Source organism: Rhodococcus sp. SJ-3 (assembly GCF_051918125.1).
Lineage (GTDB): Bacteria > Actinomycetota > Actinomycetes > Mycobacteriales > Mycobacteriaceae > Rhodococcus.
The window spans coordinates 1,374,446-1,432,116 of the sequence record NZ_CM123306.1 but is presented as its reverse complement, the minus strand read 5'-3'; the positions used below and the strand labels follow the sequence as shown (position 1 = coordinate 1,432,116).

Sequence of the window (57,671 nt, the reverse complement as noted above, 5' to 3'; positions counted from 1 at the left end):
CGTGAACTTCTCGAATCGAATCTCCCCGACGACTGGAAGGGGATCGGCGCCCTTCCCGGAGAGGAGCAGGAGCAGTTCCTCGAAGCGTGGCGAAAAGTGCTGTCGGACAACGACCTGCTTGCGGTGTCCCTGCCGCGTGAATACGGCGGCGGTGGACTGTCCGATATCGAGCAGGTCGTGCTCAATGAGGAACTGATGCGCCTCGGGGTTCCGGAGGGGACCGAGAACGACACGCTCGGCATCAAACTCCTGTGCAACACCATGGCGGTCCTCGGTACCGAAGAGCAGAAGGAATACTTCATTCCGAGGACGCTGTCCGGTGAAATCTCCTGGTGCCAGGGGTATTCGGAGCCGGAGGCCGGCTCCGACCTGGCGGGCCTACGGACACGTGCGGTGCTCGACGGTGACGAGTGGGTCATCAACGGTCAGAAGACGTGGACCTCGGCGGGCAGTAGCGCCAACTGGATCTTCGCGATCTGCCGGACAGACGCGACGGCCGTCAAGCACAAGGGCCTGTCGTTCCTGCTGGTCCCGATGGATCAGCCCGGTGTCGAGGTCCGTCCGATCGTCAACGCCGCGGGCTACACCGCCTTCAACGAGGTGTTCTTCACCGATGCGCGCACCGCAGCAGCGAATGTGCTGGGTGAGGTCAACGGAGGCTGGAATACCACGAACACCCTGCTCGGCTTCGAGCGTGGGGTGCGTGCCACCACCGACGCGGTCCGGTTCGGCCGCGAGATCGACCGTCTCATCGAACTGGCCCGCGAACGAGGTCTCACGTCGGATCCGCATATCCGTCAGGAACTCACGTGGTGCTGGCAGCGGGTGCAGACGATGCGCTTCCGCGGCTACCGCGCGTTGACGAAGCTGCTCGCGGGCGGGCGCCCCGGCACCGACGGCTCGTTCTCCAAGATCTACTGGGCAGAGTTCTTCCAGCGCTACACCGAGGTCGGGCTCGAGATCCTCGGACTCGAAGCGTTGACTCCGGAAGGGCAGGGTAACAACGGAATTCTGGTCACCCCGCAGCCCGGGACAGAGAACTCTTCGCGCTGCTGGGACGATATCGCCCTCTACTCGCGTGCAGCCACGATCTACGGCGGCAGCTCGCAGATCCAGCGCAACATCATCGGCGAGCAGCTGCTGGGTCTCCCCAAGGAACCGAGGCTCGACAGCGGCCCGTTCCAGGACATCGGGCGACGAAAGACCGCCTGATCTGAGATTCCGCCGGTCTACGGCAGAACGGAACAATCGTGTACTTCGAATTCAACGAGGATCAAGAAGAATTCCGCGCGTCCTTGCGCAGGCTCCTGTCGGAACGCGCACCGATAACCAAGGTACGCGAGGTGGCCGAAACCCGTGGATACGATTCGGCAACCTGGCGGCTGCTCGCATCCGACATGGGGGTGCCCGGTATCCACGTCCCCGAAGAGTTGGGTGGCAGCGGCTTCAGCTTCCTCGAGACATGCGTGGTCGTCCAGGAACTCGGAAGGGTGCTGACGCCGGTGCCGGTGATCACCACGATCGGAGCCCTGGAGGCGATCCGGGGACTCGGTTCGACGTCACAGCAGGCGGAGTTGGTTCCCGGGCTGGCTTCGGGTGAGACGATCGGCACGTTGGCGCTGTCGGGCAACCGCGATCTCGACGTGGACGGTGCGACCGTCCGAGCGTCGGCCGAAGGCGACACGCACACCCTCAACGGGCGGGTCGACTATGTGGCGTTCGGGCACCTCGCCGACCTGTTGGTCGTGCCTGCGGTGACTCCCACCGGCGAGCAGGTCGCGTTGTACGTGGTGGACGCGACTGCAGCGGGCGTGACGATCGAGTCGCGTGAGAGTCTCGACCTGACACGCCCCTTGGCGTCCGTCGAACTGTCCGGTGCCGCCGCACAGTTGCTGGGCTCCGACCAGTCCGCGATCGTGCGTGTCGTCGACCTCGTTCGGATCCTGCTGGCAAACGAGGCCATCGGGTCTTCGAAGGCAGTGCTCGACATGGCGGTCGACTATGCCAAACAACGGGTGCAGTTCAACCGGCCCATCGGCTCGTTCCAGGCGATCAAGCACAAGTGCGCCGATATGGCGATCGCGATCGACTCCGCAGAGGCGACGGTCATGTTCGCATCGATGTCGGCTGCCGACGAGTCGAAGGACCTCCGGCTCTCCGCGCTGATGGCGAAGGCTCAGGGCTCCGAGTGCCTCACGCTGTGTGCGTCGCAGAACATCCAGGTTCACGGCGGCATCGGATTCACGTGGGAAGCGGATCCACACCTGTACTTCCGCCGGGCCAAGGCGATCGAACCGTTGTTCGGAAACAAGGTGCACCACAACGACATGCTGGCCGATCTGGTCGGTATCTGACAGGAGTTGGAGATGACCGCAACGATGCGTCGCCTCGAAGGTGATGTCGCGCTGGTGACAGGTGGTGGCTCCGGGATCGGCGGCGCCTCGGCGATCCGGCTGGCGCAGGAAGGCGCCGCGATCGCTGTCGTCGACGTCAACGTCGACAACGCCGAAGCCACAGCCTCGAGAATTCGCGAGGCAGGTGGTACGGCTGTCGCGTTCGCGGCGGATGTCCGTGACGACACGGCCATGGATGAGATCGTGGCCGATGTGGTGTCGCAGCTCGGCGAGATCAGCGTGGTGTTCACCGCGGCCGGCGTCAGTGGTGCGCGTCTCGACAGTCACGAAGTGACCAGGGAGGACTGGCACGCGGTGCTCGACATCAACCTGTCCGGCACGTTCTTCACCATTCGCAGTGCTTTGCCCTCTCTTCTCCGTCGGGGCGGTGGTGCGGTGGTCACCTGTGGGTCGACTTCGTCGTTCATTGCGACGCAGGGCGGCCTCGCGCCGTACCGCGCGTCGAAGGGCGGGGTGAAGATGCTGACGCAGACGCTCGCCGTCGAGTACGCACCGAAGGGCATTCGGGTCAACAGTGTCTGCCCCGGGGCCGTTCGCACCAACCTCAGTGCCAACACCGCGGCTATCGTGCCGACCACCGGCACCGTGAAGAATCCCTCGAAGCCCCTGAGCGTCCCGCTCGGACGTTACGGCGAGGCTGAGGAAATCGCTTCTGTCGTAGCATTTCTCGCGTCGTCCGATGCGTCGTATGTGACGGGGCAGGCGATCCTCGTCGACGGCGGTGTCACAGCTGAATGAGGGCGCTTGACATCGTCCTAATTCAGTCGCATGATTAGCAGCATAACCGTGAGGGTGATCACTCCGAGTGGAGTAATCCGAAAAGGTGTCGGTGTCACCGGATCTTGCGGTCGATCCTGACAAAGGAGTCCGAAGTGGTCACATTCTCCCGGGCACGTCTGTTGCCCCGCGCCGGCATTCTCGTCACGGCCGGCGCACTACTGCTCACCGGGTGCGCAGAAACCTCGTCCGGCGGCAGTGGCGCCAGCGGAGGCGGCGAAGGCGTCGCCTTCGGTGCAACGATGGAGGAGTACCAGGCGGCATTCGCCGATGTGGACCCCATCCTGCTACACACCCAGTCGCCCAGCACTCAGGGGTCGACCGGCGGCGCGTTCATCGACGCCTACACATCCGCCATCGAAGAATGGTCGGACGGCAAGATCACCTTCGACATCGCCTACTCCGACGCGATTGCGAAGTCCACCGAGATCGACAACGCCATCGTCGACGGCCGACTCGATATCGGGCAGGTCCTCGCCGTGTACGAGCCGCAGGAGTTCCCGGCCACATCGGCCCTGCTCGATGCCAGTGTGCTCTCGGACCAAAGCGTCGTCACCGGAACCCTCCAGTCGAACGCCTGGCCCGCCGACGTCGCCCTGAATACCCCCGAGATCGTCGAAGAGTTCGAAGACAAAGGCATGAAGCTGATGCTTCCCGCCTACAACGCAGGCATGAACGCGTTGTTCTGTTCCGACAAGCGCACCGCGTTGCCCGATTTCCAGGGCCGTAGCGTCTCGGTGGGTAGTACCGCCGGCAATCAGCAGGTCTCCGCACTCGGCTCGACCCCGACGTCCGTTGCCTACACCGAGGCATACGAGGCGCTGCAGCGCGGCGTCATCGACTGCTCGATGCTCAGCCCTGCCGCTGCGCAGATCGGCGGCATCCTCGAGGTCGCGCCGCAGACCGTGATCGATCCGGCGGCAGGCCTCGCCGTGCCGACCGGCAACATGGCGATGAATCTCGATGTGTGGGAATCGCTTCCGCTCGTCGCGCAGCAGCTCATGTGGGACCGGCTCGATGCCTTCATCACGGGAAGCATCGAAGGCAAGATCTGGCCCGTCACCGTCGAATCCGTCCAGGAGATCCAGCAGTACGGCGGATCCATCGAACCGTTCGCCGACGACGCGCGTGTCGCGGTGCAGGACGCGAACAACAAGATCGTCGATGCGATCGCAGAGAACAAGGGCCTGAACGACGGCGCAGGATTCGTCACGTCGGTGCGGGGGAGCGCCGACAAGTGGAGCGAGATCATCGCAGAACTCGGTTACGTCAACGAAACCGACTACAACGGCTTCGCCGCCTGGTACGAGCCCGGCAAGATCGACATCGCGCCGTACGTCGACCAGGTCTACGAGGAGATCTTCCTTCCCTACCGCCCGTCCTGATCTTCGCGGCGGCACCGACCACGTTCCGGAGGGGATGCCCCCTGCGCCCCCTCCGGAACGTCTTCTCGAGAGGGGTACACGATGACCGAACGTCATTCCGGCACGGCCGCAATTGCACTCGACGGTGCGATCGACATGCATTGCCATTTCGGTCCCGAACCACTCGTGGAGATGGCGGCCAAATCGCCGCACAGCGTCGACCCGATCGAGGCGGCGCGCGAGGCCGCCGACCACGGCATGCGGGCAATCGTCCTGAAGGCTCACGAATTTCCCTCGACCGTCGCGGCACATCTTGCCAATGTTGCTGTACCCGAGGTGCAGTCGATCTCAGGAATCTGCCTCGACCACCCTGTCGGAGGTCTGAACCCGCACGCCGTCGAATGCGCATTGCGCGCCGGTGCCAAAGTGGTCTGGTTGCCCACGCTGTCGTCGGAGCAGGATGCGCCGGTCAAGGTGAAGGCATTCTTCGGTGAGAAGGAAGAGGGAATCCGTGTCATCGACGCCGACGGAGCGATCGTCCCCGAAGTGCGCACGATCCTCGACCTGATCACCCAGTACGACGCGGTGCTCGCGACCGGCCACGTGTCTACCGCCGAACATTTCGCCGTGGCACGAGAATACGCGTCGAAAGGTCGTGTTCTCGTCACCCACGCGATGCATGCGACCACCGGCCCGCGCCTGACCGAGCAGGAGGTCGTCGAGCTCGCCGACCTCGGCGCCAGTATCGAATTCGCGGCGCACACCTGCATGGGCGAACCGTCGACATTCGCGAATGTCGTGTCGGCACTGAAGCGGCTCGACCCGGCAAAGGTGGTGCTGGCCACCGACTACGGGTGGACGACCAAGATCCCCCATCCCGCAGCCGGTCTGCACTCCTACGTGAACGCATTGTGGGACGAGGGCATCGACGAAGCCGACCTGAAAGTGATGACCTGCGACAACCCGGCACTGTTGCTGGGCATGCACTAGCCGGCCAGAAGCAAGTACAACTACGAATCAGAAGGAACGTCGAATGACCGACACTCAGGGACGGGTGGCCGGGAAGGTCGCCTTCATCACCGGTGCCGCCCGCGGACAGGGACGATCGCACGCACTGCGGCTTGCCCAGGAGGGCGCCGACATCTATGCCACTGATGCATGCGAGGACATCGCGTCGCTGACCTACGGTATGGCCTCGGAGGAAGACCTCGCCGAGACCGCGCGACTCGTGGAGAAGACGGGGCGCCGGATCATCACCCGCAAGGTCGATGTTCGCGACCAGGCCGGCCTCGATGCGGCGGCGGCCGACTGCGTCGAGCAGTTCGGCCGGATCGACATCGTCAGCGCCAACGCAGGTGTCTGTGGTTGCCGTCCCACCGTCGAACTGACGGAAGACGAGTGGCAGGACATGATCGACATCAACCTCACCGGTGTGTGGAAGACGTCCAAGGCAGTGATCCCGCAGATGCTGCGTACCGGTGGTGGCTCGATCGTCCTGACGAGTTCGGTCGTCACGTACAACGGCTCACGCAACGTGGCCCACTACAACGCATCGAAGCACGGCGTGGTCGGCCTGATGCAGACCCTCGCGGCCGAGTACGGCGGCCAGGGCATCCGCGTGAACGCGGTCCATCCGGGCAACGTCGGCACCGACATGCTCTTCAGCGAGTCGACCCTGCGAGTGTTCTGCCCGGACCTCGAGAACCCGACCATCGAAGACCTGCGTGAGCGGGCTCGCGGACGCAACATCATGGACATGGCGTGGGTCGAGCCCGAGGACATCACCAACGCCGTGTTGTGGCTGGCGTCCGAAGAGGCCCGGTACGTCACCGGCATCTCGATCCCCGTCGACTGCGGTCTCCGCATCAGCTGAGAGGTACATCGGACATGACTGAAGGACGCAACGCAGGACGCAAGGTTCTCATCACCGGCGGTGCAGGCGGAATCGGCGCCGCTGCTGCTCGGCGACTCGTGCAGGAAGGCGCCGCGGTCGCGGTACTCGACCTCGACGGTGCCGCGGCCGAATCGCTCGCAGCCGAACTCCGTGAGGCGGGTGCAACAGCCGTATCGGTGCGCGCAGACGTATCCGACCCCGACTCGGTAGGGCCGGCAATCGACGACGCCGCAGCTCAGCTCGGCGGACTCGACGGGATCGTCACGTGCGCGGGAATCGCAAAATCGGCTCTGGTGCACGAGATGTCGGTGGAGGACTGGAACGACGTCGTCGGCATCAACCTCACCGGCTCGTTCCTGTCGGTCCGCGCCGCACTTCACCACATGCTGAAGGAGCGCCGCTCGTCGGTCGTCACCATCGGTTCGGTGGCCTCGCTGATCTCCGCGAACACCAACACGTGCAGCTACGACGCCTCGAAATCGGGTGTGCTGGGCCTGACCCGTTCCATCGCAGTCGGATACGCGGATCGCGGAGTGCGAGCCAACGCGCTGTGCCCCGGCGTGGTGGACACACCGCTCGCGCAGCGGGCACGCGAAGCCGGTGGCGTGACGAGCACGGCGCTCGCACAGACCCCCCTCGGACGCCGCGCCGAGGTCGACGAGATGGCGTCGGTCATCGGTTTTCTCATCTCCGACGAGTCGTCCTACATGACGGGCTCGACTGTCGCTGCCGATGGGGGGCTCACCGCGCAGTAGTCGGTCTCCCTGCGGCGGTGCGTGTGTGACACTCTGTTTCGTCGAATCGATTCGGCGCAGCATCACTCGAGAATGAAAGGCTCACCCATGGCTTCGACCGGACGCCTCGCCGGTAAGACAGCACTCATCACTGGTGCAGGATCCGGCCTCGGACGGGCTACCGCTCTCCGCTTCGCAGCGGAAGGCGCTGCTGTCGCAGTGGTCGACCTCGACCTCACCGCGGCTGGCGGGGTTGTCGATGAGATTCGCACGTCCGGAGGACGTGCATTGGCGGTGACCGCAGATGTGACTTCCGATGCCGATGCCCAGCGCATGATCGCGGAGGCCCTCGCGGAATTCGACACGCTCGATGTCGTCTTCGCGAACGCCGGTATCAACGGTGCCGGAGACGCCGCAGATACCACGGAAGCCGAGTGGGACAAGGTGATCGGCGTCAATCTCAAGGGTGTGTGGCTGACGTCGAAGTACGCGTTGCCGCACATGATCGAGCGACGTGCCGGGTCGATCATCAACCAGGCGAGCATGGGTGGCCTGATCGGCCTACCCGGCATCTTTCCCTACACCGCAGCCAAGGGCGGGGTCATCGCAATGACCAAGCAGATGGCGGTCACCTACGGTCCCGACAACGTGCGGGTGAACGCGATCTGCCCCGGTACTATCCCCACGCCCCTGGTCTATCAGTCGCGCGTCGATCGCGGTGCGGCAGACGCCGACGCCGACCAGACGGCAATCGACGCCGAGGTCGCGAACCGGTTCCCGCTTCGCCGCCTCGGAACCCCGGACGACCTCGCCTCGGTCGCGCTGTTCCTTGCCAGCGACGAAGCCGATTGGGTGACCGGCGGTATCTACACCGTCGATGGTGGTCGCAGCGCGTTCTGATCGGTACGGCAGAAGGGCGGACCGGAGTGCCGGTCCGCCCTTCTGCTGCATGCGATGTCAGGCCAGTATGTGTGTCAGGCCATCAGGACGGTGAATCGCCAGTCGAGTACCGGCGCAGGCTCGGCGTCGCCGCGGTGTGCGAAGACGAGCGACCGAAGGTTCAGCACACCACCGCCATCGGCGAGGGCATCCGCAGACTCGACATGCAGGTCGCTGGTGAGGGTGTCCCCCTCGTGCACAGGTCCGGTGTGATCACACGACTTCCAGCCGAGCACCGTCACCAGATTCGGCAGGGCACGCGACGCCTGCGACAACGCCAGACCGATCGTGTGCCCGCCGTACACCAACCGACCCGCAGCGCCGACCCGCTCGTCGTGGTGCGTCGCTGCGATATTCAGGCTCAGCCGCGCGAGCTCGGGTGCGCTCGACACCACGTCGCCGCTGGACTGCAGGACTGCTCCTGCGAGCGAGGCGTCGAAATGCGCGCCCGGCACAGACGAGCGGTACTCGTCGAGGTTCCATCCCTCGGTGGCGGCCCACTGCGGTTCGTCCTGAGGTCCGATGGCCGACAGATCATCGGTGTGCACCACACGATTCCGGTCGGGATTCTCGCTCAGCGGCAGCATGGCGCACCGGTAGAAGTCGAGCACGGTGTTGCCGTCCTGGTCGACGGTGTTCATGCGCAGCGCCGCGAGGCCTGTGGGTTTGCGGCCGGCCTTGGCCGAGTTCTCCTTCAGACCGACGACCTCGGTGGTGGTGTAGAGAGTGTCGCCGATGTGCGGGAACCGGCGAAAACGGAGGCCGCGGTAGAACAGATTGGCCTTGACGTGGTGTGTGACCAGGGTCGACTGACCGATGGCGATGTCGGTGACGAAACCGGCGTGCGCGACCGGCCCTCCCGTGACGCGGGTGGCGAGGTGTTTGTCGAGGGGCAGGCGCAGACGGTCGCCGAGGATCGACTGGTGCGCGGCGGCGAGACCGTCGGTGAGGGTGACGGCGGGCGCGGTGTCGAAGACCTGGCCGACGGTCAGTTCGTCGAAGTACGGTCCGCCGACGTATGCGGGGGTGCTGGACATGTTCAGGCTCCGATCTTGGTGAGGGTGCGGCGGGCGGCAACGGCGACGGCCTCGTCGAGCATCTGACCGTCGAGTTGGGCGGCGCCTGCGCCGCGCGCTTCGGCTTCCTCTAGGGCAGCGAGAACCTTGCGAGCCGCTTCGACCTGCTGATCGGTGGGCGTGAATGCTGCGGCAGCGGAGTCGATCTGGGCGGGGTGGATGACCCACTTGCCGTCGAAGCCGAGGTCGGACACCCACTGCGCGGAGTGCCGGAATGCGTCGTCGTCGGCGATGCCGAGGAACGGGCCGTCGATGGCCTGCACGCCTGCGGAGCGCGCAGCGTGCAGGACGCGGTCCTGCACGTAGACCCAATGCTCGGGCAGTGCGGTACGTGCGCGTCCCAGCGCGGCGCCGAGGTCGGCGTAGCCGATGATGACGCCCGCGAGCCGGGGGCCCGTGACGATCTCGTCGATGTTCTGGACACCGGCGGGGGTCTCGATGAGGGCCTGAATGCCGACTGCAGAGCTGCCGGCACCGGAGTGTGCGCCGAGGATGCGGTCGGCCTCGGCGAGATCGTCGGCGCTCTCGACCTTCGGGAACACGATCGACGCGAGTGCGGTGCCGAGTTCGGCGCACGCGCGCAGGTCGTCCTCGAACCACTCGGTGCCGCGTCCGTTGATGCGCACGGACACAGTACGGTTGCCGCCGTGCTCACGGACCAGGGGGCCGATGAGATCGCGTGCGGCAGGCTTCCGGTCGGGGGTGACCGCGTCTTCGAGATCGAGGACGACCTCGTCAGCGGCGGAGGCGAGTGCTTTGCCTGCCTTGCGTTCATCGGAGCCGGGGGCGACGAGCACCGCTCGCCGGCGAAGGTGTTGCTCGGAAGTCAGTTGCTCGGAAGACACAGGGGAACCTCGTGGAGTTCGACGGTGGGGAACGTCGTTAAATGTACGGCCATTGTGTCGTGACGCGCTACTTCTATAGGAACGGGTAGCGGGACAGATCAGTGATATCACTGGCTCGATGTCCGGATAAGGCGTCTTCCGCGATTGACAAGGCCTGATGCCCATCCGCAAAATGGCCGTACAAAGTTTTTCGGGTCCGCGCGGCCCGCATCGAGCCGAAGGATCCTTTCGTGAGCTACAACCTGAACGACGAAGAGACGTTCCTGGTCAAGACCGTCCGCGACTTCATCGATCGCGAGGTCAAGCCGTCCGTGCAGGAGGTCGAGCACGCGAACGAGTACCCCGAGAAGTGGATCGAGCAGATGAAGCAGATCGGCATCTACGGGCTCGCGGTACCCGAGGAGTACGGCGGATCGCCGGTGTCGATGCCGTGCTACGTGCAGGTCACCGAGGAACTCGCCCGCGGCTGGATGTCGCTGTCGGGCGCGATGGGCGGGCACACCGTCGTCGCGAAGCTGCTCACCCTGTTCGGTACCGAGGAGCAGAAGGCCAAGTACCTGCCCAAGCTCGCGACCGGTGAAATCCGGGCGACGATGGCGTTGACGGAGCCGGGTGGCGGTTCGGATCTGCAGGCGATGACCACCACCGCCAAGCGTGACGGTGACGACCTGGTGATCAACGGCGCCAAGACGTGGATCACCAATGCCCGCCGGTCGGGGTTGATTGCGTTGCTGTGCAAGACCGACCCCACCGCCACGCCGCGTCACAAGGGTATCTCCGTGGTGCTCGTCGAACACGGTCCGGGACTGACGGTCTCGCGGGATCTTCCCAAGCTCGGCTACAAGGGTGTCGAGTCGTGCGAGTTGAGCTTCGATGGCTACCGGATCTCGGCGGATGCGATCCTCGGCGGCGAGCCGGGCAAGGGTTTCGGGCACATGATGAAGGGGCTCGAGACGGGCAGGCTGCAGGTCGCCTCACGTGCTCTCGGTGTGGCGACAGCGGCGCTGGAGGATTCGCTGGCGTACGCGCAGCAGCGCGAGAGCTTCGGGCAGCCGATCTGGAAGCACCAGTCCATCGGCAACTACCTGGCGGATATGGCGACGAAGTTGATGGCGGCGCGGCAGCTGACCCGGCATGCGGCGGAGAAGTACGACAGCGGTGAGCGCTGCGATATGGAAGCGGGCATGGCGAAGCTGTACTGCTCGGAGGTGGCGATGGAGATCGCGCTCAATGCGGTGCGGATCCACGGTGGGTACGGGTATTCGACGGAGTACGACGTCGAGCGTTATTTCCGTGATGCACCGTTGATGATCGTCGGTGAGGGCACCAACGAGATCCAGCGCAATGTGATCGCGAGCCAGCTCGTGGCCCGCGGCGGACTCTGATCCTCACCACCACCGGACCCGAGCACTGCACCCCCAGCCCACTAGGATCTTCTCCGTCATGGACAGCAGAACACGTGAGACGGAACCGGCGTACGCGCAGCTCGCACGTCAGTTGCGGGATGCCGTCGAAGCCGGACGGTACAACGACGGTGTGCGTCTGCCGACGGAGGCGGAACTGGCGGAACAGCACGGGGTGAGTCGTCAGACGGTGCGTCGGGCCTTCCAAGATCTGGTGGCCGACGGGATCGTCTACCGCGTGCCCGGTCGGGGTACGTTCGCGAACGAGTCGGGCAGGCGTTACCGTCGCCAGCTCGGCTCGATCGAGGATCTGCTGGCGTTGTCGGCGGATACGGTCATGGAGATCGTCTCGCCGCTACGGCGTGGTGTCGACATCGACGCGGCGAGTCGGCTGCGTCTGGACACCGATCTGCTGTACACGGTGGTGTTGCGTCGGGTGCACGACGGTATCCCGTTCGTGCACACCACGATTCATCTTCCGGATGAAGTCGCGGCGGATGTATTGGATGAGCCTGCGCTGCAGCTCGGTGCGTCCAGCCGCAACACCGTCATCGGATTGCTCGAGCCGTATCTCGACAGTCCGATCGTCGAGGCTGCGCAGTCGATCACCGTTGCGCCTGCATCCGAGCAGGTCGCGGAAGTTCTGCTGTGCGCTGTCGGGCACCCGTTGTTGCGGGTGGACCGGTTGTACTCGAACGAGGCGGGGGTTCCTACCGAGTTGTCGGTGAGTTACTTTCTGCCCGAGCACTACACCTATCGCGTCACCCTCCGGCGTTCCGGACACTGACGTCACATACCAACCACAGGAGTCGAATATGCGGGTTTTCAACGGAATCGACGACGTCGAAAAGGCAGTCGGCGAGACCATCGGTCAGAGCGACTGGCTCGAAATCACCCAGGAACGGGTGAACCTGTTCGCCGAGGCGACCGGCGACCACCAGTGGATCCACGTCGATCCAGAGCGTGCTGCGAGCGGCCCGTTCGGAACGACGATCGCCCACGGTTACCTCACCCTGTCGCTGCTTCCGGTGCTCGGATCGCAGATCTTCTCCCTCGAGGGAGTGAAGCTGAAGGTCAACTACGGCGCCAACAAGGTGCGTTTCCCCACGCCGGTCCCGGTGGGATCGAAGGTTCGTGCCTCGGCCGAGTTCAAGTCGTTCGAGCGCACCGCGAAGGGCGCGAACCTTGTGGTGGGCTACACCATCGAGATCGAGGGCGGCAGCAAGCCGGCGCTCGTTGCAGAGACGATCGTCGTTCTCGTTCCCTGACCGTTCAGGGAAGTTCGATACTGGAAGTATCGATACGGAGGATGCGGTCGTCGTCGCCTGCGGGTTCCCCGCGGCCGTCGCGATTCGAGGTGGTCAACCACAATGAGCCGTCCGGTGCGGTGACGACGGTCCGCAGCCTTCCGTATTCGCCTGTGAAGAACTCAGTGGTATCGAGCGCTTCGATGCCGATGCGCCACAGTCGCTCTCCTCGTAGCGACGCCATCCACAGGTTGCCGTCGTCGTAGGCGATGCCGGACGGAGACGCCTGCGAGACCGGCCATGTCAGGACCGGGTCGATGTACTCGCCATCACTGGCGCTCCCGGTGCCGCCGGCGCTCCCGGTGCCGCCGGCACTTCCGGTGCCTGCACTCCCGGTAGCACGAGTGCCCTCGACTTCTGGCCAGCCGTAGTTGCCGCCTGCCACGATCTCGTTGAGTTCGTCCACATGGTTCTGTCCGAATTCGGACGCCCACAGCCTGCCCTCGTCATCGAACGCGAGACCCTGCACGTTCCGGTGGCCCAGCGAATACACCAGAGAGACCGGGTCGGGATTACCCGGCGCAGGCTCGCCGTCCATTGTCACGCGCAGGATTTTTCCGCCGAGCGACGCAGGATCCTGTGCGAGAGGCGGAGTGCCGGCCTCGCCGGTCGCCGCGTACAACATCCCATCGGGCCCGAATTTCAGTCGGCCGCCGTCGTGGACCCGCGCGGCGGGGATGCCTTCGACGAGCACCTCGTGGTCCGACAATCCCGTGCCGTCGTACCTGGCGCGCACGATGCGGTTGTCGGAGGACGTCGTGACATACAGGAACACGAAACGGTCGGTGTCGAATGTGGGCGACACTGCGACGCCGAGAAGTCCGGATTCGCCTCGCGCGACCACATCGTCGATCGTGGCGACCTCCCGGACCTGCCGATCCGTACCGATTGCAAGAAGGCGTCCTGAGTCGCGTTCGGTGACGAGCGCCGTCTCGTCGGGGAGAAATGCGATGCCCCACGGTGTGTCGAGACCTGTGGCTACGGTATCGGTGACCTGAGGTGCGGGTGCTCGAGGTGTGGGGGATGAGGGTGTCGCAGGCGCTTGCCCTGGCGACGAGCACGCAACGAGCGGAACGGCAAGGACAACTGCGGCGACACGGACCAACCATACGGACGTCACGTAGTGCATCCTCGCGCAGCGACCCGCCATCGGTCCACCACCTCGTCGGCGTGGCGCCCATCGATCACAATCAGTTCGTCCGCGAGATTGACCGTATTGCACACATGATTGGGAATCACCCGAACCCGCTGTCCGAGATCGGGCCGGGTGGCAGCGTCAGGCCAGTGCACCGTGGCGTGATGCTCCGACAGTGCGGTGATCCGCGCATCGGGCTCGCCGAGAATACGACCGTATCCGGTCGCCCATGATGCCCTGTCGGCACCGAGTGTCTTGCTGCCGGAGTCGAGCACGACCACCTCTCCGCGAGTCGACACCACCGTCGCGAGCGCGGTAAGTGCGATATCGGCCTCGGTGATCGCGCCGATCTCGAGCTGTTGCGCGTCACCGAACACGTACACGCCGGGGCGTAGTTCGGTTGACACGGTCGGTGTCTCGATCAATGCGGTAGGTGACGAACCGCCGCTGATCACCACCGGATCGATCCCCGCGCCACGTAGTGCCGTTGCAGCGACGGTGAGTGCGTCTGCCTCCTCGACAGCGGCGACGCGGGGTAGGCCCGGGCCATACGAGTGGCCGGGAAACGTGAAGACGCCGAGCACGTTCAGCCCTGCGGCGCGTGCCTGACCCGCGACCACACCGGCCTGTTCGGGCGCGACACCGGTCCGGTGGTGCCCGCTGTCGATCTCGACCAGCACGCCGATTGCGGTGTCGCAGTGTTCGGCGAGTGCCTGAGCGCCTGCTGCAGAGTCGATACCGACGGTGAGTCGTACTGTCTCGGACAGGGTCAGCAATCGCGCGCCGCGCGCGGCGTCGACCCAGAGCGGATAGGCGATGAAGATGTCGTCGAACCCGGCCTGCGCGAACACTTCGGCCTCGGAGACCGTCGCGACGCTCAGTCCGCGCGCGCCGGCAGCAAGCTGGAGATGCGCGATCTCGACGCACTTGTGGGTTTTGGCGTGCGGGCGCACCTCGAGACCGCGCTCGCGCGCCGATGCTGCCATGCGTGCGATGTTGCCGTCGAGGACGGCGCGGTCGACGAGGAGGGCGGGAGTGGCATCGACAGAGGGGAAATCGATCATTCCCAGACCGTAGACGGCATGGGAGTTACGCGCGATCGAACCAGGTGAGCTGCATGCCGCTGGCGAATTCCCGACGCTCGGTCACGCGGAACTGTGTCGGCCTGAAGTTCCCGGACAGCGCCGAGATGCCGCCACCGGCGATCACGGGATAACTCTTGAACATCAGTCGGTCGATCTCGTCGGCGAGCTGACCTGCGAGGTTTCCACCTCCGCAGAGCCAGATGTCGAGACCGTCCTGATTCTTGAGTGTGCGGACCAGGTCGACCGGATCGGTGTCGACGACCTCCACCTGTGAGTTGCCGACCGGCTCGAGTGTGCGCGAGAAGACGTACTGCTTCATGTGGGCGTACGGACTGGTCATGCCGCCGGCCTGGTAAGTGCTGCGGCCCATTAGCACGGTGTCCCACGCTCTATTGGGGGTGTCGGCCGGCATGTCGATCTGGGCGCGCAACTCGGTCGGGATCGATTCGGGGTAGCGCTCACGGATCCACGACATGTCGTCGCTGATCGGATAGAAGTCGAATTCTCCTTCGGGGCCTGCGATGTAGCCATCGAGCGAGACCGCCGCGTAGTAGACAAGCTTTCGCATAGTTACGGGCCCTTTCGTAGTACTATGGATGAAGTGCTTTGAACGTAGTACTACGGATGGAGTGGTGTCAAGTGGTTCGTACGAATCCTGAGCGGCGGCAGGCCCTCCTGGATGCATCGATCGAGGTGCTGGCCCGAGAAGGGGCACGAGGATTGACATTTCGGGCGGTGGACAAGGAGGCTGCGGTGCCTGCGGGTACCGCGTCCAACTATTTCTCCAATCGAGACGACTTACTCGTGCAAGTGGGGCACCGCTACTACGAGCGACTCGTCCCCAGTGACGAGAGAATGGAGCAGTCGCGCCAGGCGCAGACGCGCGAGTCCATGACCGAATTGATGACCGAGGTGGTCGAGCGGGTTTCCGGCTTCCGCACGGGCTATCTCGCGATCCTCGAACTCCGTCTCGAGGCGACCCGGCGACCCGAACTTCAGGCCTTGCTCACCGATCGAGTGCGTGCCGATCTGGATTTCAATATCAGCAACTATCGAGAATCGGGATTGCCCGGCGGTGAGGACGCTGTGGTCCTGCTGTACCTCACGTTGAACTGGCTCATCCTCGACCGACTCACGCTCCCGGGAATCTTCGACGAGAAGCGCGCGGCAGACCTGGTGCGAACAGCCGTCGACCGCGCGATACCGGCTGATTCCTGATATGAAACAGTCTGCTTTGTAGCGCTATTCGCGGGGCTTCCGGGGTTTCCGGCTTCGCCACGGCCGGCGTTCGGTTCTCAGGATATGCACCGGTCGAGTCGTGAGCATCGACATCACGATCATCTCGTGGGGATGATGCCGGTGGTTGCGCCGCGGTGTGCGGGCAGGGTCGAGTAGATGCGGTGCCGTCCACAGCGGTCTGCCACCGTGTGGGTCGACCCGGGCACTCCATCCGGTTTCGGTGCCGGTGATGCGGGCGTGGTCGGCGTCGCACACCAGGGCGAGATTGTCGATGTCGGTGGCGCCGCCGTGCTGCCATTCGGTGAGGTGGTGCACGGCGCAGTGCGACGCGGGCATGTCGCAGCCGGGCCGGGTGCAGCCGCGTTGCCATGCGGTGAGCAAGAGGCGCTGCTCCGCGCTGGCGAGGCGTTTGGCGCGGCCGAGGTGCAGGGGCGCACCGGCGTGATCGAATAGGGCAAGCACGGGATGGACGTTCTCGGCCATGGCGAGAGCGTCGGGGACGGGGATGACACCGCCGGTTGCGGTGGTGGCCACACCGAGGCCGGTTTCGAGTTGATCGATGCTCATGGTGACGATGACGGTGACGGGTAGTCCGCGGTGGTGCCCGAGTGTGCCGGTGGCGAGGGCGTGGGTGCAGATCGCGTCGAGGGCGTCGTGGAGGCGCTGGTCGGCGGTGCGTAGGTCGCGGCGGGCGGCCTGCTCGAGGGCGGTGGGGTCGAGGTCGGGGCGCTCGATGCTGCCGTGGGGAGAGTCGGGATCGTCAGGGTTGTTCATGCCCGGGCGGGCCCATTTCGCGGCGATGGCGTCGAGTTTCGCGCGGGTGCTGGGGTGTAGGTCGCCGCGCAGGGCGGACATGAGTCCGGCGTCCTGGGGTGACAGGCGTAGGGAGCGGCGGACGCAACGGTCGCGGTCGTCGGGGAGTGCGCCGTCAGGATCGAGACGAGAGAGTAAATCGATTCCGGCGGTGGTGATGTCGTCCGGGGTGGAGGTACGGGCGAGGGTGCCGAGGATCTGGTCGATTTGCTCGAGGGCGGTGTTGCGGTACCGGCCGGGGACTCTGTCGATGACCTTGCGGATGGCGTCGGCGTGGTCGGTGCCTGCGGCGCCGTCGGTGATCGCGTGTGCAGTGACGGGCAGGACCGGATCGAGGGCGGTGCCAGTGGTGGTGGTGCGTGGTGCCAGGAGGCGGGCGTTCTTGATCCGGCGGTGGGCGTCGGCGCGGGAGACGCGAAGGAGTTCGACGAGATATTTCTGTGGTGTGGAGAGTTTCACGGTGTTGTGGATGCCACGGTCCTGTATTTCGCCGATGAGTCGGTTACCGAGGCCGTCGAGCTTGCGGCGTGCTGTTTCCGCCGTCTGAAGGAGGCGTGCGATGTCGGCGTCGGGCAGGGTGGTGAGGTCCAGGGTGGTGAGGGCATCGAGTGCCGCGACGGTGTCGCTGGCCTGCTCGAATCCATCCCCATTCGAACTCATGTTCCCACCTTATCGTCATCGAATGAACGTTCGAATAACGATTGGATAACGGAATGAACTTGGAGAGTGGGTGTCCTCTATTCGGGTCTACGCTCTCGGCATGACCGGTGGTGTGGATCACAATCATGAGGATGGCGGCGGCGCATACGACGTCGTCGTACGCGGCGGACTCTGGTTCGACGGAACCGGCTCTCCCGGTGTCGTGCGAAATCTCGGCATTCGCGACGGTGTTGTCGCGACAGCAACCACCGACGAGCTACCCACCGGCCCCAGCGTCGATGTCATCGACGCGCATGGCAAGTGGGTGATGCCGGGCTTCGTCGACACTCACACCCATTACGACGCGGAAGTGCTTGTGGGGCCGGGATTGCCGGAGTCCGTGCGACACGGTGTCACCACGGTGCTCATGGGTAATTGTTCGCTGTCCACCGTCTACGTCAACGCGCTCGACGGGTCGGATCTGTTCAGTCGAGTCGAGGCGCTGCCCCGCGATCATGTGCTGCGCGCACTGGAATCCACGAAAACGTGGACTTCGCCGCGTGAATATGTCGAGGCCCTCGATCGCATGCCGTTGGGGCCCAATGTGACTGCATTCATCGGGCACTCGGATGTGCGGGCGTCGGTGATGGGGCTCGGGCGATCCACCGAGCCTGCCGGCAGGCCGACCCGCTCCGAGCTCGCCGCGATCGACGCCAAGGTGAACGAGGCGCTCGATGCCGGCTTCCTCGGCGTCTCCACCATGACCAACCCGTGGGACAAGATGGACGGCGACCGCTACCGTTCCCGCACGCTGCCGTCGACTCACGCATCGTGGTCGGAATTCCGCAGGTTGCACCGCATTCTGCGTCGACGTGGACGCGTACTCCAAGCGGTCCCGAACCTCAACACCAAATACGACGTTGCCTTCTTCGCCCTCGCGAGTACCGGACTCGGACGGCGCTCGATGAAGGCGTCGGTGCTGGCCGCCGCCGATACCAAGGCCGAGCGGTGGGTCAACCGGATCTTCGGCCCGATCGCCTATGCCGCCAACCGGATCGGCAAAGGCACGTTCCGCTGGCAGCACCTGCCCACCACATTCGAAGTGCATTCCGACGGCATCGATCTCGTGGTGTTCGAGGAGTTCGGCTCGGGTCGTGCTGCGCTGCATCTCAAAGAAGAACTCGGCCGTAACGATCTGTTGAAGGACGAAGCGTACCGGCGGTGGTTCCGCCAGGACTTCGAGAAGAAGTTCTCACCACGCGTGTGGCACCGCGATTTCGACGACACCCGGATCACCGAATGCCCCGACGAATCGCTTGTGGGCCGTTCCATCGGCGACGTCGCCCGTAGCAGGAAACTTCACCCCGTCGACACCTTCCTCGACCTGGTCGTCGAACACGGACGGAAGTTTCGGTGGCACACCGTGATCGCCAACGACAGGGAAAAGGTCGCGAACAGGTTGATCCGGACCCCGGGTGTCACCGTCGGATTCTCGGACGCGGGTGCGCACCTACGCAACATGGCCTTCTACAACTTCGGGATCTGCCTGCTGCGCCGCATCCACGACAACGAGAAGCGCGGTACCCCCGTGATGCCTCTCGAGGAAGCGGTCCACAAGCTCACAGGCGAACTCGGCGATTTCTACGGAATCGATGCGGGACACCTGAGAGTGGGCGACCGCGCCGACTTCGTGGTGATCGACCCGAACGGACTCAACGGCGAGGTGGACGCGTATCACGAAGCGACGATGAACGAATTCGGTGGCATGAGCAGGATGGTCAACCGCAACGACGACGCTGTCACCGCGACCGCCGTGGCAGGGACGGTAGTGTTCCGGGAGGGTAGCTTCGTCTCCGGCTACGGGACCAGCGTCGGGACCGGGCGGTTCCTGCGCGCGGGTGTCGAGGAACGAGGCCCGGCACCGGCGCGAGCAACACCGGTGGCCCACCCGTCGTGACGACCCCGGCCCGCGCTCGCCGCACCCAGCAGCAGCGGCGGGAGGAGACCATCGGCCGGATTCTCGACGCAACCATCACCTCCCTCGCCGAACTGGGCTATGCCTCCACCACGATCGGCGAGATCTGTTCGCGGTCCGGGGTGTCGTCGGGCGGGGTGTTCCGGCATTTCCCCACGCGACTGGATGTGATGGTCGCGGCTGCCGACGAGGTCAGAAGCCGGCAACTCGTGAGCTTCCGGGCGGGGCTCGAGTTGCTCGGAGACGCAGGCGCCGACCCGGTGGGCATCGAGGCCGTGCGTGCATGTCTGATCTTGCTCCGTAAGGCGACGAGGGCGCCCATCAACGCGGCGTGGTACGAACTGCTCGGTGCCGCTCGAACCGACGTGCGACTGCGTGAACACCTCGCGCCCATGGCTGCGCGCTACCACGCCGCGATCGCCGAGTTCGCTCGCTCGCTGCCCATCGCAGAGCGTTTCGAGCCCGCCGAGTTCGACATGATTCTGTTCTCGCTCGTCCATCTGTTCGACGGTGAAGCACTCGTCGCAACCGTGCATCCTCAGCCCGAGCAGGAAGATCCACGGGTCGAATTCCTGGCCCAATTGTTGGTGGGCGTCACACTTCGCATAGGTTCGAGTAATGAGCGATGAGAACGGTTCTGCTCCGCAGTGGTTCCTCGACGCGCTTGCTGCGCCCGTCGAGACCGGCAAGTACACGGTGTCGGGTGCGACGATCTCCTACCGTGCGTGGGGTGAAGCCGGCACGCCCGGCGTCGTCCTCGTCCACGGCGGTATGGCGCATTCGCGCTGGTGGGACCACATCGGTCCGCAGCTGGCGGCCGGTCGCCGCGTGGTCGCGCTCGACATGAGCGGACACGGCGACAGCGACCACCGTGAGCAGTACAGCCTCGAGTACTGGGCGGAGGAGGTCCTCGGTGCGGCCGAGCACGGCGGCATTTCCGGCCCGCCCGTCCTGGTCGGTCACAGCATGGGCGGAATCGTCTCGTTCGTGACGTCCGCATTGCACGGTGATCGGCTCGCCGGTGTCGTCATTCTCGACTCTCCTATCCGCGACATGACGCCGGAGGAGCTCGAGATGCGTGCCAAGACGGTCGCGAACAGCGGTCCTCCGAAGGTGTACCCGTCCGTCGATGCCGCAGTAGCGCGATTCCGGCTCGTACCGCCCCAGGACCAGGCGGAACCGTACGTGTTCGACCACATCGCCCGTACGTCGCTCAAAGAGGTCGACGGTGGCTGGTCGTGGAAGTTCGACAACCTACGCATGGGCAGGGAGGCTCGCCGCAGCCTCGAGGTGCTGCATCAGGGCTGCCCTCTCACGTATTACCGATGCGAACACGGCATCATCCGGGAGCCGCTCCTGTCGCAGATCCGTGAGCAGCTCGGGCCCGACGCGACGATGGTCGAGCTGCCTGCCGCCGGCCACCATCCGATGTTCGATCAGCCGCTGGCCCTGGTCACTGCGGTCCGCACGGTACTCGCCGGGTGGGGTCGCTGACCCTGTGTATCGGCTCTCTCTGACTCTGTGAATCCGCTTCGCCGGGTTGCCGTCCACCTGGGTGCTCGGCCGTGGTTGCCGCGCTGCGCCCGCGTCATCGTCGGTGTGGACCGTGCGATCCAGAAACTGACGCGCGGCCGATTCACGCTTCTGACGGTGACGGGACTGCCGGAATTGATGCTCACGGTCGCCGGGCGGAAGACCGGCCTGCCGCGCACGACCCCGCTGCTGTGCGTGCCGTACGGCGGCGGCTGGCTGGTCGCGGGATCCAACTGGGGCAATCCCGCACCGCCCGCGTGGGTGCACAACCTGAGTGCGGCGGACGAGGCGTCCGTGCGTTTCCGAGGAACCGATAGTGCGGTATCGGTGCGGATCGCGGAAGGCGCCGAACGGGATGCGATGTGGCGTGTGCTGGTGGCGACGTGGCCGAACTACGATCTGTATGCCGAACGGATCGAACGCGAGATTCCGGTGTTCGTCCTGACGCCGAAGTGAGAAACACCCCGACGAACACGGCCCCGACGAATCTGTCGGGGCCGCGGTCGTACTCGGATCAGAGACCGATCGACTTGGCGATGATCGTTTTCATCACCTCACTGGTGCCGCCGTAGATGCGCGACACACGTGTGTCCGCGTAGAGGCGGGCGATCGGGTATTCGGTGATGTAACCGTAGCCGCCGTGCAGCTGCAGGCACTTGTCGATGACGCGGCCTGCGGCCTCGGTGCAGAACAGCTTGGCCTTCGCGGCGTCGGCGATGGTGAGCTCACCGGCATCATGCAGTTCGAGGGCGCGGTCGACCCAGATCTGCATGGCTTCGACCTCGGTGGCGCATTCGGCGAGAACGAATTTGGTGTTCTGAAACGCGGAGACGGGCTTGCCGAAGACGGTGCGCTCCTTGACGTAGTCGATCGCGAACTGCAGCGCTGCAGCAGCGGTCGTGTACCCGCCCAGCGCGATCATCAGCCGTTCCTGCGGCAGGTTGTGGGACAGATAGCCGAACGCCTGCCCCTCCTCTCCGAGCACATTCTCGACAGGGACCTTGACGTCGGTGAAGGACAGCTCGGCGGTATCGGAGGCCTTCATGCCTATCTTGTTCAGCTTGCGGCCCACCGCGAAGCCCTCGGAGGTGGTGTCGACGCAGAGGATGGACAGGCCGCGGCGACGGTCTTCCTCGGTTGCGGGAGAGGTGCGCGCGATCACCAGAATCAGGTCGGCGAGGGCGCCGCCACTGATGAACGTCTTGGCGCCGTTGAGGATCCAGTGTGAGCGGTCCTCGGAGAGCTTTGCGGTGGTGGCCATGCCGGCGAGGTCGGACCCAGTGCCGGGTTCGGTCATCGCGATCGCGGTCATGATCTTGCCGGACGCGAAACCGGGGAGCCAGCGTCGCTTCTGCTCCTCGGTGGCGTACGCCATCAGGTACGGAAGGATGAGATTGACGTGGACCGAGGCGTTACCGAAAGACACACCGGCTCTCGAAGCCTCCTCCATGGCGATCGCAGCCCACTTGAGGCTGGTCTCGCCGCCGCCACCGTACTGCTCCGGCACCTGGACGCCGAGGACTCCGAGTTCACCGAGTTTGTTGTAGAACTCGCGCGGCGGATGGCCGTTCTCCTCCCACTGGTGGTGATGGGGCGCGACCTCCTTCTCGATGAAGTCGCGGATGGTCTTTCGGTAGGCCTCGTGGTCTTCGTTGTAGATCGTGCGCTGCACGAGCTTTCCTTTCTGGTCTGCGGGTGGTCCCGGATCAGGATCTGACCGAATGATGCTGTTGTCGGAGTTCGGCTTTCAGGATCTTTCCGGCGGCGGATGTCGGCAGTGCGTCCAGGAAGTGGATCTCGCGCACCTTCTGGTACGGCGCCACGTGCGCAGCTACGTAGTCGATCAGCTCGGTGGCCGTCCGGTCGCTGGGGGCGGCACCGCTTACGAGAACTACGTATCCGACGGGTATCTCGCCGGTGTCGCCGGCGGCTACGCCGATCACTGAAGCCTGAGCGACGAGAGGGTGCTTGGCAAGGATTTCCTCGAGTTGCCCGGGATAGACGTTGTATCCCTTGTAGATCAGCATGTCTTTCGCTCGTCCGACGATGAAGAGGTAGCCATTCTCATCGAACTGTGCGAGGTCGCCGGTGAGCAGCCAGCCGTCGCGGAACTGTTCGTCGGCCAGTTCTGGATGGTCGAGGTAGCCGGCTGTGATCTGAGGCCCTCGCGCCCAGAGTTCGCCGACCTCCCCCTGGGGGACTACGCGGTTCGGGTCGGCTGTGTCGCGGAGTTCGACCTCGGTGTCGAAAACCGGCACACCCACGGACCCGACCGGAACGGTGTCGCTGTCGTCGAAGAGTCCGGAACTCAGGCCCATCGTGGCCTCGGTGAGTCCGTATGCCTCCACGACGACGGCGTGGGGAAAGATCCGCTTCAGTGCGGTCAGGGTGGTGGTGTCGATGGGGGCGGCGCCGGACGTCACCGAGCGCACGTGACTCATGTCGCGATCAGCGACACCTGGTGTGGTGAGCAACAGATGGAAGAACGCGGGGGAGCCGGACACCTGGGTGACCAGGTGCTCCTCGACGAGATCGAGGTACTCGATCGCGTCGAAGCGGCCCATCATCACGACGGTGCCACCGGTCAGCACCGTGATGTTCTGGCTGACCAATCCCATAGCGTGGAACAGAGGCGCCACGCTGAGCGCGCACCCGGTGCCGGGTGCCGACATGTATCGGGTGAGAGCGCCTGGAACTTCCTTCAGGAAGACTCCGCCGTGTCCGTCGACGTCCGGTACCGATCCTGTTCGTAGGGAGGACATCTGGCAGACATTGGCGACAAGGTTGCGATGCAGCACCTGCACGGCTTTGGACCGTCCGGTGGTGCCGCCGGTGAACGACAGATGTGCGATGGCATCGGGTGAGACGGCGGGCCCCTCGACCGGCTCTGCGGAGAGCAGGTCCTCGAGCGGGACGATGTCCTCGGCGGGGGCGGTGTCGGATGCGGGAGCAGTGGACCTCCCGGGCACCGCGACGACGAATCGCACGGTCGCCGCGTCGGCGGCGCGTAGCAGTGGTGTAGTGAGGGGGTGTGCGATCACCGCCACGGCGCCGACCTCCTCGAGTTGGTCGCGGACAACGCTCGGCGGGAGTGTCGGGTTGAGCGGCGCGACGACGGCGCCGGCGAGCAGCGTGCCGTAGTAGGTGACGGTGAACCAGAGGGAATTCGGCTGGCAGAAGGCTACGACATCGCCCGGTTCGACTCCTCGCTCGCGCAGACCCTGTGCTGTCCGAAGCGCCTGTTCCCGAAGTTCGGCGTAGGTGAGGGACAGGTCGCCGTCGCGGATGGCGATGTTGTTCGGGTAGCGCCGGGCGGTGCCGGCGAGGAGGGCTCCGGCGTCAGTGACGGGGTAGGTGAGGCTGTCGGGCAAGCCGAGGGGGCGTCGGGTCATCATGCGCGTCCTTGCTGTGAGGGGCGAGTTTCGCGGGGTGAGCTCAGGGCCTATCGGAGTCGTTGTGACCCTCGTTGATCGAGGAGGTGATACGCGCCTGCTGTTGCGGCTGAGATTAACGTACGGACGTTAAGTTGGAAAGAGTCAAATCGGAGTAAAAGCTCGATTCTTGACAACTTCTACGGCCATCACTCACAGTTCTACTGTACAAGCGATCAGCAGCGACCGAAGAGGACCGTACGCTGACTCCATGCTTGGATGAACCTGTAGATCGTCCGGGATCAGCCGGAGACGCGATCGGATGTGGAGGCCAGTGCGTACCCAGCCGCCCGGACATATCGCCATTCTCGATGCTGCGCGCGCGGAGTTCAGCGAACGCGGCTACGCGGCGGCGACGATCCGCACCATCGCGCAGAGAGCAGGCCTGAGCCTGTCGGCCATGTACTACTACTACAAGAGCAAGCAGGAGTTGCTTGTCGCGCTACTCAACGACGGACTCGACGCTTATGTAGATGCGTGCGCACATGCTCTCGACACCGCAGGGGACGACCCGGGCGAACAGCTCGAGGCGCTGATCGAGGCGACGGTCCGCTTCCGCGCCACCCATCCGACGAAGAGCAGCATCGGCATGACGGAGCGCCGGAATCTCGACCCCGAGCACCAACGGCTCTACCGGGAACACGAGATCCAGGCGACCGACCGGTTCCGCCGCATCATCGACCGGGGAGTACAGGAGGGCCTGTTCCTCACCCCATACCCCGACGACGCGCGCCGCACGATCATCGCGACGTGCAACGCCATCGCCGAGTGGTACAGGCCCGACGGGCAGGTCGCGATGAACGACCTTGTCGAGCGGTACGTTTCCCTCGCATTCACGATCGTCGAGTACCGGCCTCGCCGAACCCGCTCCGCAGGCAACCGAGGTCGATCATGCAACGACAGAAATGGGTACGGCGTCGCGGAAGGATGACCGCTTCAAAGGGCCGACGAGCGGAGCGACCTGACCGGTCGCCTGCAGACCGCACGTGAGGAAGAGCCGTCACGCCGGCTGGTGCGCGTCGGCGTCCTCCATACGAATCGGCGTCCGACGCTCGCGGAGCAGGTGCCGCGCAGCCCAGTCGAGCCAGAACCCGAGGAATCCGATCACGACGATCACGGCCATCACCTGGTCGTAGGCGAGCTGATCGCGTGCGTTGAGGATCTGGTATCCGAGGCCCGAACGCACACCCAGCATCTCCGCGGGGACGAGCACGACCCACGCGATTCCGAGCCCCACCCGCAGACCGGTCTGCACCTGGGAGCGGATCGAAGGGAGCACCACCGTCGTGAGCAGTTCGACACGTGTCGCGCCGAAGGATCGGGCGACCATGAGATGCCCGGGGTCGATGGCGTGTACACCGGCTGCGGTGTTGATGACGATCGGCCAAATTGCAGCGGCTGCGATGAGGAAGAACACCGGCTGGTGCCCGATTCCGAACAGCGCCACCGCGATCGGAGCCCACGACAGTGGCGAGATCATCCGCAGGAACTGCATGACCGGCATGGTCGCCTTCTCGACGACCGGGTTGAGTCCGATCAGCAGCCCGAGCGGAATACCGAATGTCGCGGCGATCAGCAGGCCGACGAGAAGCCGCCACAGGCTTGCGAGCATGTCGGGCAGCAGCACTCCGCGGGCGAACAGATCCACGATGGCGGGCCCCACATACTGTGGTGCGAATTCTCGGACGAGGGAGTCGGGTCCGGCGACGACGGTGGTGACCAGCCACCACAGTGCCACGGCGATGACTATCGCGATGGTCTGCGGCAGGAGCGGAACACTCCGGGCGGACCGGGTCGGGGTGCTCACGTGGGGTCGACCTCCTCGATGCGGGTGAGATCTGCGGGTAGCCCGAAGGCGTCGATGCCGGGAATTCAGGTCAGCGACGTGCGGACGAACCGGTCGTCGACGAGGTCGTGGTGCACGGTCGACGGGTCGACCCGCGACAAGAAATCCGTGTTGCCGTCGACGACCGTGCCGTGCATCGACTCGACGAGCGCAGTGGTGAAACTGGGGAATGGGAAGGGCTGGTAGCCGATCTGCTGCGGCGCCCACTGCGGATGCCTGGTTCCGGCATCGCGCCCCGGATAGGTCAGCGCCGTCGTGATCGCGGGAAGTGGCTGCGGCAGATACCGTTCGGAGAGCATTGCTGCCGCAGCCGGACGATCTGTCCCGATCTGCAACTGTGCGGACACCACCGAATCGGTGAGCGACTGCACTGCCGCGGGATTCTGTTCGATGACGTCCTCGTGGACGAGAAACGCACAGCACGCATGATCGCGCCACAGATCGCCCAGGAAGCGGTGGATCCGGCCGACGCCCCGGAGTTCGGCGGCCGCGTTGAACGGGTCCGCGACGGTGAATCCCGCGATCGAGCCGTTGGCCAATGCCGGGATCATGTCGGACGGGCCCATGACGACGAGGCCGACGGTGCGCGCGGATTTCGACGGAGCCTGTCGGACCACCGGTGTCAGCCCGTGTTCGCGCAGCAACTGCTGAACCACGATGTTGTGGATCGACCACCAGAAGGGGATTGCGATGGTCTCGCCCGCGAGCTGTCCGAGGTCGGTGATGTGCGGTGCGACGGTCAACGCGGACCCGTTGGTGTGGTTCCAGCCGAGAACGCGCGCGGAACCTGCCAGGCTGTACCGCAATTGGACGGCGAGCGGCATCAGCAGATGCACGACGTCCACCTGCCTGCTGACGAATGCCTCTGCGAGCGACGCCCAGCTGCGGAACAGCACCGGTTTCGCACTGTCGACGACGCCGCTCGGATACAGGCCGGCGCCGTGCGCGACGAGCAGTGGCGCGGCGTCGGTGATCGGCAGGTAGCCGATGCGGAGTTGCCCTGTGGTGTTGGTGCGGTCGGTTGCCGCGGTGCGCACCAGGTCGGCTGCGCCGAGTATCCCACCGGCAGCGGCGAGTCCGAGCGCGCCCTGCATCAGGGTTCGCCGGGTCAGGTTTCCGCTCACGATGGAGTCAGCGACGAATCGCGGTAGTGTTCGAGGATCTCGGTGCGCAGCGGTGCGCGTTCGTTCTGGTTGACGTCGGCGATGCGCCACTGCTGCCGCACCGTGCCGCCTCGGCCGAACAACGCGATCCGGTCGGCGAGGCGAAGTGCTTCGTCGATGTCGTGTGTGACCAGCACCGTCGTGAAGGCGAGGTCTCGTGCGAGGTCGCTGAGCCACGACTGCAGATCGGCGCGTGTCGCGGGGTCGAGCGCGCTGAACGGCTCGTCGAGAAGCAGCAGGCGTGGACGCACCGCGACAGCGCGAATCACGGCGATGCGCTGCGCCTGCCCACCGGACAACTGATCGGGGTAGTAGCCTGCGAGCCCGGACAACCCGAACCGGGTGAGCAGCCCGTCGGCGTATTCGATGTCGAACCGATCGCGATGATTCTTGAAACGTCCACCGAGAGCGATGTTTTCGCGGACGGTGAGCCACGGCATGAGATACGGCTGCTGGAATACCACGCCCGTGTGCGGACGGGTGTCGCCCTCGGTGCTGGGCCAGTCGATCTCTCCGCGATCGAGGTGATCGAGGCCCGCAATGATCCGCAGCAGCGTCGACTTTCCGCTTCCGCTGCTGCCGAGCAACACGAGGAACTCGCCGGTGGGGACGTCGAGGTCGAGGCCTTGGAGGACGGGTTCGCGCCGGCCGGCGAAACTCTTGTAGGCGCCCGCTACTCGAACTTCGAGAGTTCCCACCGCAACTGTCCTTCCGAGGGGGATTGGATGGGTAGGAAAGCGGCTTCGCGGAAGCGCCTGTTCGTTGCGCTCGCAGAAGCGTATCCGGCGCCGCCGCGCAGCGTCGCTTCGAGACGTGTCGCGGCAACTGCGACGATCGAGCCATCGAGGCGCAGCCTGACCAGATCGGCTCCGGACACGGCGGACGGGTCGGTGGCGAATCGGTACAGGCGCTCCCGAAGCGATTCCCCCTGCTGTGCGAGAAGCCGGTACTCGTCGGCGAATTGCTCACCGAGACCGTGCAGGCGTGACGATGCTTCCGACAGTGAGGCGCGAGCGATGCCGAGGCAGAACGAGGTCTGCAGCAGCAGGAAGGTGGGGCGGATGGCACCGCAGAATTCGACGAGATCCTCGGAGATGATGTCGGACGACGGAATCCGGACGTTCTCGAATGTCAGCGACGTCGACGAGGTGGCGCCCAGGGCGAGCAATTCGGGTGACGAGTTGATGCGGATGCCCGCCGCATCGGCGTGTACCGACGCGATCACGTGTCCGCCGTCGGTGGTGCGGGCGGGAAACACGATCAGTGATTCCGGAAATACGTTGGAAGCCCAGTGGATCGGACCGGAGACGGTGAGTCCGTCGTCGGTACGCTCCGCGAGCAGGGGGAGTTCGCCGAGCCCTGCGAGATACTTGAGCGCAGCAGCCATGGCGGTGACGCCCACGAGCCGGCCCGAGGAAAGTTCGCCACAGTACTTCGCGCGCAGGTGTTCCGGTGCGCGATCGAGATACTCGAGTGTCATCCGCTGAGCCCACAGTGAGAATCCGACGGTGAGGGATTCGGCGGCGATCCCATCGATGACCGCGACCATGTGGTCGAGACACTTTCCGCCCAGCCCGTTCTCGAGCAGGCCGAGCTCGCCGATGCGCGCGAGGTCGGTGCGGATGTCGGTCTCGCCACGATCGAGAGCTGCGGCACGGTCGCGGACGAATTCGGCGATCGTGGCGAGCTGCTCGTTCGGGTTCTGGGTGGCCGCGGTCATCGGGTTGCTTATCCTTCGAGGGAGTGGATGCGGTTGATCGGGGTGCTGACGGCTTCGCGAGCGCGAACGACGGCGTCCTCGTCGGGAGCGTTGTAGAAGCACAGGCACTTGTCCATGTCCTCGCGGACGTAGGTGCGAAGGAAGCTCACCTCGGGAACGTTCGCGTACTTCGGCGAGTTGGCCTTCTTGCGCGCGAGGTAGGTGTCCATGTCGATGGTATCGGGGATGTCCCACTCGACGAGGTAGCCGGCAACGGGGCGCGCGGCCTTGATCTGGTCGAGCTCAGCGCCGACGAGGCGAACTTCGTTGGGGCCCACGATTTCTGCAACGTCGAGGGTGGTTGCCTCGAGCTGTGCTGCGCGGCATGCATTGAACTCGGCGACAGCGAAGATACGCGTGCCACCGGCGGTCACCTGCGACTCGATCAGTTCCCCGCCGCCGGCGACGACTGCGTCGTCGAATGCCTTGATGGCGGCCTCGGCCTGGCCTTCGGTGGGTACGAGTTCGTAGAGATACAGCGACATGGGGTCACCTTCCGGGTAGAGCTGGGTGGGCATGCTGACGGCAGGGGTGAACGCAGGCGTACGTCAGGAGGCGACGGGCGAGGCGGGATATGAGCCGGTCAGCGCGGGAAACGACAACACGCAGCACCGGCCACCCGCACGAGATCCACGTGCAGGCGACGGGTCAGAAGACAGCGTGTCACAGGGGCCACGATACATCTGGATAGAACGATCTGTCTATCTCGTCGATCCGTTAGTCTTTTCTGCGTGCGCACCACAGTCGAAACTCTCGCCAAGCGACCGCCCGCGGAACGACTCCTCGACACGGCCAGCACGCTGTTCGCCGAGTTCGGTATTCGTGCGGTGGGTGTCGACAGGATCCTCGCCGAGTCGGGCGTCGCCCGCGCGAGCCTGTACTCGTCGTACGGGTCGAAGGACGGGCTCGTCCACGCCTATCTCGATCGTCTCGACCATCGCGATCGCGCCCGGTGGAGCGAGGCGGTCTCGGAGATCGACGACCCGGTGCGGCGGATCCTGACCTTCTTCGATCTCGCATCGGCTTCGGCGCCCGGCAAGAACTTCCGAGGATGCCAGTACGCGAATGCGGCCACGGAATTTCCGGAAGAGCGGATCGAGCCGGTTCTTGCGCATCGCGCGTGGCTCCTCGACACCGTCGTGGAACTACTCGACCGGTCGGGTGCCGCAGACTCCGATCTCACGGCCGAGCGTGTGCGGTTGATCTACGACGGGGCGCTCGCCGGTTCGAAGTTCGAACACTCGATAGAGCCGATCCGCCGTGGTCGCGACCTCGCAGAGGCACTCATCGAGGCAGCTCGAGGCGAACGGCGGACTCGCGCCGACGTGTGAGCGCACGGAATCCGGTGCCTGCGACCGCGACGGTGGCGAGCACTCCGATCGTGCCTGCGGCGCCGGTCGAGCCCTCCTGGCCTCCGACCCTGTAGTCGGCCAGCGCGCTTCCCGCGAGGCGATGCTCCCGAACACCACGGGCCATGCACTCCCCGGTCTGTGATGTCTGCCCGGTCTGTGATGTCTGCGTGGTGTCGCACCCTCGCAGCGTCGCGGCCTCGAGCGCGTCGGGGGTGCCTGCGGTGAAGGTCGATACGGCGAGGGTGGACAGGATGCCCGCGACGCCGAACGCGGCGAGACCGAGCGCGGTCACGAGGCGGATGTGTGCCGCGCCCGTTGCGGCGACCACGACCGTCCCGGTGACGAGCCCTTCGAGGACTGCGACCGGCGTGTGGGCGCCGTACAGGTACGCGAGCGTCGACAGCGGCATGTGCGCAGCGCCGGAGATCGCGTACACGACCACGAAGCCGGTGACCGCCGCGAACACCGAAGCGCACCCCGCAGTGAATGCGACGGTGAAGGTGCGGGCGGTGGGCGACCACGTGTCGTGACGGTCAGTGTCGTGACGGTCAGTGTCGTGACGGTCAGTGTCGCGGCGGGCAAGGCATGCGCGAAGGGCGACCGCGGTCCCGTATCCGCCTGCGACTCCTACGAGAGCCATGACGGTGGTGTTGGCCCCGAGAGTGGTGAGGCCGCCGTCGGCGAACAGGAACGACTGGACGGTGAGTACGAACGTCAGGCACAGGGCGGCAGTGAAGGGACCGAGGAGCAGCGCTGCCACGACGCCACCGAGGACGTGGCCGCTCACTCCGGGTAGGAGCGGTACATCGATCATCTGCATCGCGAAGACGAGTGCGGTCACGAGTGCCGCGCTTGCGGCGGACTTTTCGGTCAGCTCGGTCCGTGCGCGCCATGCGGCGAGCGCGATTCCGATCGCAGCCACCATGTAGAACAGCACCGATGCGCGCGGCGTGATCAGTCCGTCGCTCATGTGCATGGCGAGTGTGTCCACTGCCAGGGTCTCCACGGTCACGGCGCCCCCATCTCACGTTCGTGGGCGCAAGGGTAGCGCCGGTATGCAAGTTCTCGAGCGACTTTCACCGCGTCGATTCCGTGTCGAACGTATACACAAAAAGGAACATGTTCTATATTTCCTTCATGTACGAGTGGTCCGACACAGACCTCATGTTCCGCGACGCGCTGCGCGGATTCATCGAGAAGGAAATCCGCCCCCACGTCGATGAACTCGAGTCCGGTGGGCTTCCGCCGTTCGACATCATCCGGAAGCTGTTTGCCGCATTCGGCATCGACGAGATGGCACGCGAGTCCCTCGAACGGGCCCTCGACAAAGAGGAGAAGGGCGAGAGCGCGTCCGGTGGAGCCGGGGGTATGGGCGGGTCGCCGGGCATGGCGGCACTGCTCAACATCGAAATCGCCGGCGTGAGTCTGGGCCTCGTCGCATCGATGGGTGTGAGCCTCGGACTCACCGCAGGCACGATCCGTGGTCGCGGCACGCTCGCTCAGAAGAAGCGCTGGCTACCCGAATTGGTGACCTTCGAAAAGGTCGGCGCCTGGGCCATCACCGAGCCGGATTCCGGATCCGACGCATTCGGCGGCATGAAGACCACCGTGCGCCGCGACGGCGACGACTACATCCTCAACGGCCAGAAGACCTTCATCACCAATGGTCCGTACGCCGATGTCATCATCGTCTACGCCAAGCTCGACGACGGTGACGCGACGATCGACCGCCGCGATCGCAAGGTTCTCGCGTTCGTGCTGGACAAGGGCATGGAGGGCCTCACCCAGGGTGTGCCGTTCAAGAAGATGGGCATGAACTCCTCGCCCACCGGCGAGTTGTTCTTCGACAATGTGCGCATCACCCGTGATCGTCTGCTCGGGGAGACCGAGGACGGCGGGAAGAGTGACGGTAAGAGCAGTGCGAAGGAATCGTTCGCGGCCGAGCGCATCGGCATCGCCTATCTGTCGCTCGGGATCATCGAGCAGTGTCTGACGTTGTGCACCGAGTATGCGAAGTCGCGCAAGTTGTGGGGTACCGCGATCGCGCAGTTCCAGCTCATCCAGCTCAAACTCGCCGAGATGGAGATCGCGCGGGTCAACGTGCGAAACATGGTGTTCAGCGCGATCGAGCGGGCGCAAGCGGGAAAGCCGGTGAGTCTGTCGGAGGCGTCGGCGATGAAACTGTATTCGTCGCGTGCTGCCACCGAGGTTGCGATGGAAGCGGTGCAGCTCTTCGGTGGCAACGGTTACATGGCCGAATATCGTGTCGAGCAACTCGCGCGCGACGCGAAGTCGCTGATGATCTATGCCGGGAGTAATGAGATCCAGGTGACCCACATTGCGAAGGGGTTGCTGGCCGACTGACCGGAATGACTGTTTTGGGGTGAATTCCCTCAGTGTGTTGATGCGATTGGTAACGCGAGAACCGCGCCGACGGATACCGGGTAGTGGTAATTACCCGGTGTCTTCGCATATCTTGGCATGTGCGTCGACGCACAGGAGGCGTTTTACCTGTGACTGGCGATAACCATAAAATGATGTGCACAAGTATCGGGGAGGATCACGATGCACGGGGGAGAGAATGGGCCGCGAGACCGGCCGAGAATCCGGTTCGACGACAGGCCTACCGCGCCGATCAGCATCGACGGCCGGTCGGCACGCGCCGAACGCACGCGCCAAGCGGTCATCGACGCCCATATCGCGTTGATCCGCGACGGTGAACTGAAGCCGACGGGCGCGCAGATCGCCGAACGGGCACGAGTATCGCTGCGTTCATTATGGGGTCACTTCGGGGACCTCGAGACGCTCTTTTCGGCAACGGGGGCCGAATTGATGCGTCGGCAGGACGATGCGCACGAACCGGTGGATCCGAATCTGCCGCTTGCGGAGCGCATCGACCGGTACTGCCGTCAGCGTGCCGAGGCGCTCGAGTACATCGCACCCTTCTCGCGGTCCTCGGAGGTTCGGGCGCCGTTCTCGGAGGAGCTGCGACGAAACCGCCATCGCTATCTCGAGCGAGCGGAGATCGAGGTGCGGATGCTCTTCGCACGAGAGTTCGCCCGCTCCGACGACACGGCACGTGTTCAGGTCGTGCAGGCAATCGCCATCGCGTCGACGTGGCCCACGTGGGTCTCGCTGCGCGACGTCGTCGGGCTGTCGGTGCCGGATGCGATCGAAGTGATGAAGCGGATGATCAGCGCTCTGGTGGAGTCGATCATGTCTCCTGCGGCGCAGCCTCTACCTGTCTGATCGAACCCTGCCTGCTCGACCCTGTCGGGCGAATTCTTCCTGGGCGACCAGTGATTCACGGAACGGCATGCGCCGCGAGGAACGGTCCGATGACCGACAACACCTCGGGCGCTGCCGCGACTGTGCCAGCGTGGTCGAAGCCACGAAGGATCGCGAGTCGGGCACCCGGAATCGTGCGTGACAAGGAGCGGGTGTCGTCCACCCGTAGATGATCCTCGGAACCGACGACCGCCAGTGTCGGCACCTCGATTTCGCCGAGTATTGCGTCGTCGATCCCCGGTTCGCGATCGGACCGCCGGAAATACGCGACGAGTGCGTCGGTGTCGTTGGCGCGGAACGCAGCAGCGGTGACAGGGTCGACCGGCACGTCCCGATGAGTACTCCACTCCGCGAGGAACCCCTCCATTCCCTTCTGTGCGAGCACACCCACACAGCCCGGGAAGAACAACGAGTCCATTGCCCCGCGTTGTGGACGCGCGCTCCCGCCGAGCGAGATCAAGCTGTGGAGCCGCTGCGGCGCGGCAACCGCCAGCGCCAGGCCTGCTCGCGCTCCGAACGAATACCCGAGGTAGTGCGCGTGCTGCACACCGGCGGCATCGAGAACAGCCACCAGATCGCCGACGATCGCCTCCATTGCGTAGGCATCCTCGTCGTGCGGTGTGTCGCTGCGCCCGTGCCCGCGCAGGTCGGGCAGGAGTAGTCGATAGTGCTCCCGCAACGCCGCCACGTACCCGAGCCCGCGCCACACGGCCGACGACAGTGCGCTGCCGTGCACGAGCATCAGCACCGGTGCGTTCTCGTCACCCGACCGGGCGGGTTGTGACGAGAACGCGATGCGCGTGCCGTCCGCAGGATTGATCGCGTAGCTCACTCGTCCACCTTCACACACTCCTCCGGAGTCGTTGCGTCTCCCAGAACAACCGACCGTGTCACACCGATCTCGTCGAGGAACCGCTCGTCGTGCGAGACCACCACGAGCGCACCTTCGAACGCCTGCAATGCCTGGGTCAGATGCGCGAGGCTCGGCAGGTCCAGGTTGTTGGTCGGCTCGTCCAGGATCAGCAACTGCGGGGCCGGGTCGGCCGCGAGGAGAATGGCCAACGCTGCGCGGAGCCGCTCACCTCCTGACAGGACTCCGACGGACACGTCGGCGTCGGACCCTCGGAACAGGAAGCGCGCCAGGCGTGCCCGCACCTCCTGAGGAGGGAGATGTGGCGCGCGCATCTCGGCGTTGGCCACCACCGATTTCGTGTCGTCGAAGATGTCGAGGCGTTGGGGGAGCAGCGCATAGGGCACAAGCGGCTCGGCGTCGATGATCCTGCCCAGCAGCGTCGTCTTGCCCGAGCCGTTGGGTCCGCGCACCGCGACGCGTTCGGGTCCGACGATGTCGAGCGGGCCGTCGGTGATCCGTCGTCCCGGGTGCACCGAAGTGCCGGGCAGGTCCACCCGGATCTCACGGTCGTTGCGCACCGCATCCTGTGCCCGATCGAGCTGGGTCCGAGCAGATTCGAGGTTTCCCTCGTGCTCGCGCCGATATTTACCGGCGGCCTCCTGCGCCTGCCGCTTACGCATGCCCATGATGATCTTCGGCTCGCGCTTGTTCTCGAACATCTTCTTGCCGTAGCGCGCTCGCCGATCGAGTGTGATCTGCGCGGCAGCGAGTTCGCGGGCCTGCCTGCGGACGTCGCTGCGTGCGTCCCGCACCGCGGCCTGAGCTGCCTCCTGTTCGGCTTCGATGATCAGCTCGTAGTCGCTGTAACCACCGCCGAACATGCGGAGACTGCCGTCGCGCAGTTCGGCGATCGTATCCATCCGATCGAGCAGATCGCGATCGTGACCTGCAACGATCACGGTCCCTGGGAACCGGTCGAGAGCATCCTGCAGGCGCGCACGGGCGGCCGTGTCGAGATTGTTGGTCGGCTCGTCGAGCAACAGCACTCCGGGTTCGGAGAGCAGCCGAGCGGTGAGTCCGAGTAGGACGGTCTCGCCGCCGGAGAACGTCCCCACTGTGCGGTCGAAGTCGTTTTCGTCGTGCAGGATTCGCCCGAGACCGAGCCGGTGCACGGTCGCGAGTGCACGTTCCTCGACGTCCCAGCGGTCGCCGACGGTATCGAAGTCGTCACCGGTGCCGTCTCCGGACTCTATTCGCCGCAACGCCGTTCGAACTGCATCGATACCGAGGACGGTAGAAACCGACACGGTGGGATCGAGGGTGATGTCCTGCGGCAGATACGCGACACGGCCGGATGTCGTCACCGATCCGCGTGCCGGTTGCAGATCGCCTGAGATGAGCTGCAACAGGGTGCTTTTGCCGCTTCCGTTACGGCCCACGAGTCCGGTGCGCCCGACGGTGAACGTCGCGTCGAGTCCTTCGAAGACATGGGTGCCGTCGGGATGCTCGTATGCAAGAGCGGACAGCGTGACACTGCTGGATTCGGAAATGGGTGTAGACATACGAAACTCCTGGAGGTAAGAGAGCGCCCGCACGTATCGTGCGGCGGGTCGAGAACCTCTACAGGAGCAATGCCTTCTCCGAACGCCGGGAACAAAGTCGTCCACTACGGTAAGCGCAGTGTTGCAGATCGTGCAAGCGAATAAACGCTCTGTCGGTTGTCGCACCGTTCACCGGTCCGTGGCCTCGGGCAGCGGCACCGTTCTCCGATCTCCGGCATGATCGTGACCATGCATATCGGTCGACGGACAGGCACGTTCATGACGGCGCTCGCCGTCGCGCTCGGCGCGGTGGGCTGCGCGACGGGCCCGGATCAGCCCGACACGGTCGCCGAGGAGTTCGCAGCAGCCCTGGACACAGGCGACGCGGCGTCCGCTGCCGCGCTCACCACAGATCCGACTGCCGCGCAGGAGATGATTTCGAGCCTGTTCGAGGGGCTGAGGAACGACGATCCCACCGTGACGCTTGCAGGGGTCGGCGACGGCGACACGTTCGACCTGGATGTGTCGTGGAACTTCGGGGAGGGGAAGGACTGGTCGTATCGCACGACAGGCTCCGCGATCGAAGGTGCGGCAGAAGAGTCCGATGACGACGACGGGTGGCGGATCCGATGGGACCCGGCCGTGCTCGCGCCGGAGCTGAGCTCGGGGACGTCGCTGCGCTACACCCCGACGACGGGCGCGCCGCCCACGATCTTCGACAGCGCGGGGCAGCCGCTGATGAGCGAGCAGATCGTGACGCTCGTCAACCTCGATTCGTCCGCGGACCCCGCCGCGGTGGCGCCGCTTCTCGCCACGGCTGCACCGACGATCACCGCGGATTCTCTCGCCGTCGACCTCGAGGAGGCGGAAGGTGCGCCGGTGACCGCGGTGGTCCTGCGCGAGACCGACCTGGCGCCCATCGAGGAGAAACTCGCGGCGCTGCCCGGGGTGACGCTTGCGCCGCAGCCGCGGCTGCTCACTGCAGACCGTGATCTCTCCTCGCCCGTGTGGTCGGGCCTCGACGAGATGTGGCACGAGAATCAGGCCGCGACCGCGGGCTGGGCAGTGCAGTCGGTGGCCGCTGACGGAACCGTACGATCGATCGCCGGCGTGGACGCCACCGAGGCCCCCGATCTGCACACCACCATCGATGCGGATCTGCAGGCCCGGGCGGAAGCCGCGCTCGCGTCGCGCGAGGAGCCGGCGGTGATCGTCGGGATCGACGCCGACACCGGCGCGGTTCGCACCGTCGCGCAGAACGCTGCAGCCGATCGGGAAGGCGCGGTCGCGCTCACCGGTCTGTATCCCCCGGGTTCGACGTTCAAGACGGTGACGACATCGGCCGCGCTGCAGGCAGGACTCGCCGGGCCCGACACGGTGCTCCCGTGCCCCGGGGTCGCGACGATCGGCGACCGCACCATCCCCAACGACGAGAGCTTCGAACTGGGCGAGGTGCCACTGCACACAGCGTTCGCGTCCTCGTGCAACACCACCATGGCAGGGCTCGCCGTCGACATGCCGCCGACGGAGCTGACCGACGCCGCGTTGCAGTTCGGACTCGGGGTCGATTACGTCACGCCCGGGCTCGTGACGGTGACCGGCAACGTCCCGCCGATGGAGTCGGTGGCGGCACGTGTCGAGGGTGCGATCGGGCAGGGACAGGTGACGGCATCGCCGTTCGGGATGGCGCTTGTCGCCGCGTCGATCGCGGGTGGCACGACGCCGTTGCCGATGATCGTCGAAGGACAACCGGCGACCGCCGACCAGGACGTTGCACCGGCGCCGGACGACACGACCGCAGCGCTGCGAACGATGATGCGCGAGACGGTAACCGACGGTACAGCGAGCATGCTGAGCGACTTTCCCGAACTCATCGGGAAGACCGGAACCGCAGAGTACGGTGGCAGCAGTGGGGCAGCAGGTACCGCGGGCGGGGCACACGGCTGGTTCATCGGCGCGCAGGATAATCTGGCGTTCGCAGTATTCATCGCAGGGGCGGACGGTTCGGCTCCGGCTGTGGAGACGGCCGGACAGTGGCTGAGGGGGTGACCTTCTCGGATGTAGCGCAATCGTGATGGCATCGTAGACAACTCGTGCTTGTGGCCGATGTTGCTGGAGTGAAGGTTGGAAAGTATGGGATTTCGAGAGTGGCAGCGCCGTCGCGGCGTTCGCACTGTCGCCCTCGGTGCTGCCGTGGCCGTGGCCGCGGCAGTGGGTCTCAACACGTTCGTATTCGACGACCCGCGCAGCGACGCCGAAATCCTGGTCGACGATTTCGTCGAGGCACTCAACGACCGCGAACCGGGCGTCGCCGCCGAACTCACCTCGTACCCGAACGCCGCGGAGCCCGTGCTGGCGCAGGTGTTCGACGGACTCTCCGACGGCAGCGTCGATTACGACGTCACCCAGCTCGTCGAGCTCAACGAGGATTCCGGGTACTTCACACTCACCGCAGACTGGAGCTTCGGAGAGAACAAGGACTGGCGCTACCAGGTCGACGGTTCCGTCCGGAAGCTGGCGGTCGGTTGGCGGGTGTCGTGGAGCCCCAACGTGGTCGCGCCCGACCTTGCAGGCCGTACCGTCCATCACGTGCGCACGGACGCCGCGCCGCCCAAGATCTTCGACCGCACGGGCAAACCTCTGATGGAGGAGCAGACCATCAACGCGGTCGTGCTCAACCCCCAGTTCATGCCCGACCAGGTCGCCAGCACGACACGGCTCGCCGAGATCCTCGCTCCGGTGGCGCCCGTCATCACCTCCGAACTCATGCAGGAACGGCTCGCTTCCGACCCGGGGGCCCGGATCACCGCGGTCAAACTCCGAGACCAGGACTACCAGTTCCTCGAAGACGACATCGTCGCCGTCCCCGGTGTCGAGGTCATCAAGACTCCCACGCTGATCAGCTCCGACCGGCGCGTCTCGACGCCGCTGCTCGATTCGCTCCGTTCGGCATGGCAGCTCGAACGCGACCGCACTGCCGGGTGGGCCGTGACGCTCGAAGACCCCGAACAAGGTCCGATCCAGGTCGCCGGATTCCAAGGGCCGCCGCCTCCGGATCTGACCGCCACGGTCGACTCCCACGTACAGCTCGCAGCGAAGGAAGCCGTCGTCACGGCGGGTACCCCCGCGGCGCTCGTCGCGATCCAGCCGTCGACCGGTGGAATCCTTGCCGCAGACGTCAACAACCAGGCCATGGAATTGGGCCCGGTGGCCACCCGTGGCCTCTACTCGGCGGGCTCCGTCCTCGATCCTGTGCGCTTGGCGGCCGGACTCGACCGCGGTGTCGCTCCCGATTCGGTGAGCACGAACGATGTCGCCGACACCGCGCGTCGCCTCGGGCTCGGTGTGGAGTACTTGGTTCCGGGCTTCGATTTCGAGACCGCACAGATCGGGCACGGTCGGTCGGGAGTGGTGCAGTTCACCGGCGACGGCGACGACGATGCCCTCGTCAGTCCGCTCGGTGCGGCACTACTCGCCGCCTCGATCGCGCGAGGTGAGGCTCCCGCACCCATGCTGGTGCAGGGCCAGCCCGCCACTGTCACCGATGCGCCCGAACCCTTGCCTGCGAATGTGACCGACGCTCTGCGTGGTCTGATGATCGACAATGTGCAGAACGGCCCCGCGTCCTTCCTGAAGGGGCATCCGGGTCTCGCCGGGATCGCTGCCGCTGCCGGGGACGACCGGTGGTTCTTCGGCTACACCGGCGACGTGGCGTTCGCAGTGTTCGTCGCCGACGCCGACGGCGGCGACCGGGCAGTGAAGATGGCCGACCGATTCCTCACCGAATTGGCGAAGCCGCCCACATGATCGGGCCTGCGCACCTGCCCTGACCACCGCCGGAGATCCGGCACAGGTACGTTCGACCATCGTGACGATTGTCGAGGTACTGCTGCTCGTCGTCGCCGGGTTCTTCGCCGGCGTCGTCGGGTTCGTCACCGGTCTCGCTTCGCTCGTGTCGTACCCGGCGTTGCTCGCGGTGGGGTTGTCACCGGTCGCTGCGAATGTCACCAACACCGTCGCGATGGTCGGCGTCGGCGTGGGCGCGCTCAGCAACTCTGCTCGCGAGGTGGTCGACACGGGGCCGCGAGTGTGGCGGTGGACGGCATATGCGGCGCTCGGGGGCCTGACCGGCGCCGTGGTACTCCTGGTCGCGCCTGCCGGATCGTTCGAGGCGACAGTGCCTTTTCTCGTTGCGTTCGCGTCACTCGCCCTGCTGCTGCAGCCGAAGATTCGTGAACTGGCCGGTGGACGTGATCTTCCCCGGGTGTTCGCGGCAGCGCTGTTCGTGGTCGCGGTGTACGGCGGCTATTTCGGGGCGGGTGCGGGTGTCATCTTCCTTGCTCTGACTCTGATCTGTACGTCCGAGTCGATCTGGCGCGCCAGCATCCTCAAGAGCTATCTGCTCGGCGTTGCCAATCTGGTCGCGGCGATCGGTTTCGCGTTCTTCGGACCGGTCCACTGGGTTGCTGCGGCGGCCATGGCGGTGGGCGCGTTCGCCGGAGGATGGTGTGGTCCGCCGCTGGTGAAGCGGATTCCGCCGAACCTGCTGCGGGTCGCGGTGGCCGTGGCGGGTTTCGGGCTCGCCGGGTGGCTGGCGCTGGGTTGATTCGGGCACGGCGACGGCCCTCACTCCACTGCTGTTCACTCGACTGCTGTTCACTCGACGACCACCCGGAACTGTTCGAGGGTCGCGTCGGTGGCATCGGGCAGGACCATTCCTGCGGCGAGTCCGCTGCGCAGGTACTCGACGACGGAGTGATCGAGGCGCTCTCCCGGGACGACCGTGGGTATGCCCGGCGGATATGGGGTCAGCTGCTCGGCTGCGATACGGCCCGGTGCTCGGTCGGCATCGACCATTTCGGTTGTTCCGAAGAACGCGTCCCGCGGGGAGATGACCGATTCGAGCTGGATTTCGTTCGGTGACGGCAGATGGATCTTCCCGGCGCGGTCGAAGGAGGGCGCCGACTCGGTGAGCGACCGAAGGCATCGGACGAGGCGATCGGTGGTGGTGTCGTCGTCGGCCATCGACATGGTGGCCAGGATTCTGCGGTGGTCCGCCATTCCCACATCGAGACGCTCGTGGGTGCGCAATCGGTCGCGGCACTGATAGCCGGTGACGCCGAGAGCGCTGACGTCGATCAGCACCTGCAGCCGGTCGAGGTCGTGGGACGCCTCCGCGCCGACGAGCCGGTCGTCGAGCACGTCCAGCCCGTCCAGGGCGTCGATGCGACGACGCGTGCGATGGGCGAGGTCGAGCGCATCGGTGAACAGTTCGGAACCGCACTCGACCATCTGCCTACGCCATCCGTCGATGGCCGCGAAGATCATCACATTCGGGCTCGTGGTGGTGAGCAGGTCGGCGCAGTCCGAAAGATAGGAGCCGTCGACGAGGTCACCCTGCACGTGGAATACCGAGCCCTGCTCGAATCCGGCCCCCATCTTGTGGACGCTGACGACGCAGACGTCCGCGCCCGCGTCCATCGCCCAGGTGGGCAGGTCCTCGTGGAAGGGGAGATGCGCACCCCAGGCCTCGTCGACGATGAGCGGTTTTCCCCGCTCGTGGCACACTTCGGCGATACCGGCGATGTCGGCACACGTGCCGTACGGGCTGGGGCTGACGATCAATGCTCCGGCTGCGTCAGGATGCCTGTCCCACGCGTCTCGTACCTGTGTAGGAGACGGCGGATGCGACAGGTGCATCGCTTCGTCCCACCTCGGGGTGATCCAGCGTGGCACGACCCCGCTGAAGATCAGGCCGGCGACGATGGACTTGTGTGAGTCCCTGGCCACGAGGAGGCCGCCGGGGTGATTACCTGCGACGGCCATCATTGCGGCCTTGACGGACAGGGAACTTCCGCAGGTGGAGAAGAACGCTTGATCGGCTCCGACGGCCTCGGCCATCAATTGTTCGGCACGCGACAGATATCCGTTGCTCGACGGCCAGTCGTCGAGTCCACCCGAGGCAAGGATGTCCGCGCGGAACGGGTCGCGGCCGAGCACCCGCTGGACCCGCTCGTCCGCCCCGCGGCCCTGCCTGTGTCCCGGGGGCGTGAATCCGTATCGGTCGAGTCGGTGGTAGCTCTCCAGCGCATCGAGGATCGGAGCTTCCGATTGATTCATACGGATCCTGTACCCGACCTCACGCGTCCGCAATCCGCGTGCCGCGGTCCTAGTGCACTCCCTGCATGAGCTTTCGTATCCGCGGAGTGAACGCGATCAGGATCAGACCCACGGCGATCGAAGCGCCGCCGATCCACAGGTAGTACGGCACCTCGTTGTTCTGGTCGTAGTAACCGGCGAGGGTGCCCGCCATTGCACTTCCCAGCGCGACCGACAGGTAGAACAGGGCGACCATCTGGGTGTGGAAGTTCTTGGGTGCGAGTTTCGTCGACAGCGACAGGCCCACCGGTGACAAGAACAACTCCGCCAGCGTGAACAGCAGCAGGATGCCGATGAGCCCGAGCAGCGGTGCACTGTTGGCGCCGCCCCCGGACATCGGGATGAAGCACAGGAACGCAATGCCCATGATGATGGTGCCGCACGCGAACTTGATGGGTGACGACGGTTGCCGAGGCCCGAGTTTCGTCCAGGCGGCGGCGAACACGCCGGCGAACAGAATGATGAAGACGGGGTTGATGGACTGGACCCACGACGGCGGGAACTCCCAGCCGAACAGGTTGCGGTCGAGGCGTGAATCGGCGTACACCGCGACCATCGTGAACTGCTGCTGGAACAGCGACCAGAACACGGCGCTCGCAAGGAACATCGGGATGAACGACCAGACCCGGCTGCGCTCGGTCGTCGTGATCTGCTTGCTGGTCAGAATGACGAAGAAGTAGACGACCGCCGCAACGATCGTCAGCGCGACCACGATGTCGGACATGTTGCCCGAGGTGATGACGCCGGTGGCCGCGAGGAGGCCGACAACGACGATGGCTGCTGCCGCGCCACCTGCGACTCGCGGTCGCAGGTCGGCCGGGAGTGGATGCGGTGGTGTACTGCCGATGTCGCCGAACTGCTTGCGATAGAGCGTGTACTGCGCGAGACCGAGGAACATGCCGACTGCTGCGAGGCCGAAGCCCCAGTGGAAGCCGTAGCGCGTCTGCATGAAGCCGGTGAGCAGTGGGCCGACGAGTGCACCGAGGTTGATGCCCATGTAGAAGATCGAGAATCCGGCGTCGCGGCGGTCGTCGTTCTCGTCGTACAGGTCGCCGACCATGGACGTCGCAGTCGCTTTGAGCCCGCCACTGCCGAACGCGACGCAGATCAGGCCGACGCCGACCCCGAAGAGTCCGGGCAGCAGTGCCAACGCGATGTGGCCGATCATGATGAGCACGGCACTGTAGAACAGTGTGCGTTCAGCGCCGAGCAGGCGGTCGGCGATCCATGCCCCGACGATCGTCGACAGGTAGACGGTGCCGCCGTAGGCGCCGACGATCGAGGTGGCGGCGACCTGGCTCAGACCCAGCCCGCCGTCTGCCGCCGAGTAGTACAGGTAGTAGATCAGGATGCCCTGCATGCCGTAGAACGAGAACCGCTCCCACATCTCGACACCGAAGAGGTTGGCGAGGGGGAGCGGTTGTCCGAAGAACCGGTGATCGGTTCTCGATTCGTCTGGAGGCACAGTGTCGCTCATGAGTGTCACTGTTGCACCGAGGAGCGGACGGTGTGGGTGATTCAATTCATCGAAAGCGTGTCGTATCGATCACCCGTTATGTCGATCACCCGTTATGTCGATCATCGTCGTGTCGACCCACCGGCGTGACGTTCACTGCGTGGTGATCCGCCGGCGGAGAATCACCTGAGCGATCACACGCCATCCGACGAGGACAAGTCCGAGGGACAGTGTCGCGACGATGATGAATGCGGTCGCGGTGCCTTGGCCGGTCAGTGCCCGCAGCAGCATTCCGCCGACGAGGGCGCTCACCCACAGAATCAATCCTGTGGGGACTGCGGCGTAGGCGTCGAACTTGTCGCGGTAGAGCCATGCGGTGAGGAACCACCCGATGGTCAGTCCACCGAGGAACGGCCAGGCCGTTCCGGCCAGCCCCACGAGGTCGAGTGCTTCGTCATGGCTGGATCGTCCGATTGTGGCGAAGACGATGACCAGAATGACGTCGAGAACCAGCGCGGGTGCGTACTTTCTCACCCGTCCAGGGTATCCCCGATGCTCGTGGGACCGGCCGACGGTGTCAGGCCTGAGCGAGGGCCTCGATCTCGATGTTCAGGGTGATCTTGTCGCCGACGACTGCTCCGCCGCCTTCGAGGGGCATCTCGATGCTGATGCCGAAGTCCTTGCGGTTGATCACGGTGGTGGCTTCGAAGCCGGCAACAGCGCCCTGGCCCATGCCGGGGTTGACGCCGTTGAACTCGAGCTTCAGTTCGATCGGGCGGGTGACACCGTGCAGCGTGAAGTCGCCTGCGAGGAGCAGGTCGCCGTTCTCGGCACGCACGCCCGTGGTGGCAAACGTCGCGACGGGGTGGTTCGCGGTGTCGAAGAAGTCGGCGGATTTGATGTGCGCGTCACGGTCGGCGTTCTTGGTGTTGATCGAGTCGACCTGGATCTCTGCGTTCGCGCTGGCAGTTCCGTCCTCGGCGACCACGATCGTGCCGGTGAAGCTCTCGAAGGTGCCGCGGACCTTGCTGACCATGAGGTGGCGGACCGAGAAACCGACGCTGGAGTGGACGGGGTCGATGGTCCAGGTGCCTGCGGTCAGGCCGGGGAAGACGGTGGTGCTTGCGGTCATGAGGCGCTCCTTGGATGTTCGGATATGTTGTTGAAACTTCAACTGCTGACAGATCGAGGATGACACAATCTAGTTGAGTTCGCAACTACTTTGTCGGAAGAAGATTCAGTCCGGCTGAAGAACGGTCCGTTCGGCGACGGGATCGATGTCGGCCCCGGCGCTCACACCGCGGTACAGGACCGCCACGGTGATCCACCCGATCACCGCAACGAACGCGACGCTCACCGCTCGATAGACGAACACTGCGGCGAGAGACTGAGATGCGCTCAATCCTGCTGCGGTGAGGGTGGCGATCAGCGTGCCGTCGACGAATCCGAGACCCGCGGGGGCAAGCGGGACACTGCCGACCGCCTTCGCGGCGGTGAACGCGATGATCAGACCGGCCAACGACGGTGTGCCGCCGACCGCCCAGCACGCGAATCCGAGGCAGATCATGTCGAGCACGCGATTCAGACCAGACCATGCCGCCGCGGCCAGCATGTCCCGTCGACGGAGGTGCACCGCTTCGAGCTGGGACAGGGCACGTTCGAACGCCTCGATCCCGGCGTCGGCCGACCTCCTGATCAGGCGGTTGAATCGTTCCAGATTCCACGTGACGAAAGTCTTGATCGACGACGGATTCTGCGCGACGTACCGGAGTCCGAGCAGTAGCGCACCGGCCGCAGTGATCGACAGCAGCAAGGTGATGGGACTGATCGACGAGCCGACAGCGAAAGCGCCGACGGCGCCCATGGCGGCAAGCGTGGCGGTGGAGACGACCCCCGACACCGCGAGCTGCCAGGAGGCGACCATCGGCGTTGCGCCCCAGCGGCGCGTCTGCCGGTAGGTGAACGCGGTGGAGAAGACGAGACCTGCGGGGAGTGTCACTGCCATCGCGGTACTCCCGTAGACCACCGAGGTCGACCGGGGCAGACTCACCTGAACTCCGCCCGCACGCAGCACCTTGCGGAGGAGCCCGGCGAACGCGCTCAGTGACAGGAGTTGCGCGACCACCGCCGCCGCGGCCCACCCCCAGTGCATCTCCGTCAGAGCTCGCCAGGATTCGCTCATCGATGGCCACAGGTAGATCCCCTCGACGACGAGGAGGGCGATCAGGGCGATCGCGGACACCCACTTGATCCACCTGAAACGGCCCCGTCGCGGTGTAGCGTCGGGGCCAGATGGGTCTTCATGCGGCTGCGCCACTCGGCCAGCGTATCGAACACCGTCGAAACACTTGTATGGTTATCCGTTGGTAGAGACCGGTTCGGGTGATCGAACGGGCCACGCCAGCTGTGTCATGCGCCCCCGTCCACGCAGCTGGACCTCATCGCCCAACTCCCAGTGGCCGCGCTCCTCGTCGTCCGCGAAGTACAGCGCACTGGACGAGGCGAGTACCCGGCTCGGGCGCAGTTTTGCGAGTTCGGTCAACCGGGACGCCTCATTGACCGGGTCGCCGATCACCGTGTACTCGAAGCGCTCCGCCGCACCGATGTTCCCGGCCACCGCCAGGCCGGCGGAAACCCCGATACCGATGTCGAGCCCGGTGATCTCGTCGAGCGCGAACCGCAGCTCGCGTGCCGCCGCCAACGCAGCGGTAGGGGCGTCGGGACGGTCCAGCGGTGCACCGAAGATCACCAGTGCGGCGTCACCCATGAACTTGTTCACGAATCCGTTGTGCTTGTCGACGACGTCGACGACCACGCGGAAGAACTCGTTGAGCAACTCCACGACCTCGTTCGGGGGCCGCTCCGCGGCAGTGGCCGTCGACCCCACCATGTCGACGAACAGCACGGCGACATAGCGCGTCTCACCACCGAGCTCGGTGCCGTACTGCAGAGCTCGGCGAGCGACGTCCTCGCCGACGTGCTGACCGAACAGTTCCCGCAACCGTCGCCGCTCGTCCGATTCGGACATCATCCGGTTGAAGCCCACCTGCAGCCGACCGATCTCACTGCCGTCGAACACCTCGACCTGGACCCCGGAGGCGCCGCGCTGGACGCGCTCGATGGCCCACCGAAGCTGCTTGATGGGATCGGAGATCTGCGACGAGGTCAGCAGCGACAGGACGAGTGCGAGCCCGATCGACATCACCGCCAACGCCAGTACCGACCACGCGAGCGCGTCGGAGCCGAATTCGTTGTCTGTGGTCAACTGGGTGACGCACAACAACACGATCCCGGCGACCGGCATCAAGGTGCCCAGGCCCCACGTCATTGCGAGACGGGTACCGACACCGGGCGCCATGGTCCGATCGAAACGACCTTCACTCAGCGCCCGCGCGGCCACCGGGCGCAGGATGCGCTCGCCGAGCATGTAGGTGAAACCGAACGTGCTTGTCGCGGCCATCGCGACGGTGACGGCGACGGTCACCGCGAGCGACGGCATCTCTTCAGCGGTGAGGAAGACGAACAACACCCCACCGAGCAGCCACAGCCCGAGATGCACGATCGCCTGCCGCAACGGTGCGTGCAGGGCAGCCATCTGCTCCGACCGTGTCGGCGGGCCCCCGCGCAGCTGCCACCGCACCACGGACCGCAGCATCAGCGCTGCCGCGCTCAGGCTCACGACCCCCGCGAACGCCAGGTAGACGGCGAAGACGGCAAAATTGCGGACCCTGTCCGCGATGATGTTCTCCGACTCCTCGATCGGCAGCCCGTAACGAACGAAGGCGAACACCAGCATGGCCCCGAACAGATTCGAAGCGCCCATCGAGACCATGTAGAGCGGCCAGCGACTTCGCAAAGTCGCCGCGACTGCTCGATATGACCTCAACACGACTTCAAATCAAACCACTGTGCGGACGGTCACATGACCTTGTGGTCGCACTTGGGGGTCACCGAATGGTTGGATTCACCGCAAAAGCGACGACGAAGGCGAGGAGCGCGGAGATGGGGGGATCCATATCCGAGCTCTCGCGCACGGCAGACCCGGACGCCCCGCTGTGGCGTGCCGCGCAGGTGTTCCGGCTGGTCACGGTCGTCTACGCGGTCAGCTCCCACGTCTCGACCGTCCCGAATTACACCGACGAGACATTGAGCTGGTTCCTCATCGGCGTCCTCGTGGCGTGGTCGCTGACCTCGGCGCTACTGCTCTCACGCGGACCTCGGGGGCGTCGGGTGGTCGTTGCCGTCGACCAGTTCACAGCCATCGCACTGATGGCGTCGACCCGATTGATCTCCGATCACGACTGGTACAGCCACCATCAGACGATGCCGACCACGCTGTGGGTCGCCAACGCTGTCATCTCGGCTGCGCTCTTCGCCGGCCCGCTCGCAGGAATCGCTTCGGCGATCGTGATGGCCGCGGTCAGCGCGGTGGTGCGCGACCAGGTCAACCTCGACCTGTGGTCCGACGCGACCGCGCCCGTTCTCGTCGCCTGCGGTGTCGCGATGGGATTCGCGATGAGGACGGCCCGGACCGCGCATCGCCGCCTCGAGGAAGCGGTGCGGATCGCCGCGGCAACAGAGGAACGTGACAGGCTCGCCCGGCAGGTCCACGACGGCGTGCTGCAGGTACTCGCGCTCGTACAGCGAGGAACCGACGAGAGCTCCGGAGTCGGTATCGGCCGGACCGAACTCGCCCGGCTGGCCGGTGAACAAGAGGAGGCATTGCGCCGCCTGATCTCCGACCAGGACACCGAGGTCGATCGAGGTGGGCAACACGTCGACCTGACCGCGATGCTGCGAATGCGGGTCGACGGCGACGTCACCGTGGCTGCGCCCGCGGACCCCATCGTGATGGAGCGGCCACGCGCCGGGGAACTCGTGGCGCTCGCGACCACCGCACTCGACAACGTCGAGCATCATGCCGGTCGCGACGCACGAGCGTTCGTGCTGCTCGAAGACCTCGGCGACGAGATAATCCTCTCCATCCGTGACGACGGCGTCGGTATCGCCCCCGGACGACTGGCCGAAGCCTGTGTGCAGGGACGTCTCGGCGTATCGAAATCGATCATCGGCCGGGCACAGTGGCTCGGCGGGACAGCAGAGCTCGAGACAGCACCCGGCGAAGGCACCGAGTGGGAGATACGCGTGCCCAAGGAGGAACCACATGGCTGAGATCACCGTGATGGTGGTCGACGACCATCCCATCTGGCGCACCGCCGTGGCCCGCGATCTTACGGACGCCGGTTTCCGCGTGGTGGCGGAGGCCGACAGCATGCGAACGGCCCGAACGCGGGCCGTGGTCGAGCCGGACGTCGTGCTCATGGATATGTCGTTGACCGACGGCAGCGGAACGGATGCGACCAGGGCCGTGCTGGAGGTGTCGCCGCGGTCGCGGGTACTTGTGTTGTCGGCGTCGTCCGAACGCGCCGATGTGCTCGGTGCGGTGAAAGCAGGGGCGTCCGGTTATCTGGTGAAGAGCGCGTCGGCCGTCGAACTCGTCGAAGCCGTAGTGAAGACCGCTGCGGGTCAGGCCGTGTTCACCCCCGGCCTGGCGGGGCTCGTGCTCGGTGAGTATCGGAAGCTGTCGGTGTCGAAGCTGCGTGAATCGTCTGCGCCGACCCTCACCGACCGCGAAACCGAGGTCCTGCGACTCGTCGCGAAGGGAATGTCGGCGAAACAGATCGCGTCCCGCCTGGTACTGAGCCACCGCACCGTCGAGAATCATGTGCAGGCGACGCTGCGCAAGCTGCAACTGGCCAATCGGGTGGAACTGACCAGGTATGCAATCGAACAGGGTCTGGACTGATGTTCTGAACCCTGCATCGTGCTCGGAACTCTGCATCGTGCACGGACGACTCTAAAGTGGTCGGCATGGACCCGAAGGATCTGAGAGTCTCGGACGCAGAACGTGAACACGTGGGTGAACTGCTGCAGCGCGCAGTCGGTCAGGGCATGCTGTCGCTCGGTGAATTCACCGAACGAATGGACACCGTGCTCGTCGCGAAGACCCGCGGAGATCTGAACCAGGTGCTCGTCGATCTGCCTGGTATCCAGATGCGACCGGAGTTCCAGCAACAGCCGCAGTTTCCGCCCGCTAGGGCGTACGAGCCGCAGGCCGCCGCGGTGTCTCCGTCGATGTACTCCGGGGGCACCGGGACGGTACTCAAGGGCCGGATGTCGACGATCGCGCGTAAGGGTCGCTGGGAGGTGCCGCCGGTGTTGCAGATCGACACCGTGGCGTCGTCGGTGTCGCTGGACTTCACCGAGGCGGTGATGCAGACGCAGGTCGTGCGGATCGAGGTCAGCGACTACCTCAGCTCGATCAGCATCGTCATTCCGATGGAGGCGACAGCCGACATCAACGGACTGGAGGCGATGGCCTCGTCGGCGACCTCGAAGGTGGGCGCGGGCGCCCCGTACGGCCCGCTGCATCTGGTGGTGACGGGCAAAATGCGTGCCGGAAGCCTGACGGTCGCGCACCCGATGGGTGCGCGACTGCGCAAGTTTCTCCGGGGTACCTGACCGGAGAACGTGGCGCGCAAGCCCGGTCCTTCAGGGCGGGTTAGCGCATCAATCATGTCGGTGGTCGTGGCTATGGTCTCGCTGTGCAGCTCCGCTACCAGTACCGCGTCTACCCGACACCGAGTCAACAGAACATGCTGGCCCGGTCGTTCGGATGCGCGCGGGTGGTGTTCAACGATGCGTTGCGTGCACGGCAGGACGCGCACGCGGCCGGGGTGAAACTGTCGGACACCGACGTGCAGAAGCAGGTGATTACCGCCGCGAAACGCACACCGGAGCGGGCGTGGCTGGCCGAGGTGGCGTCGGTGGTGTTGGTGCAGTCGGTGCGCGACTCGGCAACGGCATACAGGAACTGGTTCGATTCACTGGCCGGGAAGCGGAAAGGCCGCAAGGTCGGTCCGCCGCGGTTCCGGTCCCGCAAGGACACCCGGCAGGCGATCCGGCTCACCCGCAACGGCTTCAGTATCCGAGGCAACCGGAAGTTGTATATCGCGAAGGTTGGCGAGGTGAAAGTCGCCTGGTCACGCGACCTACCCTCGGAACCCTCGAGTGTGTCGATCATCAAGGACGCGGCGGGTCGGTACTTCGCGTCGTTCGTGGTCGAGACGACCGACGTGCCGTTACCGGAGTCCGATGCGGAGGTGGGGATCGACCTGGGCCTGACGACGTTCGCGGTCCTGTCGGACGGCAAGACCATCACCACACCGAAGTTCTTGCGCCGCGCCGAACGCACACTCTGCAAGGCGCAACAGGCACTCTCTCGCAAGCAGAAGGGCAGCAACAACCGGGCCAAGGCACGCGTTCGTGTCGCGAAGGCTCACGCCAAGGTGGCCGACGCCCGCAAGGATTGGGCGCACAAGAACTCCACGGCGATCATCCGCGAGAACCAAGCGGTGTTCGTCGAGGACTTGTGTGTCACCGGGCTGGCGCGGACGAGGTTGGCGAAGTCGGTGCACGATGCCGGGTGGGGCATGTTCACTCGGATGGTGGAGGAGAAGGCCGCCCGGTATGGGCGGACCTTCGTGAAGGTGGACCGTTTCTACCCGTCGAGCCAACTGTGCTCGACGTGTGGAGTGCAGGACGGCCCGAAACCGCTCTCAGTGCGGGAGTGGCAGTGCGCGGCGTGCGGTGCGGTCCACGACCGCGACCTCAACGCCGCCAAGAACATCCTCGCCGCCGGACGGGCGGAGAGGCGAAACGCCTGCGGAGGGACCGTAAATCCTGCCGCCTAGCGGGAGGTAAGTCCCTGTGAAACAGGAACCCACCGGAGTGGCGCGTAGCGCTGCAGGAGGAATCCCGGTCGTTCACGGCCGGGAGGACGTCAACAGTTCTCACTGGCGGCGTTGCCGGGCGATCAGCTCACTGACACTGATCGTCTGGGCATCGTCCTCGCGGTGCCGCCGGCCCTGCGTGTCGGGACCGCGCGAAGCTCGGTCTACGGGCGGCCGGCGATGGTTGTCGCGCTGGGGCAACTCCGGCCTGTCCTCAGGCGCGTTCGCGGCGGGGTCGTTCGGGCCCTGCCCTTCGCGCTGCTGCTGGGACCCGGGAGCCCGCTCGGCGGTCGAGGGAGCCCTCCGCATCTGCGAAAGCCAGCTTTCGATGGCCTGCGGATCACGAGCCTGGGCTGCGGGGGCCTGCCCTTGCACGGGGGCGGGGCGGCCCCCGGCAGCCTGGGTGTTCTCGCCGGTGTTGCCTGTCGGAGCCTGAGGGCGCACGTCGGTCCGGGGCAGTGGCGGAGGTACCGATCCACGCTGTCGCCGTGGCAGCGGCGGCATCGCTGAGGTAGGCGGTTGTTGCTGCGGGGACTGGGCATGTTGTGCAGGACCCTGCTGACGTGGCGCCACCGGCTGCTGCGGGCCTGCAGTCCCCCGGCGGGGGAGCGGGCCGCTCGCGTTACCGGGCGCGGGCATTCCGCGGGTCGGCGGGGGACCCTGCTGCGCCGGACCCTGTTGCGCCGGACCCTGTTGCGCCGGACCCTGTTGCGCCGGACCCTGTTGCGGCGGCACGGGCGGATGGCCTGGCCGTCCACGACGGATCGGCGCGGAAACCTGGTCGCCTCGGCGAGGCGGAAGTCCAGCGCCGCCGCGCGGTGCCGGGCCCCCCGGCTGCCCGGGCTGTCCCGGCTGGCGCGAGGCCGTCGGACGTCCCTGCGATCGGCGCGGGGGCGGAAGGTCGCGTGACCGTCGCTGCTCGGATGCCGGCCGTGGTGCGGCGATCGTGGGCATCGGCTGCGTCATCAGGTCGTTCTCGCTCCCGGCATCGCCGAACATGCCCTTCGGGAACCGGTGCGATCCCGTTGCCGTGATCGTGGAAGGTCCGAACATGCCGACGGTGATGAGCTCGGGAACGTCCTCGGGCATCAGCTCGTCGGGCAGGATCGGCTCGGCGAGGCCGACCTTTTCCTGGATTCGCTTCATCCATGCAGGCGCCCACCAGCAGTCGTCGCCGAGCAGTTTCATCACCGCCGGGACGAGGAACATGCGGATCACGGTCGCGTCGATGATCAGCGCCGCGATCATGCCGTACGAGATGTACTTCATCATCACGAGCTCGGAGAACGCGAACGCTCCGGTGACGACGATGAGGATCAGCGCTGCGGCCGTGATGATGCGACCGGTGTGGGAAGTGCCGATACGGATCGATTCGGTGGTGCTCGCTCCCTGCGATCTGGCTTCGACCATGCGCGAGAGCAGAAACACCTCGTAGTCGGTCGAGAGGCCGTAGATGATCGCGATGATGAGCACCAGCACCGGCGACATGATGGGACCGGGGGTGAAATTCAGCAGGCTCGCGCCGTGACCGTCGATGAATATCCAGGTGAGGATGCCCAGGGTCGAGCCGAGCCCGAGCGCACTCATCAATGCGGCCTTGATCGGCAGTACCAGCGACCCGAATGCCAGGAACATCAGCAGGGTCGTCAGTACGACGACGAAGACGACCATCAGCGGCAACGTGTCCAGCAGTGCCGCGATCGAGTCCTGCTCGATCGCAGGCGTGCCACCGACGTAGACCTCGACGCCGTCGGGCCACGACGCGGAATGCAGGTAGTCGATCGTGTCGGAGGTCATGTTGCGGTCGACGAGCCCGGCCTTGAGGACGCGGACCCCGTCCTTCGCGGGACCTTCGATGGAGAATTTCTCGACCAGCCCCGGTGCAGCACTCCCGGTCTCGATGATCTTGTTGAGGTCGCCGCCCTCGGCGCCTCGGATCACGAGCTTGACCGGCTCGGTTCGCTGGCCGGGGAACAATTCGTCGAACTGCGCCTGCGCGGCCCGGGTCGGGTGATCCGGTGGAAGATACGTCTCGTTGATGCCGCCGAATTTGATACCGGTCAGCGGAGTGATGAGCAGCAGCAGACCGATGACCGTGGGGATGGTCACCTTCATCGGGTTGAGCATCACCCAACGGGTCAGGCGACCGAGGAAGCTGTTCTCGATCTGCTCGTTCGACTGGATCTGGCCGAACCGCTTCATGCCGAACTTGTCGATCCGTCTGCCCAGGATCGCCAGGATGGCGGGAAGCACCGTCACCGATGTGAGCGCAGCCAGCGACACGGTCGCGATCGCACCGTAGGCGACGGACTTGAGGAAGCCTTGCGGGAACAGCAGGAGCCCGCCGAGGCTGGTGATCACCATCGTCGCCGAGAACACGACGGTGCGACCGGAGGTGATCACCGTGCGGCGCACCGCGGCGGCCGTCTCGTAGCCTTCGGCAAGTTCTTCTCGGAACCGCGACACCATGAACAGGCCGTAGTCGATGGCCAGACCGAGCCCGATCAACGACACCACGGGTGCGACGAACGAGTTGACCTCGGTGAAGTTGGTGATCAGACGGACGATGCCGTTGGCAGCGACAACCGTCAGGCCACCGGTGATCAGCGGCAGTGCCGCGGCGATCACACCACCGAACACGAAGAACAGCAGCACACCGACCGCGGGGATCGCGAGGATCTCCATGCGTTTGATGTCGTTGGCCATCGTGTCGTTGAGCGCGTTGGTGACCGGCTGGAGTCCGGCGAGCTTGACGTCGACGCCCTCGATTCGGAGCGAATCCTTGACGTCGCGGAAGTTGTTCGCGATTTCGGTGTCGTTGTCACCGGCGATCGCGATGGAGGCCACACCGTGCTGTTTGGATTCGTCGGCGAGGGCGGGCAGCGCCGGAGCGCTGTCCGTACGCCAATACGAACCGTTGATCTTGAGAATCTGGTCGGGGTTGTCGGCGAACCACGAGTTCAGGCCCGCGGTGACGGTTGCCGTGAACTCGGGGTCGTCGACGGTCTTGCCCTCGGGTGCGGTGATGAGTGCCAGGACATCGCCGTTGGTGTCTCGCCCGAATGTGCCGTCGGCCAGCTTCGCGGCCGTGACGGACTCCGAGCCGGGGTCGTCCCAGCCGCTCTGACTGAGATGGTCGTTCAGGCTCAGGCCGTACCCGGCGAGCCCGAGCAGCGCCGCGACCATCACCGCAATGACGGTGAAACGCGCGCGGACGACGAGCTCTCCCCAACGGTCGAACACGTAAATCTCCTATTCGGCGACGCTCTTGCGCCCCGCAAGAAGGGCTGAGAGCGGTCGGAACGGCTGCAACCACGCACCCTCGTCCGGCAGCGTTTCGAGGCTGACTCGCGGCAGCGGCTCACGGAACACGCCGGGGATGTCCTCGAGATCGACGAAGTCGAGGATCTCCGAGGTCACCGCCCAGCTTGCATGCTCACGGAAGCCGAGCACCTGCACCGCGACGCCTGCTGCGGCAAGTTCCTCGAGGGGTTCCCGGAATGCCTGCCCGTCGGCGGATGCAACCATCACACCGGCGAGGCCTTCGCCGCGCCGCAGCTCGATGTGCTCGAGCATATCGGAGTCGACGTCGCTGTCCTCGTCGATCTTGGGCTTGGCGAACACCGCGAAACCCACGTTACGCAGAGCTTCCACCCACGGACGCACGACGTCGGCGCTGCCGGGTGCGATATTCGTGAAGACCGTCGCCTCGGCCTCCAGCGGCGAGGTGCGGTGACGCGACAGGTCGGCCGTGCGGCCGAGGAGCCAACGGCCCAGCGCGTCGAACCTCGGCCGGTATGCGGCAGTCGGGCGGCCGCCGAGGATCGCCCCGAGGCCCATATCGAGGTTCGGTGCGTCCCACACGAGCAGCACGCGCCCGGGTCGCTCGGTGCTCTCGATCACGGCGGTGTCGGTCGCACCGGGCACTTCTTCATGGACGCTCATGCTCCGATCTTCCCCCAGATCATCTCGGCGATGTGGCTGCCCACCTGGTGAGCCTTGTCCTCGAACTTCGTGACCGGACGATCGTGGCTGACGGGGGACTCCCACGTCACATCTGTGAGCTGGGGTTCGGCGTTACCGGCTTCCAGGATCCACTCCGCATATTCGGCGTGGTCGGTTGCGACATGTAACACGCCGCCCGGCTTCAGCCGGGTCGCGATGAGCGCGAAGGTCCTGGGCTGCAGCAGCCGGCGCTTGTGGTGCCGTGCCTTCGGCCACGGGTCCGGGAAGAAGACCCGGACGGCGGTCAGAGATTCGGGCGCGACCATGTGTTCGAGGACCTCGACGGCGTCGCCACGCAAGATCCGCAGATTGGTCACAGGCGCGTCGGTGTCTGCGGTGCGCTCGATCCGCTGCAATGTCTGCGCAATACCCGGGCGGTAGACCTCGATGGCGATCAGGTTGATGTGGGGTTCGGCCTGCGCCATCGCGACGGCAGCGGTGCCGGTGCCGGTGCCGATCTCGAGCACCAGGGGCGCCGGGCGGCCGAACCACGCCTCGGTGTCGAGCAGATCATCGCCCACATCGCGACCGAGTTCGGGCCAGCGGCGGTCCCATGCGTCCTGCTGCGGATCGGTGAGAGATCCGCGGCGAGAGCGGAAACTCGTCACCCGCGGGTACAGGCGATTCCCCCTGGACTGCTGCTCGTCGAGCGTGTCGGTCGTGTCCTGATCGGAGTGGTTCACTCGACCATTGTCACGTATCGCCAGAGTGCGTGGCAGGAGTGACCGGTGTGACCACAGGGTTTTCTCAGGATGAGGACCCCGGACAGCGTGCTCGGGCAGTGTCGGAACGTGGTCTCTGACACAATTCCTTCGCGACGATCGGGGGATCATGACGGGGGAATCGAGCACGCGGTATCCGGGGGCCGATCCGTGGCACCGGATCGCGGACGAAGTGGATCGGCTGGATCCGGATGCCGGACGCACACTGCATTCTGCGCTCGCCCGGTGCACCGCACCGCTGCGGATCCAGGTCGCAGGACGCGCAGGTGTCGGACGCGCAGATGTGCAGCGCACATTGGCAGGGTTGCCCGCCTCCTCGGAAGCCGCCGTCATCGACGTCCCCGGAACACCCGATCCGGTTCTCGACGCCGATGTGGTGATCTATGTGCTCCCCTCCAGGCTCGATCCGGTCTCGGTGCATCCGGCCGACCGCCGCGCCCTCGCAGCGCTCGATTCCCGGCGCGTCATCGTGGTGGTCGCCGGCGACACGGCAGTCCAGGGTCTCGTGGCATCGGTGTTCACGCGGGACGACCCGAATCTGGAGGCGGTGCTCCTCGAGCGACTCGACCGTGCTGACTCCGGTCGGTTCGAGGATTTCGTCACTACGGTGGCGGGGATCGCGGCGTCGCCGCAGGCAAGGGACGTCATCGAGGCGGCACTCGAGAATCCTGCCGCGCCCGGAGTGTCGGTAACCGGGTTTTCGGGGTCCGAACTTCCCGCGTCGAGTGTTCCGGTCCGGTGAGCGGCGCCGATGATGTCCTACGGCGCTGGAACCCGCGCGGTTGGGCACGGCTGCACCGATCGCCGGCCCCGGATCGCGGTGTTGCGGTGGTGCGGGTCGCGGGGGTTGCGGGTTCGGGCCGCACTACCCTCACCGCCGAACTCGCAGAGCTCGGCGGTGTCGAATACGTCGAGGACGGGGATGCTCCCGTGGTGCTCATGGTGCTCGATGCATCCTCGGTTCTCGGGCGCACAGAACTGGCCGTGCTCGACGCAGCGGCGCGTGACGCAGCCGACGTGGTGTTCGCGTTCACCGGAATCGACCGATATCCGCGATGGCGGTCGATCAGCGAGCGTGACATAGAACTGTTGCATCGGCACATGCCGAGGCTCGCGCGGGTCGTGCTGATT

Annotated in this window: 54 protein-coding genes and 1 pseudogene (2 of these 55 running past the window's edge); 29 read left to right on the top strand and 26 right to left on the bottom strand. The window is 65.5% G+C overall.

The annotated features are described in order from the left end of the window. The 8 genes from ACTDXD_RS06350 to ACTDXD_RS06315 all read left to right on the top strand — a co-directional run. Positions 1-1,212, top strand: partial view of an acyl-CoA dehydrogenase family protein gene (locus ACTDXD_RS06350; RefSeq protein ID WP_378562943.1) — the 3' portion only. 48 nt of this gene lie to the left of the window's left edge; the window shows 1,212 of its 1,260 coding nt (coding positions 49-1,260); the start codon falls outside the window, past its left edge; the stop codon is at positions 1,210-1,212. 38 nt (positions 1,213-1,250) lie between these two features. Continuing rightward, positions 1,251-2,354: an acyl-CoA dehydrogenase family protein gene (locus ACTDXD_RS06345; RefSeq protein ID WP_440126311.1), complete on the top strand. Its 1,104-nt coding sequence runs from the start codon at positions 1,251-1,253 to the stop codon at positions 2,352-2,354. A 12-nt stretch (positions 2,355-2,366) separates the two neighbouring features. Next, positions 2,367-3,152, top strand: a complete 786-nt coding sequence (locus tag ACTDXD_RS06340; protein ID WP_440126310.1) for an SDR family NAD(P)-dependent oxidoreductase — start codon at positions 2,367-2,369, stop codon at positions 3,150-3,152. A gap of 134 nt (positions 3,153-3,286) precedes the next feature. Next, positions 3,287-4,576: a C4-dicarboxylate ABC transporter substrate-binding protein gene (locus ACTDXD_RS06335; RefSeq protein WP_440126309.1), complete on the top strand. Its 1,290-nt coding sequence runs from the start codon at positions 3,287-3,289 to the stop codon at positions 4,574-4,576. Between the two features lie 81 nt (positions 4,577-4,657). Next, the gene (locus ACTDXD_RS06330; RefSeq protein ID WP_440126308.1) at positions 4,658-5,545 is read left to right on the top strand and encodes a DUF6282 family protein; all 888 of its coding nucleotides are present in this window, start codon (positions 4,658-4,660) and stop codon (positions 5,543-5,545) included. Between the two features lie 43 nt (positions 5,546-5,588). Continuing rightward, positions 5,589-6,428: a mycofactocin-coupled SDR family oxidoreductase gene (locus ACTDXD_RS06325; RefSeq protein WP_440126307.1), complete on the top strand. Its 840-nt coding sequence runs from the start codon at positions 5,589-5,591 to the stop codon at positions 6,426-6,428. A gap of 14 nt (positions 6,429-6,442) precedes the next feature. Beyond that, a complete protein-coding gene (locus ACTDXD_RS06320; protein WP_440126306.1) occupies positions 6,443-7,204 on the top strand; it encodes an SDR family NAD(P)-dependent oxidoreductase in 762 nt (253 codons plus the stop codon). A gap of 87 nt (positions 7,205-7,291) precedes the next feature. Beyond that, positions 7,292-8,083, top strand: coding sequence for an SDR family NAD(P)-dependent oxidoreductase (locus tag ACTDXD_RS06315; RefSeq protein WP_440126305.1), 792 nt, complete (start codon positions 7,292-7,294; stop codon positions 8,081-8,083). Positions 8,084-8,157: 74 nt separating this feature from the next. On the opposite strand, the gene ACTDXD_RS06310 is transcribed toward ACTDXD_RS06315, so the two are convergent. Continuing rightward, a complete protein-coding gene (locus tag ACTDXD_RS06310) occupies positions 8,158-9,159 on the bottom strand; it encodes a MaoC family dehydratase (RefSeq protein ID WP_440126304.1) in 1,002 nt (333 codons plus the stop codon). Positions 9,160-9,161: 2 nt separating this feature from the next. Next, positions 9,162-9,995, bottom strand: a complete 834-nt coding sequence (locus ACTDXD_RS06305) for an HpcH/HpaI aldolase/citrate lyase family protein (protein WP_440127557.1) — start codon at positions 9,993-9,995, stop codon at positions 9,162-9,164. A gap of 278 nt (positions 9,996-10,273) precedes the next feature. Here ACTDXD_RS06305 and ACTDXD_RS06300 point away from each other — a divergent pair, with 278 nt between their 5' ends. Genes ACTDXD_RS06300 through ACTDXD_RS06290 form a run of 3 tightly spaced genes read left to right on the top strand, consistent with a single transcriptional unit; the run spans position 10,274 to position 12,714 of the window. Continuing rightward, positions 10,274-11,428 carry an acyl-CoA dehydrogenase family protein gene (locus ACTDXD_RS06300; protein WP_440126303.1) on the top strand — a complete coding sequence of 385 codons (1,155 nt, stop codon included), beginning with the start codon at positions 10,274-10,276 and terminating at the stop codon, positions 11,426-11,428. 58 nt (positions 11,429-11,486) lie between these two features. Next, entirely contained in the window at positions 11,487-12,233 is a 747-nt protein-coding gene (locus ACTDXD_RS06295; protein WP_440126302.1) for a GntR family transcriptional regulator, read from the top strand. A gap of 28 nt (positions 12,234-12,261) precedes the next feature. Further along, positions 12,262-12,714, top strand: coding sequence for a MaoC family dehydratase (locus ACTDXD_RS06290; RefSeq protein ID WP_440126301.1), 453 nt, complete (start codon positions 12,262-12,264; stop codon positions 12,712-12,714). Between the two features lie 4 nt (positions 12,715-12,718). On the opposite strand, the gene ACTDXD_RS06285 is transcribed toward ACTDXD_RS06290, so the two are convergent. From ACTDXD_RS06285 to ACTDXD_RS06275, 3 genes are read right to left on the bottom strand one after another with little or no spacing between them, the layout of a single operon-like run. Next, entirely contained in the window at positions 12,719-13,882 is a 1,164-nt protein-coding gene (locus ACTDXD_RS06285) for a PQQ-dependent sugar dehydrogenase (RefSeq protein ID WP_440127556.1), read from the bottom strand. Beyond that, the gene (locus ACTDXD_RS06280) at positions 13,870-14,952 is read right to left on the bottom strand and encodes an alanine racemase (RefSeq protein ID WP_440126300.1); all 1,083 of its coding nucleotides are present in this window, start codon (positions 14,950-14,952) and stop codon (positions 13,870-13,872) included. The genes ACTDXD_RS06285 and ACTDXD_RS06280 overlap by 13 nt, the downstream gene beginning before the upstream one ends. A gap of 25 nt (positions 14,953-14,977) precedes the next feature. Then, positions 14,978-15,541 (bottom strand): dihydrofolate reductase family protein, encoded by a 564-nt coding sequence (locus tag ACTDXD_RS06275; protein WP_440126299.1) that lies wholly within the window; start codon positions 15,539-15,541, stop codon positions 14,978-14,980. 71 nt (positions 15,542-15,612) lie between these two features. Between ACTDXD_RS06275 and ACTDXD_RS06270 the strand changes: the two genes are divergently transcribed. Then, positions 15,613-16,191 (top strand): TetR/AcrR family transcriptional regulator, encoded by a 579-nt coding sequence (locus ACTDXD_RS06270; RefSeq protein WP_440126298.1) that lies wholly within the window; start codon positions 15,613-15,615, stop codon positions 16,189-16,191. 24 nt (positions 16,192-16,215) lie between these two features. Here ACTDXD_RS06270 and ACTDXD_RS06265 read toward each other — a convergent pair whose 3' ends face one another. Next, complete coding sequence (locus ACTDXD_RS06265; protein WP_440126297.1) at positions 16,216-17,685, bottom strand: DUF222 domain-containing protein; 1,470 nt, start codon at positions 17,683-17,685, stop codon at positions 16,216-16,218. Positions 17,686-17,785: 100 nt separating this feature from the next. Here ACTDXD_RS06265 and ACTDXD_RS06260 point away from each other — a divergent pair, with 100 nt between their 5' ends. The 4 genes from ACTDXD_RS06260 to ACTDXD_RS06245 are packed head-to-tail and all read left to right on the top strand — an operon-like array spanning position 17,786 to position 21,628. Further along, complete coding sequence (locus tag ACTDXD_RS06260; protein ID WP_440126296.1) at positions 17,786-19,621, top strand: N-acyl-D-amino-acid deacylase family protein; 1,836 nt, start codon at positions 17,786-17,788, stop codon at positions 19,619-19,621. Beyond that, a complete protein-coding gene (locus ACTDXD_RS06255) occupies positions 19,618-20,268 on the top strand; it encodes a TetR/AcrR family transcriptional regulator (protein ID WP_440126295.1) in 651 nt (216 codons plus the stop codon). The genes ACTDXD_RS06260 and ACTDXD_RS06255 overlap by 4 nt, the downstream gene beginning before the upstream one ends. Beyond that, a complete protein-coding gene (locus tag ACTDXD_RS06250; protein ID WP_440126294.1) occupies positions 20,258-21,133 on the top strand; it encodes an alpha/beta fold hydrolase in 876 nt (291 codons plus the stop codon). The genes ACTDXD_RS06255 and ACTDXD_RS06250 overlap by 11 nt, the downstream gene beginning before the upstream one ends. Before the next feature lie 27 nt (positions 21,134-21,160). Further along, positions 21,161-21,628, top strand: coding sequence for a nitroreductase family deazaflavin-dependent oxidoreductase (locus ACTDXD_RS06245; protein WP_440126293.1), 468 nt, complete (start codon positions 21,161-21,163; stop codon positions 21,626-21,628). A 58-nt stretch (positions 21,629-21,686) separates the two neighbouring features. Here ACTDXD_RS06245 and ACTDXD_RS06240 read toward each other — a convergent pair whose 3' ends face one another. Both ACTDXD_RS06240 and ACTDXD_RS06235 read right to left on the bottom strand, forming a co-directional pair. Then, the gene (locus ACTDXD_RS06240; RefSeq protein ID WP_440126292.1) at positions 21,687-22,844 is read right to left on the bottom strand and encodes an acyl-CoA dehydrogenase family protein; all 1,158 of its coding nucleotides are present in this window, start codon (positions 22,842-22,844) and stop codon (positions 21,687-21,689) included. Positions 22,845-22,878: 34 nt separating this feature from the next. Further along, entirely contained in the window at positions 22,879-24,567 is a 1,689-nt protein-coding gene (locus tag ACTDXD_RS06235; protein WP_440126291.1) for a class I adenylate-forming enzyme family protein, read from the bottom strand. A gap of 310 nt (positions 24,568-24,877) precedes the next feature. On the opposite strand from ACTDXD_RS06235, the gene ACTDXD_RS06230 reads away from it, so the two are divergent. Further along, the gene (locus ACTDXD_RS06230) at positions 24,878-25,534 is read left to right on the top strand and encodes a TetR/AcrR family transcriptional regulator (RefSeq protein WP_440126290.1); all 657 of its coding nucleotides are present in this window, start codon (positions 24,878-24,880) and stop codon (positions 25,532-25,534) included. A 69-nt stretch (positions 25,535-25,603) separates the two neighbouring features. On the opposite strand, the gene ACTDXD_RS06225 is transcribed toward ACTDXD_RS06230, so the two are convergent. The 6 genes and pseudogenes from ACTDXD_RS06225 to ACTDXD_RS06200 form a co-directional block, all read right to left on the bottom strand. Then, on the bottom strand, positions 25,604-26,410 hold the full coding sequence (locus ACTDXD_RS06225; RefSeq protein ID WP_440126289.1) for an ABC transporter permease: 807 nt from the start codon (positions 26,408-26,410) through the stop codon (positions 25,604-25,606). A gap of 68 nt (positions 26,411-26,478) precedes the next feature. Next, positions 26,479-27,573, bottom strand: a pseudogene (locus ACTDXD_RS06220) (ABC transporter substrate-binding protein); the annotation flags it as partial. Then, entirely contained in the window at positions 27,570-28,310 is a 741-nt protein-coding gene (locus ACTDXD_RS06215) for an ABC transporter ATP-binding protein (RefSeq protein ID WP_440126288.1), read from the bottom strand. The gene ACTDXD_RS06215 and the pseudogene ACTDXD_RS06220, both read right to left, overlap by 4 nt. After that, on the bottom strand, positions 28,286-29,332 hold the full coding sequence (locus ACTDXD_RS06210; RefSeq protein ID WP_440126287.1) for an acyl-CoA dehydrogenase family protein: 1,047 nt from the start codon (positions 29,330-29,332) through the stop codon (positions 28,286-28,288). Before ACTDXD_RS06210 ends, ACTDXD_RS06215 begins: the two co-directional genes overlap by 25 nt. A gap of 8 nt (positions 29,333-29,340) precedes the next feature. Continuing rightward, entirely contained in the window at positions 29,341-29,856 is a 516-nt protein-coding gene (locus ACTDXD_RS06205; protein ID WP_440126286.1) for a DUF4242 domain-containing protein, read from the bottom strand. A 98-nt stretch (positions 29,857-29,954) separates the two neighbouring features. After that, the gene (locus ACTDXD_RS06200; RefSeq protein ID WP_440127555.1) at positions 29,955-30,005 is read right to left on the bottom strand and encodes a hypothetical protein; all 51 of its coding nucleotides are present in this window, start codon (positions 30,003-30,005) and stop codon (positions 29,955-29,957) included. A 97-nt stretch (positions 30,006-30,102) separates the two neighbouring features. Between ACTDXD_RS06200 and ACTDXD_RS06195 the strand changes: the two genes are divergently transcribed. Further along, positions 30,103-30,702, top strand: a complete 600-nt coding sequence (locus ACTDXD_RS06195) for a TetR/AcrR family transcriptional regulator (RefSeq protein ID WP_440126285.1) — start codon at positions 30,103-30,105, stop codon at positions 30,700-30,702. On the opposite strand, the gene ACTDXD_RS06190 is transcribed toward ACTDXD_RS06195, so the two are convergent. Then, complete coding sequence (locus ACTDXD_RS06190) at positions 30,656-31,735, bottom strand: energy-coupling factor ABC transporter permease (protein WP_440126284.1); 1,080 nt, start codon at positions 31,733-31,735, stop codon at positions 30,656-30,658. The genes ACTDXD_RS06195 and ACTDXD_RS06190 overlap by 47 nt on opposite strands. A gap of 125 nt (positions 31,736-31,860) precedes the next feature. Here ACTDXD_RS06190 and ACTDXD_RS06185 point away from each other — a divergent pair, with 125 nt between their 5' ends. Together ACTDXD_RS06185 and ACTDXD_RS06180 are read left to right on the top strand one after the other, a co-directional pair. Continuing rightward, positions 31,861-33,087 carry an acyl-CoA dehydrogenase family protein gene (locus ACTDXD_RS06185; protein ID WP_440126283.1) on the top strand — a complete coding sequence of 409 codons (1,227 nt, stop codon included), beginning with the start codon at positions 31,861-31,863 and terminating at the stop codon, positions 33,085-33,087. A gap of 201 nt (positions 33,088-33,288) precedes the next feature. After that, on the top strand, positions 33,289-33,972 hold the full coding sequence (locus ACTDXD_RS06180) for a TetR/AcrR family transcriptional regulator (RefSeq protein ID WP_440126282.1): 684 nt from the start codon (positions 33,289-33,291) through the stop codon (positions 33,970-33,972). Between the two features lie 55 nt (positions 33,973-34,027). Here ACTDXD_RS06180 and ACTDXD_RS06175 read toward each other — a convergent pair whose 3' ends face one another. Next, the gene (locus ACTDXD_RS06175) at positions 34,028-34,843 is read right to left on the bottom strand and encodes an alpha/beta fold hydrolase (RefSeq protein WP_440126281.1); all 816 of its coding nucleotides are present in this window, start codon (positions 34,841-34,843) and stop codon (positions 34,028-34,030) included. Next, on the bottom strand, positions 34,840-36,426 hold the full coding sequence (locus ACTDXD_RS06170) for an ABC-F family ATP-binding cassette domain-containing protein (protein ID WP_440126280.1): 1,587 nt from the start codon (positions 36,424-36,426) through the stop codon (positions 34,840-34,842). The genes ACTDXD_RS06175 and ACTDXD_RS06170 overlap by 4 nt, the downstream gene beginning before the upstream one ends. A 216-nt stretch (positions 36,427-36,642) precedes the next feature. Here ACTDXD_RS06170 and ACTDXD_RS06165 point away from each other — a divergent pair, with 216 nt between their 5' ends. The 3 genes from ACTDXD_RS06165 (at position 36,643) to ACTDXD_RS06155 (ending at position 41,011) form a co-directional block, all read left to right on the top strand. Continuing rightward, a complete protein-coding gene (locus tag ACTDXD_RS06165; protein WP_440126279.1) occupies positions 36,643-38,454 on the top strand; it encodes a penicillin-binding transpeptidase domain-containing protein in 1,812 nt (603 codons plus the stop codon). An 84-nt stretch (positions 38,455-38,538) separates the two neighbouring features. Then, entirely contained in the window at positions 38,539-40,212 is a 1,674-nt protein-coding gene (locus ACTDXD_RS06160; RefSeq protein WP_440126278.1) for an NTF2-like N-terminal transpeptidase domain-containing protein, read from the top strand. 61 nt (positions 40,213-40,273) lie between these two features. Continuing rightward, complete coding sequence (locus ACTDXD_RS06155; RefSeq protein WP_440126277.1) at positions 40,274-41,011, top strand: sulfite exporter TauE/SafE family protein; 738 nt, start codon at positions 40,274-40,276, stop codon at positions 41,009-41,011. A gap of 50 nt (positions 41,012-41,061) precedes the next feature. Here the strand turns inward: ACTDXD_RS06155 and ACTDXD_RS06150 are convergent, their stop codons facing one another. From ACTDXD_RS06150 to ACTDXD_RS06125, 6 genes are all read right to left on the bottom strand, one after another. Next, on the bottom strand, positions 41,062-42,525 hold the full coding sequence (locus ACTDXD_RS06150) for an aminotransferase class I/II-fold pyridoxal phosphate-dependent enzyme (RefSeq protein WP_440126276.1): 1,464 nt from the start codon (positions 42,523-42,525) through the stop codon (positions 41,062-41,064). Between the two features lie 49 nt (positions 42,526-42,574). Further along, positions 42,575-44,041, bottom strand: a complete 1,467-nt coding sequence (locus ACTDXD_RS06145; RefSeq protein WP_440126275.1) for a peptide MFS transporter — start codon at positions 44,039-44,041, stop codon at positions 42,575-42,577. A 132-nt stretch (positions 44,042-44,173) separates the two neighbouring features. Continuing rightward, positions 44,174-44,554 carry a DUF3054 domain-containing protein gene (locus tag ACTDXD_RS06140; RefSeq protein ID WP_440126274.1) on the bottom strand — a complete coding sequence of 127 codons (381 nt, stop codon included), beginning with the start codon at positions 44,552-44,554 and terminating at the stop codon, positions 44,174-44,176. A 43-nt stretch (positions 44,555-44,597) separates the two neighbouring features. Beyond that, positions 44,598-45,152 carry a YceI family protein gene (locus ACTDXD_RS06135; RefSeq protein WP_440126273.1) on the bottom strand — a complete coding sequence of 185 codons (555 nt, stop codon included), beginning with the start codon at positions 45,150-45,152 and terminating at the stop codon, positions 44,598-44,600. 105 nt (positions 45,153-45,257) lie between these two features. Next, entirely contained in the window at positions 45,258-46,262 is a 1,005-nt protein-coding gene (locus ACTDXD_RS06130) for a lysylphosphatidylglycerol synthase transmembrane domain-containing protein (protein WP_440126272.1), read from the bottom strand. Between the two features lie 114 nt (positions 46,263-46,376). After that, positions 46,377-47,852, bottom strand: coding sequence for an adenylate/guanylate cyclase domain-containing protein (locus ACTDXD_RS06125; protein WP_440127554.1), 1,476 nt, complete (start codon positions 47,850-47,852; stop codon positions 46,377-46,379). 170 nt (positions 47,853-48,022) lie between these two features. On the opposite strand from ACTDXD_RS06125, the gene macS reads away from it, so the two are divergent. The 4 genes from macS to ACTDXD_RS06105 all read left to right on the top strand — a co-directional run bounded on the left by macS (position 48,023) and on the right by ACTDXD_RS06105 (position 51,774). Next, a complete protein-coding gene (gene macS / locus ACTDXD_RS06120) occupies positions 48,023-49,192 on the top strand; it encodes a MacS family sensor histidine kinase (RefSeq protein ID WP_440126271.1) in 1,170 nt (389 codons plus the stop codon). Between the two features lie 10 nt (positions 49,193-49,202). Further along, entirely contained in the window at positions 49,203-49,826 is a 624-nt protein-coding gene (locus ACTDXD_RS06115) for a response regulator (RefSeq protein ID WP_440127553.1), read from the top strand. 65 nt (positions 49,827-49,891) lie between these two features. Next, positions 49,892-50,542, top strand: coding sequence for a DUF1707 SHOCT-like domain-containing protein (locus ACTDXD_RS06110; RefSeq protein ID WP_440126270.1), 651 nt, complete (start codon positions 49,892-49,894; stop codon positions 50,540-50,542). Positions 50,543-50,625: 83 nt separating this feature from the next. Continuing rightward, positions 50,626-51,774: an RNA-guided endonuclease InsQ/TnpB family protein gene (locus tag ACTDXD_RS06105; protein ID WP_440122892.1), complete on the top strand. Its 1,149-nt coding sequence runs from the start codon at positions 50,626-50,628 to the stop codon at positions 51,772-51,774. A 99-nt stretch (positions 51,775-51,873) separates the two neighbouring features. Here the strand turns inward: ACTDXD_RS06105 and ACTDXD_RS06100 are convergent, their stop codons facing one another. From ACTDXD_RS06100 to trmB, 3 genes are read right to left on the bottom strand one after another with little or no spacing between them, the layout of a single operon-like run. Then, the gene (locus ACTDXD_RS06100; RefSeq protein WP_440126269.1) at positions 51,874-55,056 is read right to left on the bottom strand and encodes an MMPL family transporter; all 3,183 of its coding nucleotides are present in this window, start codon (positions 55,054-55,056) and stop codon (positions 51,874-51,876) included. A 9-nt stretch (positions 55,057-55,065) separates the two neighbouring features. Next, positions 55,066-55,758: an NYN domain-containing protein gene (locus ACTDXD_RS06095; RefSeq protein WP_440126268.1), complete on the bottom strand. Its 693-nt coding sequence runs from the start codon at positions 55,756-55,758 to the stop codon at positions 55,066-55,068. Then, positions 55,755-56,537: a tRNA (guanosine(46)-N7)-methyltransferase TrmB gene (gene trmB, locus ACTDXD_RS06090; protein WP_440127552.1), complete on the bottom strand. Its 783-nt coding sequence runs from the start codon at positions 56,535-56,537 to the stop codon at positions 55,755-55,757. The genes ACTDXD_RS06095 and trmB overlap by 4 nt, the downstream gene beginning before the upstream one ends. A gap of 112 nt (positions 56,538-56,649) precedes the next feature. On the opposite strand from trmB, the gene ACTDXD_RS06085 reads away from it, so the two are divergent. Both ACTDXD_RS06085 and ACTDXD_RS06080 read left to right on the top strand, forming a co-directional pair. Then, a complete protein-coding gene (locus ACTDXD_RS06085; RefSeq protein ID WP_440126267.1) occupies positions 56,650-57,282 on the top strand; it encodes a hypothetical protein in 633 nt (210 codons plus the stop codon). Continuing rightward, on the top strand, positions 57,279-57,671 hold the start of the coding sequence (locus ACTDXD_RS06080) for a hypothetical protein (RefSeq protein ID WP_440126266.1). It continues 984 nt past the right edge of the window; only the first 393 of its 1,377 coding nucleotides appear in the window; the start codon lies at positions 57,279-57,281; its stop codon lies off the right edge, out of view. Before ACTDXD_RS06085 ends, ACTDXD_RS06080 begins: the two co-directional genes overlap by 4 nt.

Coding starts and splice junctions, on each gene's coding strand:
- ACTDXD_RS06340 (WP_440126310.1), top strand. CDS start 2,367: ATGACCGCAACGATGCGTCGCCTCGAAGGTGATGTCGCGCTGGTGACA.
- ACTDXD_RS06330 (WP_440126308.1), top strand. CDS start 4,658: ATGACCGAACGTCATTCCGGCACGGCCGCAATTGCACTCGACGGTGCG.
- ACTDXD_RS06325 (WP_440126307.1), top strand. CDS start 5,589: ATGACCGACACTCAGGGACGGGTGGCCGGGAAGGTCGCCTTCATCACC.
- ACTDXD_RS06320 (WP_440126306.1), top strand. CDS start 6,443: ATGACTGAAGGACGCAACGCAGGACGCAAGGTTCTCATCACCGGCGGT.
- ACTDXD_RS06315 (WP_440126305.1), top strand. CDS start 7,292: ATGGCTTCGACCGGACGCCTCGCCGGTAAGACAGCACTCATCACTGGT.
- ACTDXD_RS06310 (WP_440126304.1), bottom strand. CDS start 9,159: ATGTCCAGCACCCCCGCATACGTCGGCGGACCGTACTTCGACGAACTG.
- ACTDXD_RS06295 (WP_440126302.1), top strand. CDS start 11,487: ATGGACAGCAGAACACGTGAGACGGAACCGGCGTACGCGCAGCTCGCA.
- ACTDXD_RS06290 (WP_440126301.1), top strand. CDS start 12,262: ATGCGGGTTTTCAACGGAATCGACGACGTCGAAAAGGCAGTCGGCGAG.
- ACTDXD_RS06285 (WP_440127556.1), bottom strand. CDS start 13,882: ATGCACTACGTGACGTCCGTATGGTTGGTCCGTGTCGCCGCAGTTGTC.
- ACTDXD_RS06280 (WP_440126300.1), bottom strand. CDS start 14,952: ATGATCGATTTCCCCTCTGTCGATGCCACTCCCGCCCTCCTCGTCGAC.
- ACTDXD_RS06275 (WP_440126299.1), bottom strand. CDS start 15,541: ATGCGAAAGCTTGTCTACTACGCGGCGGTCTCGCTCGATGGCTACATC.
- ACTDXD_RS06265 (WP_440126297.1), bottom strand. CDS start 17,685: ATGAGTTCGAATGGGGATGGATTCGAGCAGGCCAGCGACACCGTCGCG.
- ACTDXD_RS06260 (WP_440126296.1), top strand. CDS start 17,786: ATGACCGGTGGTGTGGATCACAATCATGAGGATGGCGGCGGCGCATAC.
- ACTDXD_RS06250 (WP_440126294.1), top strand. CDS start 20,258: ATGAGCGATGAGAACGGTTCTGCTCCGCAGTGGTTCCTCGACGCGCTT.
- ACTDXD_RS06235 (WP_440126291.1), bottom strand. CDS start 24,567: ATGATGACCCGACGCCCCCTCGGCTTGCCCGACAGCCTCACCTACCCC.
- ACTDXD_RS06210 (WP_440126287.1), bottom strand. CDS start 29,332: ATGACCGCGGCCACCCAGAACCCGAACGAGCAGCTCGCCACGATCGCC.
- ACTDXD_RS06205 (WP_440126286.1), bottom strand. CDS start 29,856: ATGTCGCTGTATCTCTACGAACTCGTACCCACCGAAGGCCAGGCCGAG.
- ACTDXD_RS06185 (WP_440126283.1), top strand. CDS start 31,861: ATGTACGAGTGGTCCGACACAGACCTCATGTTCCGCGACGCGCTGCGC.
- ACTDXD_RS06180 (WP_440126282.1), top strand. CDS start 33,289: ATGCACGGGGGAGAGAATGGGCCGCGAGACCGGCCGAGAATCCGGTTC.
- ACTDXD_RS06170 (WP_440126280.1), bottom strand. CDS start 36,426: ATGTCTACACCCATTTCCGAATCCAGCAGTGTCACGCTGTCCGCTCTT.
- ACTDXD_RS06165 (WP_440126279.1), top strand. CDS start 36,643: ATGATCGTGACCATGCATATCGGTCGACGGACAGGCACGTTCATGACG.
- ACTDXD_RS06160 (WP_440126278.1), top strand. CDS start 38,539: ATGGGATTTCGAGAGTGGCAGCGCCGTCGCGGCGTTCGCACTGTCGCC.
- ACTDXD_RS06150 (WP_440126276.1), bottom strand. CDS start 42,525: ATGAATCAATCGGAAGCTCCGATCCTCGATGCGCTGGAGAGCTACCAC.
- ACTDXD_RS06145 (WP_440126275.1), bottom strand. CDS start 44,041: ATGAGCGACACTGTGCCTCCAGACGAATCGAGAACCGATCACCGGTTC.
- ACTDXD_RS06135 (WP_440126273.1), bottom strand. CDS start 45,152: ATGACCGCAAGCACCACCGTCTTCCCCGGCCTGACCGCAGGCACCTGG.
- ACTDXD_RS06125 (WP_440127554.1), bottom strand. CDS start 47,852: ATGGTCTCGATGGGCGCTTCGAATCTGTTCGGGGCCATGCTGGTGTTC.
- macS (WP_440126271.1), top strand. CDS start 48,023: ATGGGGGGATCCATATCCGAGCTCTCGCGCACGGCAGACCCGGACGCC.
- ACTDXD_RS06115 (WP_440127553.1), top strand. CDS start 49,203: ATGGTGGTCGACGACCATCCCATCTGGCGCACCGCCGTGGCCCGCGAT.
- ACTDXD_RS06110 (WP_440126270.1), top strand. CDS start 49,892: ATGGACCCGAAGGATCTGAGAGTCTCGGACGCAGAACGTGAACACGTG.
- ACTDXD_RS06095 (WP_440126268.1), bottom strand. CDS start 55,758: ATGAGCGTCCATGAAGAAGTGCCCGGTGCGACCGACACCGCCGTGATC.
- ACTDXD_RS06085 (WP_440126267.1), top strand. CDS start 56,650: ATGACGGGGGAATCGAGCACGCGGTATCCGGGGGCCGATCCGTGGCAC.